Genomic DNA, 57,671 nt, shown 5'->3' on the forward strand with positions numbered 1-57,671 from the left:
GTCCGCCGCCCAGGCGACGGCGTCACCGACGTAGCGCGCACGACGTCCCGCGATCTGCTGTGACCAGGTGAAGTCCATGTCCTCCACGATCGTCCGCTCCGGGAAGCCGCCGAATTCCACCAGCGCCTCCCTGCGGAAGACGGAGCAGCAACCAGAGCACACCATGGGGCTGTTGGCGCGCTGCTGAATGGGCCGGTGCCAGTGGAAGCCGAAGAGATACTCCACGGAGCGGCCGCGTTCCCACACCGTCCGCGCGAACCGCGTCTGAACATTGCCCGCGGCGACGACGACGTCAGGCTCGTCGAACGCTGGAAGGATCCGCTCGATGTAGTCCCTCGCCAGCACCGTGTCGGCGTCGACCGCGAGCACCAGATCACCTGAGCAGTGCGGCAAGGCGTAGTTCTGCGCCCGGGCCTTGCTGCCGAGATTCTGCGGCGGGCGCAGCACGGAGACGCCGTAAGCGCGTGCCACGTCGCCGGTCCGGTCCCGGGAGGCGTCGTCCACCACGATGACCTGCTGCGGCGGTACCGACTGCCGCAGCACCGACTCCAAGGTCGCGGGCAGGCCCTCTTCCTCGTCGTGCGCCGGGATGATCACCGTGACGCTGCGGACCACGCGCTCACCCCCTGCGCCGTCGCGGGTGCGGCAGGGCTCGCCCGCCGGCACCGCCGCAGGGCCGCGCGCACTATGACGACGGCTCCGACCACTCCGTACACCAGCACGCTGACACCGATGAACGGCAGCCCCCCGTGCATGGGCTCCTCCTCTTCGCACATGTCCCGGCGCCTCTCGCCGAGCACGGAAGACAAGCTAGCCCGCGCTGACCACTCAAAGTTCTGAGCCGCTACTTTCTGTGTGCGACGGCCGACTTGTGGACAGCTCTCTCACCCCTGAGTGGGGTTGCCGCGAGCGTCGCGGCCGGCTGTCCGCCGCCCCTCCGCCCCCTCGGACCGCTCCGGGGAGTGCGCCAACTCCGGCGACGACGACTCCAGCGGCACCGACCACGACCTCACCAGGCCCAACTGGGCGGCCTGACGCGGCAGCAGCGCGTCCAGCAGCCAGTCGGCAGCCACACGCACGCGATTCCCGGGCAGCGCAGCCAAGTGATAGGCACGCGTCACCGCATTGGCCAGAGGGCCGGCCAGCGGCACCCCGAGCGGATTCGCGGCCGCCTGGACTCCGCCGAGATCCACCGTGAAGCCCAGGTCGTTGTGCTTGTAGGGGCGCCGCTTGCCGTATCCGAACGACGCCGCCACGTTGTCCGCCGCCGTCTTCCCCTGCCGAACGGCGTGCTGCCCGGTCATCGGCGTGTACTCACCCGGCCTCGTCAGGTCCGGCACCGCGGCGGCATCACCGCACGAGTACACCTCAGGATGGCCCGGCACCTGAAGGTACTCGTCGACGCACAACCGGCCCTCGTCCGAAGGCAGCCCCGTATCCTCCACCAGCGGGTCGGGCCGCACACCGACACACCAGATCAGTGACCGCGTCCTGACGAACTCCCCGTCGTCCAGGAGGACTCCCTCCTTCGTCGCCTCCTTCACCGACGTCCCCGTCCGGACCTCCACGCCCCGCTTGGTCAGCACACGGTGCGCCGTCTTCGACAGGCGCTCGTCGAGCCCCGGCAGCACACGGGGGGCGACGTCGAGGAGCATCCAGCGGGGCAGCCGGTCACCTCGCAGCCCGTTGCCGGCCTTGCGGTGCTGCTTGGCGAGCGAATCGGTGAAAAGCTTTCCGTGCGCGGCGACTTCCGTCCCCGTGTAGCCCGCGCCGACGACAACGAAGGTGCAGCGGGCGTCGCTTTCAGCGGGGTCCTCCTCCGAAGTCGCCATCTCGATCTGCCGCGTGATGTGATCGCGCAGATACAGCGCCTCAGGTATGCCCCGGAAGCCATGGGCGTACTCGGCGACCCCTGGAATGGGCAGCAGCTTGTTCACACTGCCCACGGTCAGCACGAGCCGGTCGTAGCCCAGCTCGCCTCCGTTGCCCTCCGGGTCCACGTACGTGATCTTCCGCGACTCCAGGTCGACCCCGTCCACCTCGCCGAGCACGAGCCGCACCCCGCGCAGGGTGCCCGCCAGCGACACCGACACCCGGCGGGGCTCCAGTACGCCCGCGGAGACCTGCGGAAGCATGGGCAGGTAGAGGAAGTAGTCGTTCGGGTTGACGAGAACGATCTCCGCATCCCCGCGGAACTTGCGCGAGAGCCGCCTCGCTGCCTCATATCCGGCGAATCCAGCTCCGACGATGACAATGCGGGACCGGCTCACTGGTGGCACTCCAGACCTCGGGTAGCGTCGCGGACGCTGCCGCAGTTCCCAAGGCCCTCCCGCCCAAACCCGGACCACTCGCCCTGCACGGCCCGATACGGGTGCGCGGGCACCTCCGCACGTCATGTATTGTTCTTCGTGCGCGAGCGGCGCGGGCAACAACCCCGAGCCGAACGGGCACCGGGACGTGGCGCAGTTTGGTAGCGCACTTGACTGGGGGTCAAGGGGTCGTGGGTTCAAATCCCGCCGTCCCGACAGAAAAACCGCAGGTGAGGGGCTGTTTCCCTAAAGGGATGCAGCCCCTTGACGTGTCTGCGTGACTAACTGCGTGACTGCGCCAAGCAGTGCGTCTCTTGCCACCCCGCCGACACAACGCGACTGAGCGGCTACCTGACTGGGCGTTCGCGACAACTCCCTCAGACAGCACCCAGGTAGGAGTTCGAACCCACCTCACCTCTGGAGGATTGATGACGTGGCGAGACCTTCTCGCTTTCGCCTCTCCGGGCGTCGCTCTCGCCTCAGTCTTCTTCGTACGGCGTTCCGCCAATGCCGCCCGTAAGGCATTGAACCTGACACTCAAGACAAGTCAGGTCGCCTACGAGTCCGCCAAGGCTGAGAGGACACCACCCCTAGACCTCTTCCTGACGGAGATCCAGTATCGCCCCGCCACAGCTCGCCCTTTGGATGGCCTTCTAGGGGCGGAGGCAAGGCGCTGTGCACGACAAGAGGACGCTGACGACCTCGAAGTGGTCATACGCGGCCGCCTCGTTAACAATCTCCCTAGAGAGCTCTTGTTGAGCTGTCGAGATCACCCGAAGTCAGGCAGAACCACGCACTACACGCACCGAAATCAATCTGTCTTCACCATTGATGGGGCAGAGGCAGAGCTAGGCGAGGCTGTCTTGGGTCCTTCAAAGGAGGCATCTTTCGAATGGATCGACCGGAGGCCAAAAAGTGACTGGATAAATATCCACAATTTGTTTACGCGCAACCAATTCGCCTATCCCGAATTTCGCATTCCTCAGTTGACTTGGAGCGAGAAGCTCCGCGCGCTCGCGCGCCGAGAACAGCTGGCATGGGCACGTGTAAGCAAAGTCAAGCGCTCTGGGTTCCGTGTAATCTGTGAGACTCGCTCCCTGCAGCGCGTTGCGGCTATATGGGAGGCCGAGGTTGTGCAACCACCGATTGAATCGGGGGGCCGTGACCCGAACGGCCGGATAACCTTCCAGGAGCGAAGTGGAAAGATCCACTGCCCGCTTGATGATCGCATAGTTCACTACCGATTGGAATTCGACACCACCCTGGCGCAGATAAACCCGCCAAAGCTTCTTCGACTCCAGGGTCGTAGCTCCACGGTTGGTTATCCTCCGGTGGGAAAAGGGTCATGGAGACGCTGAGTATTCTTCCTACCCCAGCATCCCGCCCGTCCGAAACGTTCGGTGGACGCAGCAAAAGAGGCTGGGGCGCGGCGCTTTCATCAGCAGGCAAGGCCCGCCCGTCATGCTTTGAATGGGCGGCTGCAGAGGCCAGGCTACATTCAGGACTGGCTAAGTCAGCAGAGTCCTGTATCGCTCGCGGACTTTGATGTCTCCGATGGCGAGGAGTTCCGTCTGCATTCCGCGACGGACGGATTCTTTCCAGAGCGGCCGAATGCTCGCAACGATCGGAGGCGCACTCGCGCCGGCAACCGCCCCGAAGATGACCAACGCAGTCGTGCCCGACGCTGCGGCCAGTCCCGCGACAGCGAGGACGGTGACCGACGTGAGCAAAGTAGGGGGATACGGGGTCCGTAGCGATCCACGAGGAACCCCCGGACCGGGGCCGTCAACGTCCCACCGATACCCCAGACTCCAGCAGCCAGCCCCGCGTCCATGAACGAACCGACTCGCCGTGAGCCAGCAACACCGTTGCCAGGGGGAAGGCGGCAAAGCCGAACTTTCCCGTGCCGGTGGCAGTGGCAAGTCTGCGAGCTGCCGGGCTCCGCGTGACGTCGGCATAGGTGCTCACCTCTACACGTTCGCATCACGTTTGACCCGGCGGAAGCCACCAGCCCACGCCGTCGATCAACCTGGCTACTCAACATGGCGCACGCTGCCCACCATTCGCATGCACCTCACCGGTTTCACTTGACGTGATCGTCTGCTGACTGACTGTCAGTGCCAGCTGCTTTCATGGGCAGTTCGGTGACCGACCATGGAGGAGAGGCAGCCATGCCATACATCGAGCCCTATGTGAGGGCAGACGGGACCCACGTTCGCGGGCACTATCGATGGGCAGCGGGAGCGCGCCACGAGATGGCGTTACTGGCCGTGGCGGCGATGACGATCGTCGGCATAGGCAACGGCACCACCAACACGGCAACTGGAAGCCAGCAATCGCCGCGGCCCCAGAAGACAGCGACCTATCCGATCAGGTTCAGCGACAGTGGCCGGTCAGTGAAGCCGCAGCCTCAGAAGCCGGTGACCTACCCGATCCGCTTCCCAGAAGTAGAACGGAAGCCCGCCCCGCGAGCCTCCGTGTCATACCCGATCCACTTCATGACCAACGGCAGCGATCGATGAGCCGCCGACCGCCGCAACGGCGCCACCCGCGGCGTAAGAGCAGGCGGCAACAGAGCGCCGAGGCACAGGTGATCGCCTTTGGCGTGGCGGCTGTCGCGGCCATCACGCTGTTCGTCGCGGTGGTCAACTGGATCCGTGAGCACCCCTGGATACTCCTGGTGGCCGTCGTCGCCAGCGCGGCCCTGCTGGGCGGCTGGCATCACCAGCGGCAGCAGAAGGCGCAGTGGGAGCAGGTCCGAGCCCGCAGCCTCCGGTACGCCATCAGCCAGCTGGACTCACTGCATCACCGGGAGTTCGAGCACGCCATACGAGACCTGATGAAACGGGACGGCTGCACCGACGCAGTGCAGGTCGGTGGCGCGGGCGACAACGGCGCAGACGTGAAGGCCACCGACCCCTTCGGGCGCCGCTGGGTGATTCAGGCCAAGCATCGTCGCAAGGGCATGGCTGGCTCCCCGGTCGGAACCCCGGACCTGCACGTTCTGAATGGCACCGCGCGCCAACTCCACGGCGCAGACGTCGTAGTCCTGGTCACGAACGGCGGCTTCACCTCCGGCTGCCCCCCACTGGCCAAGTCGCAACGGCTGCACCTAGTCGACCGCCGCTTGCTTGGCGAGTGGGCTGCGAGCGGACAACCGCTGTGGGACATTCTGCGGGCGGTGCCGCCTCCGGGTAGGTCAACCACATTGCACTAGTGCCACGGTGTTGGGGGACTGATGCACGTATAGGTGACAGTGTCACCGGCCCCTGCATCAGTCCCGATCTCGACATCGACAGCTCACCGACAGTTCGTAAGCTGGTCGCGCGCCGGGATGGGGCGCCTGCACGCAGCGCTTTCGCACCGGCTCGACGACGCCAGCCCTGATCGACGTGAGCCTCGTCGTGCTCGACTCCGCCGACGTGACGGCGAAAGGCCCGACCGGGCAAGCGGACGCGCGATCCGCTCTGGTCGACGCGGATTCCGAAGCGCTCGGCGATGTCGGCAAGGCCTGCGGCGCGTTCGCGTACTTGAGCCGCGACCAAGAGCCGAGGACGCTCGTCGCTCTTCGTGAACGACCGTCAGGGACCATTCGAGCGGAGGGCTCAATGACATGGGGTCGCTGTGGACTTCACGAACCGAGCTGGCCGGCAAGCATCAGAAGCCACAGCATGCGGGGACCATTTGAGGACCACACGCTGTGTGCGTGGCCGGACAACCCCGGCTCGCTTGAACGATACGACGAGCGCCGTGGGCGCTCCGAACCGCGTTAACGACTACCGCGATCTGCTCGTCGTTCATCCGCCCTGTCCTTCCGGTGGACGCCGCGTTACCGGTCACTGTCGCATTCCAGGTCCGGCCGCAGCACGGCCGGGCCCTCTTGCATGATCCGGTCGCCGACCTCGGTGGGCAGGCCCGCGTCGGTCACCACGGTGTCGAGCCGGTCGAGGGCTGTGACCCTGAACCGCTCGACGGTGCCCCACTTCGTGCTGTCGGCGAGCAGCGCGACAGAGGAGGCGGCCTCCATCACCGTCTGCTTGAGCAGCACCTTCTCGGTGGAGTGGCTGGTGACACCGTGGGTCAGGTCCCAGGAGCCGGCGCTGAGGAAGCAGAGGTCGATGTTCAGCGTGCCGATCGTCCGGGCGGCGAGCGGTCCACTGCTCGACCCGCTCGCCGCGTCCACCTCACCACCGGTGTGGACGGCGTGCACGGACGGCAGGTCGCACAACGCCAGCGCTGCATGGAAGTCGTTGGTGACGACGGTGAGGTCCTGGCCGGCGGCAAGGAACGGCACCACCGACTGACAGGTCGTCCCCGCGTCGAGGAAGATGACCATGCCGTCCTCGACGAGCCCCGCGGCGGTCTCGGCGATGGCGCGCTTGCGGGTCATTTCCAGCGCCGCCCGCGACGCGCGCTCGCGGGGCGGTGCGTGGCCGGTCCTGTCCGCGAGACGGACCCCACCCTGCACCGAGACCACCCGGCCGTTCTTCTCCAGTGCCGCGATGTCCCGGCGCACTGTCATATGGGAGACGTTCAGCGCAGTGGTCAGGTGGCGGATGCTGAGTACTCCGCTGCTCTGCAGCAGGCGCAACAGTTCCTGATGGCGTTGCTCGGGGATCAGGGGTGCCCGGTCGGCACTGCTCACTGCGTCTCGTCTCCTCGAAGCCTCAGTACGGATCGGCACCAGCCTAGCTTCGCGTTACGCGGGGCGTGACAAAATGTGAATCCGTGTTCTACGGTGTGCCGCCATGGTGACAAAGTTTAACGCTCTGGAAACGATCAGCAGCACGGGCGCCCTGCTGATCGTCCGCCTGGACAGCGCCGAAGAGGCCCTGGCCGTCTCGGAAGCAGCGATCGAAGGCGGTATCCGGGCGCTGGAAATCACCCTCTCGGTGCCGGGCGCGCTGGGCGTGATCTCGACGCTCACCGAGCGCTACGGCGACGACGGGGTCGTCGTCGGCGCCGGCACGGTGCTGGACGAGCAGACGGCCAACGCCTGTGTCTCGGCGGGGGCGCGGCTGCTGGTCAGTCCCAACCTCAACCCGGCGATGCTCGTGACGGCCAATCGCTACCAGGCCGTCACCGTCAGCGGGGCCTTCTCTCCGTCGGAGATCGTCGACACGTTGCAGGCGGGCGCCGACATCGTGAAGCTCTTCCCGGCCGAGTTCGTCGGGCCTGAGTACGTCCGCACGGTCCGCGCCCCGCTCCCGCAGGCGCCACTGATGCCCACTGGGGGCGTCACCCCCGACAACGTCAAGGAATGGTTCGACGCCGGCGTCGTCGCCGTCGGAGTCGGCAGCTTCGTGACGAAGGCCGCTCGGACCGACGGCGACTACGCCCGTGTCACCGAGGCCGCCGCCACCACCCTGCGCGCAATCGAAGGCGCGCGGGCCTGACAACCCCGCCGCTACACCCCTCCGCTCACCCCTCCCCTCCCCAACCCGCACGCTGGTCATCTCAAGGAGCTCCCCATGGCCCAGCAGGCCCTCACGTCCCCATCACTCGACGCAAGCGGCATCGATCCGTGGAAGTCGATCCGCATCCGCTGGGTCCTGGTGGCCCTCCTGGTGATCGGCGGTGTGGTCAACTACCTCGACCGCGCCACCCTGAGCATCGCCAACACGACCATCGCCGACGAGTTCGGCCTGAGCGCCACCGAGATGGGGCTGCTGCTCGCGGCCTTCTCCTGGCCCTACGCCATCGCCAACCTCCCGGCCGGCTACCTCGTCGACCGCTTCGGCCCCAAGCGTATGTACGCCTGGGCGGCCGGCCTCTGGTCGCTGATGACGATGGTCACGGCGGCCGCGCACAACTTCGGCCTGCTCTACGCGGGCCGGGTAGCCCTCGGTGTCACCGAGTCCCCGTTCTTCACCGCCAGTCTCAAGGTCAATGAGCGGTGGTTCGCCAAGAACGAGCGCGCCCTGCCGGTCTCGATCGTCAACACTGGGTCACAGATAGCCAACGCCATCGCCCCGCCGCTGCTCACCGTCCTGATGCTGGCGTTCGGGTGGCGCGGCATGTTCCTCACCGTGGGCGCGCTCGGCATCATCGTCATGCTGGTGTGGCTGCGCATCTACCGGGATCCCACCCTGCGCGAGCAGGCGCTGATCAAGGGTGAGGAGGCGGCGCAGGCGACAGCGGAGGCCCGCGCCGACTCCTATGAGAAGAAGGCTGGTTGGGGAACGCTGTTCCGGCAGCCCAACACCTGGTTCATGATGCTCGGTGCTTTCGGCATCTTCTACACGGTGTGGGTCTACCTGACCTGGCTGCCCAGCTACCTGGAGACCTCTCGCGGTTTCAGCCTCTCTGAGACCGGCTGGCTGTCCTCCCTGCCCTACCTCTGCGGCATCGTCGGCGTCCTCTTCGGCGGTCTCCTGTCCGGCCGTCTGATCCGACGGGGTTTCTCCGCGGTCGCCTCCCGCAAGGTGCCCATCGTCGGGGGCGCGGTGCTGGCGGCTGCGGCGGTGATTCCCGTCGCATACATCGAGAGCACCCCGCTCGCCATCGCCCTGCTGTCCGTCGGCTATTTCGCCGCGCAGGTGCCGACGGGCTGCCTGTGGACCCTCGCGTCGGACATCGCGGAGCCGCACCAGGTGGCTTCACTGGGCGCCATCCAGAACTTCGGCGGATTCCTCGGCGCCGCGCTGGCACCGATGGTCACCGGCGCCATCCTCGACGCCACTGGCAACAGCTACACCCTGGTCTTCCTGGTCGGCGGCGCATTGCTGCTCGTCGGTGCCGTCTCCTACCAGTTCTTCGTCAAGGAGCGCCGGGCATGAGCGCTCTCCGTGCCTTCTTCGTGATCGGGCCGGCCGGGTCCGGGAAGACCAGCGTGTCCCGGCTGCTCGCCGAGTTGTCCGGCGCTGCCTACCTCGACAAGGACACCGCCTGCACGAGGCTCACCGAAGCACTGCTCGACCTCGCCGGCACGGACCCGGCCCAACGCGACCTCAATCCGTACTACCAGTCCAGGGTGATGGACCTCGAGTACCTCACGCTCCTGGACCTGGCCAGGGACAATCAGACGGTGGGCCGGCCGGTCGTCCTGGACGCTCCGTTCGGCCGCTACTTCTCCAGGCCCGGGTACCTGGAGGAGGTGGCCGAACGGCACTCCTGGCCACGTCACGTCGAGCCCGTGATCGTGCAGGTCCACGTGGACTCGGAGACGGCCCGCGAGCGGGTCCGTGCCCGCGGCTACGCCCGGGACCTGTCCAAACTCGCCGACTGGGACACCTTCTGGAAGAAGGCGCAGGAGAACAAGTGCCTCTGGACGGGCGGCCGTCGGCTGGTGTTCGACAACCGGGCCGAGGGCGTGGCGGCGGACGCGGTGGCCCGCGCCCTGGACAGCCTGACCTGACGAGGGGCGTATGGCCATACGGATCGGGGCCGGTGCCCGACGGCCCGGCCCTGCTTGCCGGCACCCCGCCCTGTCCCCCGGCAGGAAGTCACGGGGGACGCCGGCTCCGCTGAGGGAGGCCGGGGTCTGCGGTAGTGACACAGCGGGACAAGTACGAGAAGAGAGTCGCGGCTCTGGTCGTCACATGAAGCTCTCGATCTCCCAACGGTGCCTGCGTAGTTGGTCTCCAAAGCTCTGCGCGGGACAGGCATCGCGAGCCGTGCGCCGCGTGGCCGTCGGCGCGGGCCGGTCGGCAGGCACCGATCGCCCCTGCGCTGACTGGTCGGTGCTCCGTGGAAGCGCCGGAGGGCGACAGCCGTCCGCGACGGCTCTCGGCAGGCGAAGAGAGAATCCGCATCCGTCATGTCGACGGCCCTTCAGGGGAACTTGAACCTGGGCTGGTCATCCCTTGTCCAGGCGGAGCCCGAACCCCGATCGTGCCGGAACGTGCGGGGGACCACGGGGTCTTGGGGCTGCAAGCGACGACACTCCGCGGAAGCGATGCGCTCCAGAGGGCCGCGGAAGGGGCCGAGCAGAGCGCTTCAAGGTGGCCGAGGCCGTACGGGCGGTCCGCTCGGGTATCGAGCTTGGGACCGTGCCGGCGTCCGCTTCTTCTCAGGGTGCGGGTGGCGGGCCTGTGGAGGCGCGGACCATCAGTTCGGTCGCTGCCATCACTTCCTCCGGATCACGGGTGGTCGGGCGCGGGGGCGACTGCCCGCTCCCTTGAACGCATGCTCTCACCCGCCCGGATCGAGCGGCGGCGCGAAATTTGTTGTGCACGGCCCTTGTCCTGGCGAGTTGCGGTGTTTAGTGTCCGCGCTTAGTAAGCGCTTTCCATCGCCACTGAAGGAGTATACCTTCGTGTCCGCAGCACTCCCACGCGTCCGAGCCGCCGTCGTCGGCACAGGCGCCATCGTCAGCGGCAGTCATCTGCCCGCACTGAGGGACCGCGCCGGCGACGTCGAGTTGGTCGCCGCCGTCGACGTGGATCAGGGGCGGCTCGACGCCTTCCTCCAGGAGGCGGGTGAGAACGTCGCGGGGTATACCGGACTCGAAGCGATGCTGTCGGAACAACTGCCTGACCTGGTATTCATCGGCACACCTCCCGCTTTCCACCGCAAGCAGACGATCGCCGCGCTGCGCTCCGGTGCATGGGTGCTGTGCGAGAAACCGCTGTGCCTTTCGCTCGCCGAGTACGACGAGATCGCCTCGGCGGAGCAGGATGGCGGACCGTACGCCGCGGTCGTCTTCCAGCACCGCTACGGCTCCGGAGCAGTCCACGCCCGCAAGCTGCTCACGTCCGGCGAACTCGGCGCCCCGCGCGTCGCACACTGCCAGACAACATGGTATCGAGATAGCGCTTACTATGCCGTCCACTGGCGCGGCCGCTGGTCCACGGAGGGTGGAGGCCCGGCCATGGGCCATGGAATCCACCAGATGGATCTGCTGCTGCATCTGCTCGGCGACTGGACCGAGATACGGGCGATGGCCGGACGTCTGGTGCACGACGTGGAGAGCGAGGACGTGTCCACCGCCCTGGTGCGCTTCGCCAACGGGGCGATGGCCACCGTCGTCAACAGCGTGCTCTCACCCGACGAGGTCAGCCGCATCCGCATCGACTGCTCGGATGCGACCGTCGAACTCACCCACCTCTACGGGCACTCCAATGACGACTGGGTCTACACCCCGGCCCCGCACGTCGCCACCGAGGCTGCCCGCACCCTGGCCTGGCGCACTCCCGCCGCCGACCTTCCCAGCTCGCACGCCGCCCAGCTCGGCGGCCTCCTCGAGGCGATGCGCGCCGGGACGCGCCCGCCCGGCGGTGGTCAAGATGCCCGCCGGACCCTGGAGTTCGTCACCGCCCTCTACAAGGCGGCCTTCACCGGACTGCCGGTGCGCGCAGGCGAGATCGTGCCCGGCGACCCGTACTACACGGCGCTGCACGGCAACCACCCCGACTGGGCCCCGCCGGCCACGGCGAAGACCAAGGAGAAGACGACATGAGTGCGCCGGTCACCGTCACCCACACCCACGGCGAGCGGATCTCGGTCGCCCACGACGGCATCGAGCTGATGTCGTACGTATACCGGCCCGATCCGGAGGCCTACGAGGCCCGCAAGCCGTACGCCCACCCCCTGCGCACCCTGTCCGGCAGCCCGGTATCCGGCTACCGCCCCCACGACCACCGCTGGCACAAGGGCCTGCAGATGACCGCGAGCCATCTGTCCGGCCAGAACTTCTGGGGCGGTCACTCCTACGTCCACGGCGAGGGCTATGTGCCGATCCACGAATGGATCGGCCGGATGCGGCACGACGGCTTCGATGCCTTCGAGGTGACGGACGAGCGGCTGAGCTTCACCGAGCGGCTGACGTGGATCGAGAACGCCGGTGAGGAATGGGCCCGGGAGCTGCGCACCGTCACTGTGCACTCCGTCGAGCCGGACGAGGACGCATGGGCGCTGGACTGGTCCATTCAGCTCACCAACACCCGCTCGGCACCACTGCAGTTCGGCTCCCCCGCCACCGCCGGCCGGGAGCTGGCCGGCTACACCGGGCTGCACTGGCGCGGGCCCCGCGACTTCACCGGTGGCGCCGTCCTCGGTCCGGACGGCCGCGGCGGCGACGGGGAGGACGGCGCCGCCGACATGATGGGCGAGCAGGCACCGTGGCTGGCCTTCACCGGAGAGCACGACGCGACGGACGCCCACAGCACGCTGATCTTCTCGCATGCGCCGGAGAACGCGGACGCGATCCACACCTCCCACTGGTTCGTCCGGTCCGAGCCCATCCCGACCGTCGCCTTCTCCTGGGCCTTCTTCGAGGAGTTCGGGCTACCGCCGGGAGAGAGCTTCTCCTACCGCTACCGGGTGGTCTTCGCGGACGGCGCCTGGGACCGCGACCGGATCGCCTCCTACCTCAAGTCCCACGGGTGGTGAACGCCATGACGGAGGAGCTGCTGCCCCTGCCGCTGCCCGGTGCGGTCGGCCTGTCGCACATCAGCGCCTACGAGTGGGAGGCGGCGGACGGGGTGTGCGGCGGCAGCCCGCACGCGCATCTGGTCTGCACGGAGGCGTACGTCGTCACCGCGGGCCGCGGCGCCGTCCAGACGCTGACCCCGGACGGCTACCGGGAGACGGAGCTGGAGCCGGGCGCGGTGGTCTGGTTCACGCCCGGCACGGTGCACCGCATGGTGCAGCGCGACGGTCTGCGGGTGACGGTGCTGATGCAGAACAGCGGCCTGCCGGAGGCGGGCGACGCGGTCTTCACCTTCCCCCCTGAGGTACTGGCCGACCCCGAGCGGTACGCGGCCGCCGCAGGACTTCCGCGCGCCGACGGGACGCGGGCCGGCCCCGCACCGGCGGCCTCGCCGCAGCCCGGCAGGCGCGACTCGACGGAGGCGGGGGCGGAGCCCGCGCACGCCGCGAGGCGGCGCCGCGACCTCGCCGTCGAGGGTTATCTCACGCTGCGGGAGGCCCTCAAGGAGGGTGACACGGGCCCTCTTCTCGACTTCTACAGCGCGGCGGCCCGGCTCGTCGCTCCCAAGCTCCCCCGCTGGGAGACGCTTTGGCGGGCCGGTGCGCTGGCCACCGCTCAGCGCACCGGCGCCCAGATGGAAGCACTCACCGCAGGCGACCCCGCGCACCTCGCCCGGGCCCGGGTCGGGAGCGCAAACCCGACCCGGCGCGGCGGCTACGGCATGTGCGGGCGCCGCGACGAGTACGAACTGCCCGGCACCACCCTGCCGTACTACGGCGAGTGACCTGTATCCGAACTCTTCATCCGGCCGTCGGGGCTTCGTCGATACGAGCCAACGGCGTTCATTCTGGAGGTAGTTGTCGCATGAAATCCATATCCAAGCCGCTCGTGGTAGTAGCGGCAGCCGCCCTCCTCGCCTCTTGCGCGCCCGGCAGCGGGTCGGACGACAGCGGGGCCGAGCAGACCGGCGGCAAGACGCTGACTTATCTCTACTTCACCGACGGCCCGGACGAGCAGGCGACCCGCGATCTGATCTCCGAGTACGAGAAGAAGACAGGTGTCAAGGTCAATCTGCAGATCGTTCCCTTCGACAACCTTGAGCAGCGGCTGCAGGCACGGCTGTCGGGAAGCAACGCACCGGATGTGGCCCGGCTGACGAGCATCGACCCGTTCCGTGGCGATCTGCTCGACTTGAACAAGTTCCAGAAGCAGGCGCTGAAGGGGAAGTTCCTCGAGGGGACCGACTCCTACGTCACGGGAAAGGGCGGGGAAATGCTCGCCGTGCCCAGCGACCTCACCATGAACGGCCCGCTGGTCAACGTGGGCCAGTTCAAGAAGGCCGGCGTGCCCCTCCCGGACCCGGATGATCCCTGGACCTGGGACGAGATGGTCAAGGCCGCCGAGAAAGTACAGGCCGCGAACAAGACCCGGTACGCGATCTCCATGGACGTCTCCGGTCACCGCTTCGCGACCATGCTCAGCCAGTACGGCACGGGCTACTTCGACAAGACGGGTGCGAAGCCGGCAGCGGGCACGGGGAAGGCGACGGCTGCGGTGAAGCGCTTCGCCGAGCTCAACACCTCCGGAACGATGCCCCGGGACCTGTGGCTGCAGGCCGGGACGAAGTACAAGGCAGCCAACGAGATCTTCCTCGCTCAGCAGACCCCGGTGTACCTCAGCGGGAACTGGCAGGTCAGCGCCTTCGCCAAGGACGCCAAGTTCGACTGGGCCGCCGCGCCGAACCCCTGCGAGGAAGAGTGCGGCGGCTTCCCGGGCGGCAAGTTCATGGTCTCGTTCAAGCAGAGCGAGCGGCAGAAGCTGGCGGCGGACTTCATCGCCTTCATGAACTCCACGGAGTCTCAGGAGAAGTTGGCGAAGGAAGCCAACTTCCTGCCCACCCGCAAGGATCTGAACTCCTCCGGAGTCAAGTATCCGGCGCACGACGCCGATATGCAGATCTTCCTCGACGACGTGAAGCGCACCCCGCAGGCGGCCTACGCCAATGCCTACAGCCCGGCGTTCCAGCCCACCGCCGACGCGACCGTCAAGGAACTGAGCAAGGTGCTCACCGACGACAGTTCACCCGAGGAGGCACTCAAGGCAATCCGCGCGGCAGCGCAGAAGACGCTCAAGGACGCCAAGTGACCTTGACGACCCGCTCCGTCCCCCAGCAGCCGGCCGGCCGCACCCGGCCGCCCTCCGGCCGCCGGAGGACCGTCAAGCCGTGGAACCAGCGGGTGGCGCCCTACCTGTTCGTCCTGCCGAACATGCTGATCTTCGGTCTGTTCGTCGTCTATCCAGCGATCAACAACTTCAACATCAGCTTGTACGACAGCCGCAACGGGCGCGACTTCACCTACGCCGGCGGCGACAACTACCGAGAATTGCTCAGCGAGGCCGAGTTCTGGGACGCGGCCCGGCATACCGCAGTCTTCGCCGTGTCCTTCGTGACGCTCACCACCGTCGTGTCGATCGGGCTCGCCCTGCTGCTCAACCAGAAGATCAAGGGACTGGCCTTCTTCCGCACCGTGTTCTTCCTCCCAGTCGTGATCTCTCCCGTCGTGGTCGGCCTGATCTGGGGATGGATCTTCGAGCGGAAGAACGGGCTGCTCAACGCGCTCCTCGACGCCGCGGGTTGGGGTCAGCCCGGCTGGCTCGTCAACGGCACCCTGACCATGGCAGTGGTGATCTTCGTCGGCCTGTGGATGCACGTCGGCTTCTACATCCTCATCATCCTGGCCGGGCTGCAGGGCATCGACCCCGCGTACTACGAGGCCGCCCGGATGGACGGCGCCTCGGTCTGGCAGCAGTTGAGGCACATCACGCTGCCGCTGCTGCGGCCGACCACGATGGTCGTGGTGATTCTCAGCCTCATCGCCGGATTCCAGGCGTTCGACTACATCTGGACGCTCACCGGCGGGGGCCCGGTCGGAGCGACCACGCTGATGATCCAGTACATCTACCAGCACGCCTTCCAGTCCCCGATCCAGTACGGCATCGCCGCTGCCGCAGCCGTGGTCCTCTTCTGCACCGTGTTCGCACTGACAGTGATCAACTACCTGTACAACCAGCGGAAGGAGTCAGCATGAGCCTGTCGGCCCGACGCGGCTCCCGGGGCGCCCGGCGCTGGACCTCGATCGGCGGCAGCCCCACCCCGACGGCAGGGCGCGTCATCACCTACGCCGTACTGATCGGCCTGTCCATCCTGGTGCTGGCACCCGTCGTCTGGGCGGTGCTGTCGTCCTTCAAGTCGCAGAGCGAGCTTGCCCAATACCCGCCGGAGCTGCTGCCCTCCTCGCTCCGTACGGAGAACTACACCGGGGCGCTGAACTCCTTCGACTTCGGCCTCTACCTCAGGAACAGCATCATCGTGACCGTGGGGGCGACCCTGCTCACCGTCGTCATCAACACGATGTGCGCCTATGGCCTCGCCAAGTACAACTTCCGCGGCAGGAACGTGCTCTTCCTGATCGTGCTCGGGACCATCATGATCCCACTGCAGCTGATCTTCATCCCCGTGTACCAGATGGCCGCGCAGCTGGGGATGGTGAACTCGCTGTGGGGGCTGATCATCCCGCCCGCCGCCACCCCGACCGGGGTGTTCCTGCTGCGTCAGTACATGCTCACCATCCCCGACGATCTCATCGCCGCGGCACGGATCGACGGCGCCGGAGAGTTCCGCATCTTCGCCCGGATCGTGGTTCCCCTGTGCGGCGCCGCCATCGCTGTCGTGACGATCTTCTCGGTGATGTGGCGATGGAACGACTTCCTCTGGCCCCTGCTCATCAGCCAGGACCAGGCGAAGTACACGCTGCCCGTGGCGCTGGCCCAGTTCAACAGCCAGCTCGTCGCACCGTTCAACTACATCCTGGCCATGTCCGTGGTCAGCATGCTCCCAGTCGTGATCATCTTCCTCGTGCTGCAGCGCCACATCGTCCGCGGCATCGCCAGCACCGGCCTGAAGTAACCGCTGGGAACAACCACTTCACCCACCAATGAACTCCAGAGAAAAGACTGCGCGACGAGACAGCGTGAACGCTGAGAAAGCGCTTACCGAGACGAGAGGAACCACAGACGTGACACGCAAGACGGTGCGGATCGCCATGAACGGCGTGACCGGCCGCATGGGCTACCGCCAGCACCTCGTACGCTCCGTGCTCGCCATCCGCGAGCAGGGTGGGGTCGACCTCGGCGACGGCACCGCGTTGTGGCCGGAGCCGATCCTCGTCGGCCGCCGCGCACATGCACTCCGGGAACTCGCCGACCGGCACGGTCTGGAGCACTGGTCCACCGACCTCGACGGGGTGCTCGCCGACCCGTCCGTCGACATCTACTTCGACGCCCAGGTCACCTCCGCCCGCGAGGATGCGGTCAAGAAGGCCGTCGCCGCCGGCAAGCACCTGTACTGCGAGAAGCCGACGGCCACCGGACTGGAGGGTGCGCTGGAGCTGGCGCGGCTCGCGCACAAGGCCCGCATCAAGCACGGCGTCGTCCAGGACAAGATCTTCCTCCCCGGCCTGCGCAAGCTCAAGCGGCTCATCGACAGCGGGTTCTTCGGACGGATCCTCTCGGTGCGCGGCGAATTCGGCTACTGGGTCTTCGAGGGCGACTGGCAGCCCGCCCAGCGACCGTCGTGGAACTATCGCGCGGAGGACGGCGGCGGCATCGTGGTCGACATGTTCCCGCACTGGGAGTACGTGCTGCACGAGCTGTTCGGCCGGGTCACTTCCGTCCAGGCACAGGTCGCCACCCACATCCCGACCCGCTGGGACGAGCGGGGCAAGCCGTACCAGGCGACTGCCGACGACGCCGCATACGGCACCTTCCAGCTGGAGGGCGGGGTCCTCGCGCAGATCAACTCCTCCTGGGCGGTCCGCGTCGCCCGCGACGAGCTGGTCGAGTTCCAAGTCGACGGCACCGAGGGCTCGGCAGTCGCGGGCCTGCGGACCTGCCGCGTGCAGCACCGCTCCGCGACCCCCATGCCGGTCTGGAACCCGGATCTGCCGGTCACCGAGTCCTTCCGCGACCAGTGGCAACAGGTCCCGGACAACGACGACTTCGACAACGGCTTCAAGGCGCAGTGGGAACTGTTCCTGCGTCATGTCGCGTTGGACGAGCCCTGGCACTGGGACCTGCTCGCGGGCGCGCGCGGCGTGCAGCTCGCCCAGCTGGGCCTGCGGTCCTCGGCGGAGGGCCGCCGCCTGGACGTCCCGGAGCCGACTCTGTGATTCGCCTCCCCGACGGCCAGGGCACCCTTCGGACGTACGAACCGCGGCGGGAGCCCGCCCACTTCGGCGGCGGGGGCGCACCGCTCGCCTCCCGCACCGTCTTCTCCGCTGCCCACGTGGTCGCCGACCCGTGCGCCGACACCACCCCCGACGGCCCCGCGGCCCTCGACTGGGACGCCACCCTCGCCTTCCGCCGGCACCTGTGGTCACACGGGCTCGGGGTCGCCGAGGCAATGGACACCGCACAGCGCGGCATGGGCCTGAACTGGGCCGGCGCCGCCGAGCTCATCCGCCGCTCCGCCGCCGAGGCGAAGGCCGTCGGCGGCCGGATCGCCTGTGGCGCGGGCACCGACCAGCTCACTTCCGACGACGCGGCCGGCCTGGCCGAGGTGCGGGCCGCGTACGAGGAACAGCTCGCACTCGTGGAGGGGACGGGCGCGCAGGTCGTCCTCATGGCCTCGCGCGCACTCGCGGCCCGGGCAAAGGGTCCGGAGGACTACCAGGAGATCTACGGACATCTGCTGCGGCAGGCATCTGAGCCCGTCATCCTCCATTGGCTCGGCCCCATGTTCGACCCGGTGCTCACCGGCTACTGGGGCAGCGAGGACCTCGACAGCGCCACCGAGACCTTCCTCGCCGTCATCGCCGACCACCCCGAGAAAGTCGACGGCGTCAAGGTCTCACTGCTGGACTCCCAGCGCGAGATCGGCCTGCGCCGCCGGCTCCCCAAGGGCGTGCGCTGCTATACCGGCGACGACTTCAACTACCCGGCACTCATCGAGGGCGACGAGCGCGGCTTCAGCCACGCCCTGCTCGGCATCTTCGACCCGCTGGGGCCGCTGGCCGCCGATGCCGTGCGCCTTCTCGACACCGGCGACACGCAGGGGTTCCGCGCCCTGCTCGACCCGACCGTCGCGCTGTCCCGGCACCTGTTTCAGGCGCCCACCCGCTTCTACAAGACGGGAGTGGTGTTCCTGGCCTGGCTGGCCGGACACCAGGACCACTTCGCCATGGTCGGCGGCCTGCAGTCGGCCCGCTCGCTGCCGCACCTGGCGCGGGCCTACGAACTCGCCGACGGCCTCGGCCTGTTCCCGGACCCCGTGCTGGCCGAAACCCGCATGAAGCAGCTGCTCACGGTGTACGGGGGGACGCAGTGAACGATCTGGCAAGGCTGAGCCTCAATCAGGAGACCATCAGGCAGTGGTCGCTGCCGGAGCTGGTCGAGGGCTGCGCGAAGGCCGGCGTCCCCGGCGTGGGCCTGTGGAGGGAACCGGTCCGGCAACACGGCGTCAAGGCCGCGGCACGACTCGTCCGGGACGCGGGGCTGAAGGTCACGTCCCTTTGCCGGGGCGGTTTCTTCACGGCGGTCGACCCCGGCCGGCGCCGGGAGGCGCTGGCCGACAACCGTGCGGCGATCGACGAGGCGGCCGCGCTCGGCACCGACACCCTCGTCCTGGTCTCCGGCGGCCTGCCGTCGGGCAGCCTGGACCTGCACGGCGCCCGGGAGCGCGTCGCCGACGCTCTGTCCGAACTGGCCCCGTACGCAGCCGAGCACGGCGTGCGGCTCGCCGTCGAGCCGCTGCACCCCATGTACGCCGCCGACCGCTGCGTCGTCTCCACTCTCGCCCAAGCGCTCGACCTGGCCGAGCGCTTCCCGGCCACCCAGGTCGGCGTGGTCGTGGACAGCTACCACGTGTGGTGGGACGACACGGTGGCGGAACAGATCGCGCGCGCCGGCGCCGGCGGCCGGATCGCGGCCTTCCAACTCGCCGACTGGATCACACCCCTTCCGCACGGCGTGCTGCTGGGGCGGGGACAGCTGGGCGACGGGTGCATCGACCTGCACTGGTTCCGCAAACGCGTGGACGCTGCCGGATATCGCGGGCCGCTCGAGGTCGAGATCTTCAACCCGGGGCTGTGGGCGCGCGACGGTGCGGAGGTCCTCGCGGAGATCGCCGACCGCTACCGGACCTACGTGCTGTGATCTCTGGACCGCAGGGACTGTCGGCTTCGAGCAGTTCCGTACATGCGGCGCCGCAGGTCGATCTCACCTGCCGCGTCACCCTGCCTGGACCTGCTGGGGCAGCTTCGCGCTCGGCACCCGTCAGATCACCCGAACCACGCCCAGAACAACGGCCTGGGCCCAGGGCGGTCGTTCCGGCTTCCCCTGCCGCAGCCACTCAATGCGCGACGGTGGGCGACAAGGCCCGCGAAGCCGACGCCCCGCCCCCGTGCACGGGAGACGAGGGCGCCGATGACGCTGCCCGACTGTGAGGCGACGAATATCCCGCCGCGCGGGGTGTCGGGCTCTGCGAACGCTGCGTTGCCGGTGAGCATCACGCCACTGCGGGGATTGACGACTCCCAGACTGCTCGGCCCCACCACGCGGACCTGCCCGCGGCGGCGGCACGGAGACGGTCCTCCCGTTCGCGACCTTCCTCGCCGTCTTCGGCGAACCCGGAGGACAGCACGGTGGCGACCGGCACCCCGAGGTGGGCGCACTCGCCGTCGGTGAGGGCCGCATGCGGGTCAGGAGTCCTCCCCTGGCCAGCCGAGCAGCTGTGCCCCGAGCACGGCAACCTGCAGGGTGAAGCTCTGTTGCGGGTCGAACGCCGAGTACCCGGTCAACGCCTCGATCCGGTTGAGGCGGTAGGTCACGGTCCGCACTCCGACGTGCAGCTTCTGCGCCGCGGCAGTCGCTACCCGGCCGGCTTCGAAGTACGCCGACAAGGTGTTCAACAGTGTGTCCGGACGGGTGCGTGCCCTGCGCAACGGCTCCAGGACGACTTCGACGAGGTCGGCGAGCGCGGCCCTGTCACGGATCAGCACCTGATAGACGAGCAGTTCGGACGCCAGGTGTATGTGACCGGGCAGTTGCAGGCTCTGGGCGATGTGCAGCGCTTGCCTGGCCTGCTCGAAGGAGCGCACGGCACCACCGGGTCCACGCTGTGGGCGGCCGATGCCGATCCGCCAGCGGTCGTCCGGCCTCAGCATCTCCGTGACCCGGCTGACGAACTCCTCCACCGCCCCGCGCGCGTCGGGCGCAATGCACACCAGCAGACCGTTCTTGGTCGTCACGAGGACGTCCCTGCTCGTCGTGGGGCGGTCGATGACGGACTCCATCTGGCGGGTCACCGGACCGCCGTCGACAAACAGCTCCGGGCCAGCCGCCACGACCACCACATAGCTGCCCGCGAGCCGCAGGCCGTACCGTTCGGCACGTTCTGGGAGGGTCTCCAGCCTGCGCCCGTCCAGCAGGTCGTCGACGAACTCGCGCCGGAACGACTCCTCCCGGCGCAGCGACCAGCGTTGTGCCTCCTCGTACCCTTCCGTCACCGCCGTGATGACAGCGTCGGCGGCACGGAAGACCGCCTCACCGATGTGGCGCAGCGCGCTCGCGCCCGCGGTTGCCTGCACACCGGGCAACGAGGGCCAGGCGAGCCACGTCGCACTCAGGTAGAGGTCGATGACGCCACGCATGGGCACGTCCTGCTCGGCCGCGCGGGCACCGATGTCCCGCAGCCGCCGGAGCTCCTCCTGGCCGAGCTGCCCGCCCGTGCTGACCCTCGCCAGCATGTCCGGGTAGCCGTCCAGGAGATGCGCCGGCACGCCGCGCGCTTCCCGGCTCGCCCGCCGGGCGAGGTCCTCCGGGCAGGGCAGCTGCGCATCGGGGGTGGCGTCGGCGGGGATCTCCCATGTCATGGACGTTCGGTTCCCTCCTAATCCGGCGGCACGTGGGACAGCTTGCAATGTCCGGTGACGAACCACCACCGGTCACGGAGAGCAAGAGGCGCACCCGAAGCATCGCAAATGATCCTCTTTGCCGATGGTCGGCAAAGAGACAGGCAGTTGATTGTCCACCTCGGCCGTTGGCCAGCGCGAACGCGTTACGGGAGGATGAGGCAGGAGCCTGTTGGGGCCTGTCCGTGTTGGTGTTCCGTTTGGGAGAGACTTCATGAATGCGGCCGGTGTGGACGAGGCGTTGCCGACCGCACAACTGGATGACGGCGCTCCGTTCGCCGTGCGGCTGGTGGCCCGGCCCATTCTGCCCGGTCCCGTCCTCGCCGATGAACGAGACAAGGTGGGTGGCTGTGCGACGGCAGAGGACCTGCTCCGAGTGGTGCCTGCGCGCTACCCGCGGAAAGAACCCCGCCCCGCCCGAGTGATCGGCGAAGAGCACGCCGATCGGCTCACCTCGACACGTACAGGCGCCTGCGTTGGCGATGTGATCGGTGAGGTGGTGGATCCGGTTTCGAGGGCTCAGCCGCGGGTGACGGTCGTCCGACTCTGCGAGCCGGTGATCCGGCGGTGCTGCCCGCGCGTCCTGGTCGAGCCGGAGGAAAGCGGCGGGCGCGGGGTCCGCACCGTCAACCGTCTGCTCGAACCGCCCGCCACCGCAGCTGGGGATGCGTCCCGACTCATCAAGAGACCCGGGCGGGCCTCCCGTACGCTCCCGATGGCACACACGACACACGACACACGGGACACGGCGGACGACGCGGCGCGGGCGCTCGCCCGGCAGACCGCCGTCCCCTGCGCCCGGCCGTTCGGCCAGGGCGACCGTGAGAGGGCCGCATGACCCAGCCGAACAGCGAGACTCCACTGGTCGAGCGCGGACGGCACCCCCGGGCCGGTGCCGTCCGGAGCCTTCTGCGGTTGGCGCCAGTTCCGGCACTCTTCTGGTTGGTTCTGTCCGGGCACTACGAGCCGCTGCTGCTGACACTCGGCGCGGTCTCGGTGGTCGTGGTCTGCTGGCTGACCCGGCGGTCCGGTCTCGCCCGCTACGGGCTGACGCTCCCCTTCGCGGTACGCCTGCCGCGCTACTTCCTGTGGCTGGTCGGACAGGAGCTCATCGCAGCATGTGCGGTGGTACGGAAGGTGTGGTCGCCGCGTATGGACCTGCGTCCCGTGGTGGAGTCCACGCCGGCCGCCGACCTGTCGGAGCGCTCGCTGGTGGTCTACGCGAACTCGATCACCCTGACCCCGGGAACGCTCTCGCTCGCCGTACATGACGACAGCATCGAGGTGCACAGCCTGAAGGCGGCCGACATCGACGCGCTCGGCGAGGGAGCCATGCTGAGCCGGGTGCGGCGGACGGAGGCGCGCTGATGATCCTCGCCGTCATGGTGGCGCTGCTCGTCACCATGGTCCTCGCCCTGCTGCGCGCGTTCCTGGGCCCCGGGCTGTACAACCGCATCCTGGCCATCAACAACTTCGGCACCAAGACCGTGCTGTTCATCGCAGTTGCCGGCTTCCTCTTCGGCCGCCCCGAGTTCCTCGACGTCGGCATCCTCTACGCACTGGTCAACTTCGTCGCCACCGTCGCCGTCCTTAGGCTGACGCACTACAAGGAACTGCTGAGCGGCGCTAAGGGAGGCGAGTGACGCTGATGCTCCTCGACGTGCTGAGTGGCATCCTGCTGGTCGCCGGTGCCTTGTTCCTGGTCTCCGGCGCGGTGGGCCTGCTGCGCTTCCCCGACTTCTACACCCGCATCCACGCCGTCGGCGTCACCGATCCCGTCGGCGCCGGGCTGATCCTGACCGGCCTGCTGCTGCGCACGACCGCGTGGGAGACCGGGACCCGTCTGGTGATCATCCTGCTTTTCATGACGCTGACCAGCCCGACCGCGACGCACATCGTGGCGCACGCCGCGCGCCGGGACGGGGTGCGCGTATGGCGAGAGGGTGACCCGCGCCGCTGATGACGACCTTCGTACTCACCCACTCCGTGCTGCTGGTCATCCTCACAGCGACGGCCGTCGCCATCACGCGGATGCGCGCGCTGTACGGGGCCACCATGCTGGCGGCCCTGTTCAGCCTGGTCACCGCGTGCCTCTTCGTCCTGCTGGACGCCGTGGATGTGGCGTTCACCGAGGCCGCTGTCGGCGTCGGCATCAGCACGGTACTGCTTCTCGGCGGGCTCGCGCTGACCCGCTCACAGGAGGCAGTCACCCCACGCCGACGGCGCCTGCCCGGAGCGGTCGTCGTCCTGCTGACCGGCGGCGTGCTCGCCTACGCGGCCCTGGACCTGCCCGAGTTCGGCTCCGGGGACAGCCCCGTGCACCGGCACCCCATCACTGAGACCTACCTGCACGAGTCCCAGGAGGACATCGGCATCCCCAACACCGTCACCTCGGTGCTGGCGAGTTACCGGGGTCTCGACACCCTGGGCGAACTGGTCGTCGTCTTCACCGCGGGCCTCGCCGTACTCTCGCTGCTCGGTCCGCTCGCGCGGCCGGAGCAGGTGCGACCGCCCGCCGACTTCCACCTCGCCGACTACCGTGTCATCCGCGTCGTCACCGGCACGCTGATGCCGTTCATCCTGTTGTTCGCGCTGTACGTCCTCTTTCACGGCGACTACGGCCCCGGCGGCGGCTTCCAGGCCGGCGTGATCTTCGCGAGCGGTTTCGTGCTCTACGGCCTGGTGTTCGGCCTGGACAAGGCCCAGCAGGTGGTGCCCCGCGCCGCGCTGTGGCTGCTGATCTCGCTCGGTCTGCTGGTCTACGTCGGTCTCGGGCTGACCACGATGCTGCTCGGTGGCTCGTTCCTGGACTACGGCGTCCTCGACCCAGCCCACCCCGAGAGCGGACAGCACCTCGGGATCCTGGTGGTCGAAACGGCCATCGGCGTCACCGTCGCCTCGGTCATGACGGCAATCTTCTTCAGCTTCGCCGCCCGAGGAGTCTCCCGTTGATCGCGACGCACTACGTCTACTGGACGTTCTTCGCCGTCATGCTGATCGGGCTCTACATCGTCATCAGCCACGGCCACCTGCTCAAGAAGCTGATCGGTCTGTCCCTTTTCCAGGTCGGGGTCTTCCTGTTCTACATCGGCCTAGGCAAGAGGCAGGGCGGCAGCGCGTCGATCATCTCCGACGACGTCAAGATCTACTCGCACCCACTGCCCCAGGTACTGATCCTCACCGCCATCGTGGTCGGTGTCGCCACCCTCGCCGTGGGGCTGGCCCTGGCCGTACGCATCTTCGAGGCGTACGGCACCGTCGAGGAGGACGAGATAACAGGCGACAACACCGCCGGTCCAGACGGCACCGACCCTGAGGCCACCGGCCGTCTCCGCAAGACCGACCGTCACGGCAGCGGTTCATGACCCAGCTGCCCGTGCTGCAAGTGACGATCCCGCTGGCTTGTGCGCCGCTGTGCGTGCTCGTGCGCTCCCGGACGGCGGCCTGGCTGGTCTTCCTCGCCGCCGCGCTTTTCTCGCTGACCTGCGCCGCCCTGCTCGCCGAGCAGGTGGCGGACCACGGCCCGGTGCGGTACCGGATGGGCGGCTGGCCGGTACCGGCCGGCATCGAGTTCGTGGTGGGCGACTTCAGTACGCCGATCCTGCTGCTGGTGTCGTTGAGCGCAACGGTCGCCGCGGTCTACGGCTACCGCAGCGTGGTGGCCGACATGGACGCACGGCGCGGCACACTGCTCTACGCCTGCCTGTGCCTCACGCTCGCAGGGCTGCTTGGCCTGACCATCACCGGGGACGTGTTCAACGCGTTCGTCTTCCTGGAGATCAGCTCGCTGGCGACGTACACGATGATCGCCATGGGGCAGCGCAGGCGCGCGCTGCTGGCCGCCTTCCGGTACCTGGTGATCGGCAGTGTCGGCGCGGTGTTCGTGCTGATCGGCATCGGTCTGGCCTACGCGGTCACCGGCACGCTGAACATGGCCGACCTGGCCCAGCGGCTGAGCGACAGCGACAGCAACCGCGCGGTGCAGGCCGCGGTGGTGTTCGTGTTCGTCGGCCTCGCGGTCAAGATTGCCCTGTTCCCGCTGCACGCCTGGCTCCCGGCGGCCTACGCGGAAGCACCGTCCGTCGTCAGCACGTTCATCGCCGCCTCCAGCACCAAGGTCGCGGTCTACGTGCTGTGCCGGTTCGCCTTCACCGTCTTCGGCGCATCGCTTGTGTTCCACTCGATGCCCGGCGACCGGATAGTCATGCTGCTGGCCGCCGTCGCCATGTTGATGGGGTCAGCCGCCGCATGCCTGCAGAACGATCTGCGGTACGTGCTCGCCTGGTCCAGCATCGCGCAGATCGGCTACATCATGGCCGGGGTCGCGCTGGCCACCACGGCCGGGCTCTCGGCGGCGTATCTGCAGATGATGGCGCACGCAGTGACCAAGGCGGCCCTCTTCGCGACGGCCGGACTGCTGCTGTTGCGGCTCGGCTCGGTTCAGCTGTCGGCGCTGGCCGGGATCGGGCGACGTATGCCATGGACATTCGCCGCGTTCGTGGTGGGCGGCCTCGGTCTGATCGGGGTGCCGCCGACTGCGGGATTCGTCAGCAAATGGGCACTGGTGACGGCGCTGGCCGAGCGGGACCAGTGGCTCGTACTCGGCGCGCTGCTGGCCAGCTCCCTGCTCGCCGTGCTCTACATCGGGCGGGTCGTCGAGATCGCCTGGTTCCGCGAGCCGCCCGAGGGCGCCGCACCCGCGCGTCCTGCGGCGTCGATGGTCGCTGCGGTGTGGTTCCTCACCCTGCTGTCGCTGTACTTCGGCATCGACCCGACGCTGCCGGACCGTCTCGCCGACGCCGCGGCCTCGGCGCTGCTCGGAACGGGAGGTGGGTGAACGTGTTCACCGGCTGGACCTCCCCCGACCAGGCCACCGCATTGCCGGTCACGGTGGCGCTTCCCCTGCTGGCCTGCGGCGCCGTACTGCTGCTGCGGGACCGGCCGATCGCCCGAGACGTGACCTCGGTGATCTGCGGGCTCGCGCTGGCGGGCACGGTGTTCTCGCTGTGGCCGGCGGCGGAGCGCGGGCCGCGCTTCGAGTTGTGGACGTGGCTGCCCGGCCTGTCGCTGGAGTTCGCGCTCGAACCGCTCGGGCTGCTGTTCGCCTCGGTCGCCGCCGTGCTCTGGCCGGTGACCACCGTGTACACGGCCGGCTATCTGCGGGCCGCGCGGGAGCCCGCCCACGCCCGGTTCTTCGCCTACTTCGCGCTGACGATCGCCTCCGCGATCTGGATCGCGCTGTCGGGCAACCTGATCACGCTCCTCATCGGCTACGAGGTCATGACCCTGGTGACCTGGCCCCTCGTCGCCCACAGCGGCAGCGGAGCGGCGCGGCGCGGCGCGCGCACCTACGCACTGGTGCTGCTGGCCACCTCCATCGGGCTGCTGCTGCCCGCGATCGTGTGGACCTGGGTGCTGGCCGGCACCACCGACTTCCGGCCTGGCGGCCTGCTGGCCGGCGAAGCCGGGTCCGCGGTGCTCACCCTGCTGTTCGCCCTCTACGTGTTCGGCATCGGCAAGGCCGCGCTGATGCCGGTGCACCGCTGGCTGCCCGCGGCCATGGTGGCCCCCGCCCCGGTGTCGGCGCTGCTGCACGCGGTGGCCGTGGTCAAGGCCGGCGTCTTCACGATCCTCAAGGTCGCCGTGTACGTGTTCGGCCTAGACGTCCTGCGGGACAGCGGTGCCGCGCGACCGGTGACTTGGGTGGCGGCCTTCACGCTGATCGCCGCCGCGGTGGTCGCGGTGCGGTCCGACAACCTGAAGCGGCGGCTGGCCTACTCCACGGTCAGCCAGCTCGCCTACATCGTGCTGGCCGTCACCCTGGCCGACGAGGTCGCGACCGAGGGCGCCGCCCTGCACATGGTCACCCACGCGGCCGCCAAGATCACCCTGTTCCTGTGCGCGGGGGCCATCGCCGTCACGGCCGGGAAGACCCTGGTCAGTGAACTCGACGGGCTCGGCCGCACCATGCCGTGGACGTTCGCCGCCTTCCTGACGGCGTCGGTCTCGATCATCGGCCTTCCGCCGACGGGCGGCACCTGGAGCAAGTGGCTGATGCTGCTGGGCACGGCCGAGGCTGACCAGGTCGTGCCGCTCGCGGTGCTGCTGCTGGGCTCGCTGCTCGCCGTGGCGTATCTGATGCCGATCGCGGTGCGGGCGTTCCTTCGGCCACCAGGCGGCCCTCTGCCGAACGGTGAGGCGGCGCCCGTCATGGCCGTGCCACTGGTTCTCACCGCGCTCGGCTGCGTTGCGCTGTTCTTCGGTGCGCAGGCCCTGATCGATCCGCTGGCCGGGACTCTGGAGCTGCCGTGAACGACGAACACCGCGACGAGGACGACCGACGCTGGCTGGACGATCCGCGCAACGTGACTCGCATCGTGTACGGCCTCGCATTCCTGTGCGTGCTGGCGCTGGTCGCCGACGTCTTCTACATCAAGCATCCGCACTTCTCCGTCGAGCACTGGCCCGGTTTCTACGCCCTCTACGGCTTCACGGGCAGCGTGGGTTTGGTGCTCGCGGCGAAGGGGCTGCGGAGGTGGCTGCAGCGCGAGGAGGACTACTACGAGCCGCCGGAACGGGACGAGGGCGTCGAGGAACTGCAGGGACGGAACCGCGATGATGACTAGCCCCGCTCTCCTGCTGATCGTCGGCGCAGCCGGTGTGCCCTGGCTGCGCGGTCGGCTGCGCCAGGTGCTGATCCTGTCGCTGCCGGTGGCGAGCTTGGTCATGCTGTGGCTGCTGCCCGACGGCACCAGTGCCTCCTTCGCCTTCTTCGGACTGGAGCTGACACCAGTGCGGGTGGACGCCCTGTCCCGGCTGTTCGCCACCGGCTTCCTGGTCGCCGCGCTGCTGACCTCGGTCTACGCCTTGCACCTGAAGGACTCCCTGCAGCAGGCAGTGATACTCGCGTACGCGGGCACCGCGGTCGGCGGCGCACTGGCCGGCGACCTCCTGACGCTGTTCGTGTTCTGGGAGCTCGCCGGTCTGTCGTCGGCCTTCCTGATCTGGGCGGGGCGTACGGAGCGCAGCTATCGCGCGGGGATGCGATACCTCGTCGCGCAACTGATCTCCGGCCTGCTGCTGCTGGCCGGAACGGCACTGCGGGTCCAGGAGGGCGGCGGCCTGGAGTTCAGCTATCTCGGGCTGAACGGCCCCGGCGACGCGCTGATCCTCGCCGCGGTGGGCATCAAGTGCGCCTTCCCTCTGCTGCACGCGTGGCTGACCGACACCTACCCGGAGTCGACGGTCGTCGGCACGGTGGCGCTCTCGCCGTTCACGACGAAGCTCGCGGTCTACGTGCTGGCCCGCGGCTTCCCGGGCACCGAGATACTGATCTGGGTCGGCGTGCTCATGACCGTGTTCCCGATCTTCTACGCCGTGATCGAGAACGACCTGCGCCGCGTGCTGGCGTACAGCATGATCAACCAGCTGGGGTTCATGGTCGCGGGGGTCGGGATCGGCGGCGCCCTCGGAGTGAACGGCGCGAGCGCGCACGCTGTGGCGGACATGGTGTTCAAGAGTCTGCTGTTCATGGCCATGGGCGCCGTGCTGCTGCGTACCGGCACCGTCAAGGGCTCCGAACTCGGCGGCCTCTACAAGTCCATGCCGCAGACAACAGTGCTGTGCATGATCGGTGCGGCGTCCATCTCCGCGTTCCCGCTCTTCTCCGGCTTCGTCACCAAGTCGCTGATCATGGAGGCGGTCGGCCAGGAACACCAAACCGTGGCCTGGCTCCTGCTGTTGTTCGCCTCCGCCGGCGTGTTCCACCACGCCGGCATCAAGATCCCCTACTTCGCCTTCTTCGCCCACGACCGGGGCTTCCGGGTTTCCGAGGCCCCGCTGAACATGCGCATCGCGATGACAATGGCCGCTGTCCTCTGCGTAGGCATCGGGGTGGCGCCGGACCTCTTCTACGAGCTCCTGCCGCACACCATGGACTACGCGCCTTACACGACGCCCCACGTGATCAACCAACTGCAACTACTGCTGCTCGCCTCGATGGCCTTCACGCTGCTGGTCCGCACCGGCCTCTACCCCCCGGAAATCCGCTCGGTGAACCTCGACGCCGACGCGGTCTACCGCCGCGCCCTCCCCTCCGCCTGGCACGCCCTGATCCGAGCCGTGCCCCGACTACGCCGGACCGTGGGCACGCCACTGCGCCACAGCGCCACGTCCCTGTGGGAGACGACGGTCCGATCGTCGGTGAACGGCAGGGTCATCGCACCGTGGCCGACCCACTCGATGGTCTGGTGGGCGGTGCTGCTGCTGGGCGGCGTGCTCCTGCTGGCCTTGCTGTAGCCCCCGGCGGGCTTGTCACGCGGGCGTGACCTGCCGCAGCCGCTCCACGAGCCGGGTGGCAGTGACCGCCCCGACGAGCTGGGGCGTGCCGTCGGTGTTCGTGTCCATCACCGCCACGACCGGGGAGCCGGTGCGCGCCATCAGCTCGGCGATCTCCACGACGGTGCAGTTCGGGGTGACCCAGAACGGCTTGGGGCTGCCCAGTCGCAGACAGTCGGACACCAACTGCTCGGGCGCCACGCGCAGCCGGTCGGCGTACCTCTCGTCGATGATCTGAGCGAGCAGCGGGTCCTGTATGAGATAGCGCGGCAGGCAGGCGTCGATCAGCTGCTCAGCTCGCAGCACGCCGACCGGAAGCCCGAACGGGTCGAGCACCAGCAGGGCCGGCAGCCGCTGCTCCACCAGGAGATCGGCAGCGGCGGTGAGGGGGTCCCCCAGGCCGATCGAGGGATAGGGCTCGGCAAGGTCACGTGCGCGCATGGAGACTCCCGGTCGGTCCTCGGGTCCGTGGCGGAGGGCCACCTCTTGCCTACCCATGGCAAAATGAACGTAAAAGCGCTGCCTGCTTTGGGTCAAGGGATGGTTCGCGATCGCACCTGGACCTGCGCCCAGCTCCTGGACGACGCCGAGCACGCCGCGTCCTGGCTGGCCGCACGGTTCGCCCTGGGGCGAGCACATCGCCGTCTGGGCCCCAACATCCCCGAGTGGGCCCCCTCCAGTACGGCGCCGCACTCGCCGGGCCCGTCCTCGTCACCGTCAACCCCACTGCGCGGCGCCGAACTCCAGCACACGTCCCCAGACCGACGCCGTAGGACTCCTGCACCGACTCCTTCCGTGAGACGGAGATGGCCACGGCGGTGGAACGGATACAGCCCGGGCTTCCCCGCCTACGCGAGGGATCTCCTCCTTCACCGGATGGCTCGCCGAGTGCGGCACCGCCGCGAACCGCTGCCACGGGCGGACCCTGTTGCCGCCGCAGATCCACTACATCTCCGGGAGGATCGGCACCCCCATGGGTGCTGTCCTGCACCACCGCCGCCTCGTCACAACGCCACGTTCGTGGCCGCCCGCGCCGGATTCTTCCGAGACGGGGTCGGGGGCAGCGCGCTGCTCTCCAGGTCAGCGGGCTTTTGTCGTTCCCAGTGTGCTGCCTGGCCCAGCGATGCGCAGGCGGCATTCTTCGAGGACTGTGGGACGACTTCGGGCCACCGTCGTCCTGCCCTTGCGGGGTGACGCTGAGCGCTGCCTCAGTTCGGAGGAAGGACCATGCGTGCACTGCATCAGTCCTGATCGAGCGGCTAGCGCCATTGCTCTGAGGAGTCAAGCCGGCCCACTTGGGTCGCGCGCCGGGATAGTAATGTGGCTTGTATCGGACCGTCGTGCCGTCGCGTGACGGCCAAGATCACTGGCGCACAGAACAGCCAAGCCCACACAGAGTGGCAACGTGCTTCGCGGGAGCCGTTGCTGCACGTGGCCCCTCGAGGGCCCGGTACATCAAGGCCGGGACGACGAGGCACAACCCGGAACTCGGCGAGGGACGAGCGATAGTGGCCAGTGAGCGGATGATGGCAGTCTTGGGACAGATCACCTCGAACGGCGATCTGACCGCGCTGCTGGCTGAGCAGGTAGCAACCGTGGCGGGCGTCAGCGGCCTTGGCGCGGTCGTCACCACAACGGCGGGAATTGCCGAGAGCATCTGGTCCGATGGGGCGACGAACGCCGCCTTGGGGAACCTCCAGTTGACGCTGGGAGAGGGCCCGTCCGTCGACGCCGCACGTCACGGAGTTCTCGTGCTCGAACCGGATCTGGTCGAAATGCCGATACCCCGCTGGCCGGGCTTCGCCAGCGCGGCCGGCGAACTGGGGGTGCGCGCGGTGTTCGCATTCCCGCTGCGAATCGGGGCGATCGGTCTCGGTGTACTGGAGCTGCATCGCGATTCGCCAGGCTCCATGAGCACGGAGCAGATCGGTGACGTTCTGGTCCTGGCCGACACGCTGACCTCACTGCTGCTACGTCTGGGCCTTGACGGCGAGTTCGTCGTCCTGCGTACCTCCGTGCACCAGGCCACCGGGATGATCGCTGCACAACTGGGCGTCGGTGTGGACGAGGCGCTGGTCCGCTTGCGGGGACACGCCTTCGGCACCAACCGTCCCATTGACGAGGTCGCTGCGGACGTCGTGGCGAAGCGACTGGACTTCAACGACCACCGATGACGAACCTGGATTCACACCGGACAATGGACAAACGCGGCTACTCGCACCGCCCGGCGGCAGGCGGCGGCTGGAGGAAGACTCACGATGCGTGAACAACAACTGGTCACGGTGTTCGTGGAGTTGGCGGACACTCTTGTCGATGACTTCGACGTCATGGACCTCCTGCACACCCTGACCCACCGCTGCGTCGAACTGCTCGATGTGCAGGCCGCCGGACTCATGCTCGGCGATCAGCATGGCCGGCTGCGGTCGGCCGCGGCCTCTTCGGAGCATGCCCGGACCCTGGACGTCTTCGAGTCGCAGACCGAGGCCGGGCCCAGCCTGGAGTGTTTCAGGACGGGGCAGCCGGTGATCAACGCAGACCTTGACACCCCGAACTGGCCACGTCTCAGGGAGGCTGCACGCGAAGCCGGCTTCGCCTCGCTCCACGCACTCCCGATGCGCCTGCGCGGCGAAATCATCGGCACCCTCAACCTCTTCCACAGCGAGTCCCGCACGCTGAGCGATGCCGACCTGCACGTAGGTCAGGCACTGGCCGACATCTCCACCCTCAGCATCCTGTCCCAGCGCAGTCTGCGGGAGGGCGAGATCCTTGCAGGCCAGCTGCACAACGCCCTGACCAGCAGGGTCACGATCGAGCAGGCCAAGGGAGTACTGTCCGCGCGGCTCCAGGTGCCGATGGATGAGGCGTTCAGGGTGATCCGGGATCACGCACGAGCCCACCACGAGCAACTGTCCGTCATCGCGCGCCGGATCGCGGAGGGCGACCAAGCGCTGCTCTCCGTTGTGGCGGGCGGCAGTCCATCAGAGGAGACGACCACCAACACCAACGCACCGCCGCCCAGCGCGCACTGAGCCCTCGCGTGAACGGGTGGGCTCACGTGCTGCGCCCTGGAATCCGCCTCAGAAAACTCACACCGTTCCCGGGCATCCCTCGTGAACGCCCGGGACCGATCTGGGACCACACGGTATGCGCGTTCCCGAACACCGGCAGCTCACTGGAACGGCCACATGTGCGCCACATTCGTCGTGAGCTGCGGGAACCCCTACCCCGATGTTCTGTGGGTCGAGGGGTCGTGGGTTCAACTCCCGCCGTCCCGACAGCGTGAGAGGCCCGCTGACGGAGAGCGGATCTCCAGGTCAGTGGGCCTTCTTTTGTGTCCGGCCGTGTCAGCGCACGATCCGCTCTCGCAGACCGCGCCCTGACAAGGCGTCATCTATGTTGAGCCGGCTGACGATGATGACGGCGGCAGGTGCATCGCCATGTTCCGGATCTACTGTTTGTCCGGCGGACGCCCCAGTTGGGTCGGCTTCAACTCTGGGTGTACCGCTCGGCGGCGTCGAACGCGGGCGCGAGCGGGGCCAGCGCCGCGCAGAGTTGGTCGGACAGTGAGCCGGAGGGCACGACCAGTCCTCCGGCGGCGAACCTCCCGGCGGCCCCTGCGTTCCCGGCCGGTTTGAGCCAACCTTCCAATGCGATGCGAACCGCCGCCGCCACACTCGCCGCGAGGACGCGGGCCGTGTGCGCTCCGGCGTCACCCAGGCGCTCGGCGATAACCGCCGCAAGAGGGGGCTCGATGCCGGCGGTGGTATCGAGGAACGCGTCGCGCAGCGCGGTCCGGGTGGTGATCAGCAGCAGGGCCTCGTGTACGCGCTCACCGGCGTTGGTGTACTGCTCGACCACCGCTTCGGTGACGGCGTCAGCCAGGCGCACTCCAGCGGGCCGGGCCGCGACCGCTGCCGCGATCCGCGCCTCCCGGTCCGCGGTGACAGCGGAGACGATCGCCTGCTCGCGGCTGGCGAAGTAGTTGTTGTAGGTGCGCGGCGAGACCCCGGCCGCCTCGGCGATGTCCTCGACCCGTACCTGGTCCGGTCCGCGCTCCACGGCCAGGCGCAGGGCCGCCTCGCGTAGCGCCTCGCGTGTGGCCTGCTTCTTTCGTTCCCTCAGCCCTGGTGGTCGTGTCGTCACGGTGCCAGCGTCCCACGCGGAGCTGCGTGCACGCAAACTTGCGCACACGCACTTTTCTTGTCAGTCTCGACCCTCCCGAGACCGGCAGAGAGGACGTCACCATGCGAGCAAGAGGAATGACCTACGACACCGGATTCGTCGTGCACGGCCAGATGTCCCGCGAGCACTACGACCCTGCGGTGGTCCGGCGTGAACTCGCCGTCATCCGCGACGACCTGCACTGCAACGCGGTCCAGATCATCGGCGGCGACCCGGACCGACTGGAGCTGGCCGCAGGTGCCGCCGCCGAGCTCGGCATGGAGGTCTGGTTCTCCCCGTATCCGCTGGAGCTGGAAACGGAGCAGATCCACACGCTCTTCCGCGACTGCGCCGAGCGAGCGGAACGGCTCCGGCAGCAGGGGGCCACAGTCGTGTTCGTCGCAGGGGTCGAACTGAGCGTGATGAACCGCGGGTTCCTGCCCGGAGAGAGCCCCGAGGAGCGGGTCGAGCAGCTGATGAGCCGACCCGAGCGGCGGGCCGAAGCAATGCACGAACTCGGCGTGCGCATCAACGCATTCCTCCGCGACGCCGCGGACACGATCCGCGCGCGCTTCCAAGGAAAGCTCACTTATGCATCCATCCAGTTCGAGCAGGTCGACTGGACTCCCTTCGACATTGTGACGTTCGAGCTGATCCGCTCCGCCGAGGTCGCCGACCGGTTCCGGGACGCGGTGCGCACCCTGGCCCAAGGCCCGAAGCCGCTGGCCATCACCGGGTTCGGCACGGCGGCCTACTGCGGCGCGGGAGACCGCGGCGGGCGGGTGCTGGACGTGGTCGAGTACGACCCGGAGACCAGGGCCCCTCTACGGCTGAACGGCATATACGAGCGGGACGAGGCCGGCCAGGCCGCTTATCTGAGTGACCTGCTGGAGATTTTCGAGACCGAGGGCGTGGACAGCGCGTTCGTGTTCTTGTTCGCCTTGCCTGGCTACCCGCACCGCCCTGACGGCGACCCCAGAAACGACTTGGACCGGGCCGGCCTGGGCATCGTCAAACTCCTCGAAGGGCGCCGGGGGCAGACCTACCCCGACATGGAGTGGGAGCCCAAAGCCGCCTTCACGGCAGTGGCGCAGCGGTATCGGAGGTGACAGGCCCCGCGCACAGTGACCACGGCCAACACTGCGGTTGACGAGCATGTCGACAGTGGTGAGCAACGACGTAACCACATGGGCTTGAGCCAAGCCGGATGAGGCCCGGTCCCACGCCGCCTCTGGCGAGGCGCCCTCGTGTACGTACCGAACGACCGCCGAACGGCAGGGCTTTCGCGAGCAGTTGCGGGCTTCGCGCAGTACGCCGACGGTGAAGGGACCGACCCATGTCTCGGACTTGGGTTTGCGCCTGGCAGCCTGTCACGTGCAGGACGCCGGACGGCGGCTCCTCCGTGGGCAGCTGTCGGCCGGGCAGCGACCGTCGGCGTCTGCTTCTCGTCCGGGGTTGCTGTGGCAGTTCAGGCGGGGGCAGGGCTGCGAGGCGGCGCACCGTGGTCGGCACGAGGAAAGCTTGGCGAACAGACCGGCCATGTCCCTCAGTTGCACGCTCCGCGTTCAGGCCGGCCCGGGATGCAGAAGTGAGGTCCGGACTGTGGTGCCCCAATGCAGGCTGAGGTTTGCGCCCCGACGCAGTCGGCGCCGGGCCCAAATGGCCCCGCGGCTCAGCCGCGGGGCTGGTGTCTGGGCGCCACACGTGCCCCAGCCGGTGCACCGGTCGCGGCGCGCACCGACCTCCAGGGACGAGGTGCGCCAACCCAAGCGATGCGTGTGCCTGTTGCCGAACGACGGTGTCCGCGATGTGCCTCCCCATCCGCAGCGACGACATCAGTGGTCGGCCCCAGCGCCCCGGCATGTCAGCACGGCGCGATCCGGTTCGAGACGCTGACCGATGACTTCGAGGTCGAACTCGTCGAAGAACGTGGTCATTCTTGAGCTCGGGCGGTGGCCGCTGCCGTTCGGGGAAGAACGGGCTGCCTGAGGATGGTGCGCAGGCGCTCAGGGGCGACTTTGCGGAAGTCGCTGAGGTAGATCTCGTGGTGTTTGCCGTCCATACGAAGGCCGTTGTCGGGGATGAACTCGTGGTGCATGCGCTCGAGGACCGCGGCTTCGTCGTCGAACGAACCGATGTGGAGCGTCTGCACGCACTGCCCCTCGGACAGACTCTCAAGGCGGACGTCGCCGAGACGGATGGGTGGGGCCTTGGCTCCGGCCCGCTCGACGGCACTTCGGAACATGCCCTGGTCAATCCAGTCAGGGACCAGGAGCATCATCGTCCAGTCCCACCGGGACTTGTCACGCGAAGCCGTGAAGGCGTCCATGTCCTCGGCCCACCACAACCCCTCCAAGGGCGGGACGACGTAGTCCCGGCCGAGATCCAGCTTGCTGGCGAACTTCAACTTGTACGCCACCGGATACAGCGCGCCGAGCGCCTCGACAAAGGCCGGTGAGGTGTTCGGATCGCCGTGGCCGTCAACCATCAGATACCGCATGGCGGGCAGGTGTACGACCCGGAACTCGCCTCGTTTCGCCCGGTAGCTGTCAAGGGTCTTCTTGAAGTCGATCTTTTCAGTCATCGGATACCTGGGCTCGGGCGGTGAGCCACGCCCTTCCTGCCTCCAGGAGGCCCAGTGCGTACGGCTCCACGCCCACCGCAGGGCCTGCAGAGCTCAGGAGACGGGTCGACGATATCGCTCGCACAGACGGCCCGGATTCATGTTCGCGCAGCGCACGTCGAACGGATCACGTCCATCGGTGCGCTCCGGGCGGCGAGCGCCGTCAGTTCTTCTTCAGCTCCTCGGCGAGCATCACAAGGATGCCGCTGGGACCTCGGAGGTACGTGAGCTTGTAGACGTCCTCGTAAGACGCCACACCGCGAAGCGGACGGCATCCGTGCTTTGCGGCTGCCTCGAGGGCTTTGTCGATGTCGTCGACTGAGAAGGCGACGCGATGCATGCCGATCTCGTTGGGACGAGTGGGCTCCGACTCGATCGCTTCGGGGTGGATGTACTCGAAAAGCTCAAGGCGACCGTGACCGTCCGGCGTCTGGAGCATCGCGATGTTGGCGTGATTGCCATCCAGGCCGACGGCGGTGTCGGTCCACTCACCACTGACCGTGTCACGGCCGACGACCGTGAGGCCCAGGTCGGTGAAAAAGGAGATCGTCGCTTCGAGGTCGCGAACGGCGATGCCGACGTTCTCAAGTTTGATGGCCATGCGTTGCATGCTACCGAGCCGGGCCGATCGGGTGCTGCGGGCAAGGACGCGGTCGAGTACCGGGGCACTGTCGAGGACAACCGTGACCTGTCCACCGGCGTCCGGAGCGTGTTTGCCCGCCGGCGACCAGACCCGGTTACGCGCCTCGGGCCGTGCGGACCGGATGGCCTGCAGGCAGTCAAGGGGATCGTGCCGCCGCACGCCCCCGGAGCCGTACGAGCCGAAGGTCCATGGAGGCCACGAGTGGATCTCCTTCCGCGCCGGGAACAGCCGGGCCAGTCGGCACGGTTGCATCCACCGAGGGCCGGCGCCGCACGGGCAGGGAACACGGAGACCACGAGGTCGTCCGCCCGACCAGGATCCCGGCCCCGGGACAGCGGCACGCCCGCCGCTCACTCGGACCGAGATGTACTTCTGCAGGAGGACTGTTTCGTGACTGACCGGCCCTTGACGCTCATGGCAGTACACGCCCACCCCGACGACGAGGCCACCGGAACCGGAGGGGTCCTGGCGCGGTACGCGGCGGAGGGCATCCGCACGGTTCTCGTGACGTGTACCGACGGCGGTTGCGGTGACGGACCGGGGGGTGCCAAGCCGGGCGATCCCGAGCACGATCCGGCGGCCGTTGCCCTGATGCGCCGTCAAGAACTCAGGGCGAGCTGCGACGTCCTGAAGGTCAGCGATCTGGAGATGCTGGACTACGCCGACTCCGGGATGACGGGCTGGCCGAGCAACGACGCCCCCGGATCCTTCTGGCAGACCCCCGTGGAGGAAGGCGCCGCCCGACTTGCGGAACTCATGCAGCACTACCGCCCCGACGTGGTCGTCACCTACGACGAGAACGGCTTCTACGGCCACCCCGACCACATCCAGGCCCACCGCATCACGATGGCGGCGCTGGAGATGACCGCGCTGACGCCGAAGACGTACTGGACGACGATGCCCCGCTCGATGATGCAGCGGTTCGAGGAGACCATGCGCGAGTTCCATGAGGACATGCCGGAGCCGGATCCCGCCGAGGCCGCCGCGATGGCCGAGATCGGCCTCCCCGACGCTGAGATCACCACGTGGGTGGACACCACCGCGTTCAGCAGCCAGAAGTTCGATGCGCTGGCCGCGCACGCCAGTCAGGGCGAGAACATCTTCTTCCTCAAGATGGGCAAGGAGAGGTTCGGCGAGTTGATGGGCATGGAGACCTTCGTACGAGTCAAGGACGCCACAGGCGCGGCCGTACCCGAGAACGACCTCTTCGCCGGACTGCGCTGATCCGCCCGTCCGACCGGAGCCCGGGAAGTTCATCGGCCGCACGGCGCGATCGAGGAGGCCACGCACCCCCCATAGCGGAAGCCCGAGCCGCCTCCCGAGGTGGTGAGGTGACTGCACCGGATCTTCGTTCCGGTTGAGAGAGGGCCACGCCCTCGGCGATGGCTTTGGTGTTCCAGAGCGTCCGGTCCTGCTCGCTCAGCGGCACCGGGGCCCCGTCCGGGGCCTGCGGGCCTGGCGGCGGGCGTCGATCAGCGGCGGAAGTCCCAGGAGCCCGGCCACCTCGCCGTCGCCGGGGACCGGTCGATGGAGCTCGCGGGCCGGCCGGATGGCCTCGGCCGTCAGCTCGGCCCGCAACAGCTGCGGGCCCGACCGTGGCCGTGTAGCCCTCGTTGAGGACGAGGTAGACCACATGGAGCGCGACGCCGAGCCGCTCCGCCTGCTCCGCCGACGGCGGCAGGTCGAAGCTGGCTCGCTCCGGCCGTCTTGATGCTTGCTTCGCCCGCCAGCTGGGGCACCCGCCCATCACGCTGGAGACGATCACCAAGGCCGTCACAGCCGCCGCGCAACATCACCGAGGAGCCTGCTCCCCGAGCCGTTTTACACCGCTCCTGGGACGCCACCGGTCATGCCTGGATCGACGCAACCGACCGGGGGCCTTGAGGTGACGCCACCGCGAACAGACCTCGACGGACCTCCGCCCCGGCGGCGGGCAACCGGGTTCCGTCTGTGTACGGCTGCACAGTCGGGCCGACCGGCCCTGGTGATGAGTTGTCGCGCCCGTACCCGTCACACCTACGACGGGATGCGACGAGGCGGAAGGATGACGTGATGAGTGCGGACACGCGGCTGGAGGAGCTGGGCGTGAGCGGGCTGGGCGAGGTCGGCGAGGCGGCGTTCTCGGGGCTGGCGGAGCGGCACCGGCGGGAGCTGCACGTGCACTGCTACCGGATGCTCGGGTCGTTCGAGGACGCCGAGGACACCGTGCAGGAGACGTTCCTTCGTGCCTGGCGGCGGCGGGAGACTTTCGAGGGGCGGTCGACCTTCCGGGCCTGGCTGTACCGGATCGCCACCAACGCCTGCCTGGACCTGCTGGCCAAGCGCCGCCCGGAGCCCGCGACCGGTGGAGAGGTGCTGTGGCTTCAGCCCTACCCGGACCGGCTGCTCGACGAGTTGCCCGCGGGTGACGCCGACGAGCCGGAGACCGTCGCCGTCGCGCGGGAGACGATCGAGCTGGCGTACCTGGTCGCGGTCCAGCACCTCGCGCCGCGCCCGCGGGCCGTGCTGATCCTGCGGGACGTGCTCGGCTGGCCGGCGAAGGACGTCGCGGAGCTCCTCGGGAACTCCGTCAACTCCGTGAACAGCGCGCTGCAGCGGGCCCGCGCCGGCATGCGGGAGCACCTGCCCGCCGAACGGCAGGACTGGACCGGCGGCGACGAGGACAGTGGGACGCGCGAGTTGGTGCGCCGCTTCACCGACGCCAGCGTGGCCACGGACATCCCGGCGCTCGCCTCGATGCTGCGCGACGACGTCCGCTTCTCGATGCCGCCCACCCCGGGCCTGTACATCGGCCGCGACACGGTCGTGAACAGCTGGGTCGAGGACGGCTTCGAGGGCATGGCGGGGCTGCGCGCCGTCCGAACCTCCGTGAACCGGCAGCCCGCTGTCGCCTTCTACCTCTGGCGGAAGGACGAGGGCGCGTACCTGCCTCTGACGATCGACGTCCTGCGCGTCACCGGCGGTGCGATCACCGAGATCGTCACCTTCCACGCCGACCGGTTCCCGCGGCTCGGGCTGCCGGAGCGCCTGCCGCCGGAGGGCACGGAGTAGTCCCGGTGCGGACGCTCGCGCTGCGCGGTGGCGCGCGTATCGCGGTGGTCGCGGAGGAGTGGTGGGACCCGCGTTCGGCGTCGTCACGCGCGGGCGGGTTCAGCTGGAGCCGCGCGACGGCGAGCCCGGTCCGGTCCTCGGACGCGACGCCGGGTTCTGGCTCCGCGGCACCGGCGTCCGCGCCCTGCGGAACCCCGGCCGTCACACGGCGAGAGTGCTCGTCGTCACCCTCAGGCCAGGACCGTCACATGCCAGTCAACCCACCCCGTACGCCGGTTACCGAATATGGAGGACCGACATGAACAGCATGAACGACGACAGGGTCGTAGCAGGCCCGGCGACGGTGCGGGCCAGCCACACCCTCCGCCTGCGCGGGCTCGCCGGCACCGGCTTCATTGCCACGCTCGCTGCGACGGTGGCCACCACCCTCGCCGCTGCGCTCGCCCAGGCCGTCGGCGTCGACTTCGAAGTCCCCGATGGTGGCGAGACGATCCCGCTGCCCGGCTTCGCCGTCGTGACCGGCTTCTTCTCCGTCGTGGGCATCGTCATCGCCGCCGCTCTTCTTCGCTGGAGCGCTCGCCCTGCCGAGCGATTCGTGTGGACGGCCGTGCCGCTGACCGCGATCTCCTTGGTCCCGCCCCTCCTCTCCGCGGCAGACACCGCCAGCACCACCGTTCTGCTCGGGCTGCACCTCGTTCCTGCGACGGTAATGATCCCCACCCTGGCGCGGAGCCTCCGCACCCGGACCGATTGACGTTCCCGCAGTGACGCAGGGTCTTGGAGACCAGGGCCAGCGGCACCCGCGAGCTGATCATGATCGAGGCGGCGGTGTGCCGCAGGTCGTGCAGAGCGATCCTGGGCAGGCCGATCTCCGCGCCTCGCCGGCGCATTTCAACCTTGGGCACGCAGCGGGGAGCCGCCGCGGCAAGCAGAACACCAGACCCTCCAGCGGTGCGCCCTCGGGTTGTTCACGCCGGGCGTGGCCGACCCGGGCCCAGTTGTATTGACCTGATGCACGGGCAGGTCAAGATGTCACCACACCCTGCATCCGATACCGGGGTGCCTCTTGACTGCCGCCCGCGCGACCGAGGTCACCTCCCTCTGACGGTTGGTGGCCCGGCGCACAGCCTGAGACGCGGCCGCGCGTGCCACTCACCCGTCGGGCGCTCGCCACGGGAGCGGGGCCCGCCCACTGAGTGAGGGTCAGCGCCTGCCCCCACCCCGGCCCGTTCCCCGGCAGAAGGCCGCCCGGCCGGTGCGACGACCGCTGGGCGCCGATATGGGCCGCCCGTCGCACGGTCCCCGACCGTTCGTCGCGTACCCGACACGTTCGCCGCACGGCGCTGTGCGCCGCTTCCCCGCGGGGGTGCCGCTGCCTACGTTGCCTCCATTCCATGGGCCCAAGTCGCCCATTTGACGACGAGGAGGCGCAGATGTCGACCCAGCCCCCCGCACCGCCACGCTCCCCCGGGGAGGCGGTGGAGCACACGGTCGCGATGCACAGCGATCCGCGCTTCCAGGACCTCAGGCGCCGGCTCGCGACCTTCGTCCTGCCCATGAGCGTCGCGTTCTTCGCGTGGTACCTGCTGTACGTCCTGATGTCCGCCTACATGCGGGACGCGATGTCCACCGTGCTCTTCGGCCAGGTCAACCTGGCGCTCGTCCTCGGACTACTGCAGTTCGCCTCCACCTTCGGCATCGCCGTCCTCTACTCCCGGTACGCCGCCCGCCGGCTGGACCCGCTGGCCGGGCAGCTCCGCGGCGAACTGGACGGCACCGGTGACGGCGACGAGGGGGTGCGGGCATGAACTTCCTTGCGCAGGCGACCGAGTCAACCGGCCGCACCTGGACCGTGGTGCTCTTCCTGGCGATGATCGCAGTGACCCTGGGGGTGACTGTGTGGGCGAGCAGGCAGACCCGCTCGGCCACCGACTTCCACTCCGGCGGCCGCGGTTTCACCGGCATGCAGAACGGCTTCGCCATCGGCAGCGACTACATGTCGGCGGCGTCCTTCCTGGGCATCGCGGGCATGATCTCGCTCTTCGGTTACGACGGCTTCCTGTACTCCATCGGCTTCCTGGTGGCCTGGCTGGTGGCGCTTCTGCTGGTGGCGGAACTGCTGCGCAACTCCGGCCGGTTCACCATGGCCGACGTGCTGTCGTACCGGATGCGGCAGCGCCCGGTACGTACGGCCGCCGCGGTCTCCACGATCACGGTGTCCGTCTTCTACCTGCTGGCCCAGATGGTCGGTGCGGGCGCGCTGATAGCGCTGCTGCTGGGCATCCGGCCCGGCGAGACCTACCTGGGCATGGACGCGGCCACGGCCAAGGTCGCGGGCATCGTCGTCGTAGGAATCCTGATGATCGTCTACGTCACCTTCGGCGGGATGAAGGGCACCACCTGGGTGCAGATCATCAAGGCCGGCATGCTCATGGGCGGCGCGTTCCTGCTCACCGTCATGGTGCTGGCGATCTACGGATTCAACTTCGGCGAACTGATGGGCGACGCGGCGAAAACCAGCGGGGTCGGCCAGGCGTTCCTGGAACCGGGGCTCAGGTTCGGCACCGAGGTGCCCGGTGACGCACTGCAGACGCTCTGGAACAAGCTTGACATGATCAGCCTGGGGCTGGCGCTGGTCCTGGGTACCGCGGGCCTTCCGCACATCTTGATCCGCTTCTACACGGTGCCGGACTCGAAGACCGCCCGTAAGTCAGTGAACTGGGGCATCGGCCTGATCGGCTCGTTCTACCTGATGACCCTGGTGCTGGGCTTCGGTGCGGCGGCGCTGGTCGGCAAGGACGCGATCACCAAGCAGGACCCCGCCGGGAACACGGCGGCCCCCCAGCTGGCCGAGGCGGCGGGCGACCACTTCGGCGGTTCCGGACTGGCCGCGATCATGCTGGCCGTCATCGCGGCGGTGGCCTTCGCCGCCATCCTCTCCACGGTGGCGGGCCTGACCATCGCCTCCTCGTCCTCGCTGGCGCACGACTTCTACAACAGCGTGCTCCGCCGGGGGAAGGCGACCGACCAGGAGGAGGTCAAGGTTGCCCGGCTGGCCGCCTTCGGGGTGGGCGCCGCGGCGATCGTCCTGGCGATCTTCGCCCAGAGCCTCAACGTCGCCTTCCTGGTGGCGCTGGCATTCGCCATCGCGGCTTCCGCCAACCTCCCCACCCTGCTGCTGAGCCTCTTCTGGAAGCGGTTCAACACCCAGGGCGCGGTGGCCGGAATCTACGGCGGCCTGGTGAGCTCCGTGGGCCTGGTCATCTTCTCGCCGGTGGTCTCCGGCTCGGAGACGGCGCTGGTCACAGGCGCCGACTTCAGCTGGTTCCCGCTGGCCAACCCGGGTCTGGTCTCGATCCCGCTGGGTCTCCTCTGCGCGATCGTCGGAACCCTGATGTCCAGGGAGAACGACCCGCGCCGCTTCGCGCAGCTCCAGGTGCGGGCCCTGACCGGTGCGGGCGCCGAACGGGCCTCCCAGCACTGACGGGCCGGCACCGACCCACGCCCGGGTCCGACGGCGGACCACCTCCGGATGGCGCCACTCCCTCCACGCCGGCGCCCCGGAGTCCCGTCGGACCCGGGCATCCCACGAGTACAGAGGGTCGGCACGGTGCCGCAGCCCTTCGCCCATCCTGACCAGATCCATTCCTCCCGCACTGGGTTACCGTCGGCCCGTGAACAGGACCCCCTGGTACCGCCTCGCCCGCCGTCCCAGGCGCCGCGGAGCGCCACCGCCGTCCGCGGCGCGGGCCGCGACCAGCGGCGTGCTGCGCGAGCTCCGGCTGCTCGGCAGCGACCTCCAGGACGGACTGCGCGGCGGCCGGAACACCGCGGCCGCGCGCCGCATACGGCGGCTGCTGGGCGCCGACGCCGTCGTCCTCGCCAACCTCGACGGGCCGGTCGCCCGGCACGGGACGCTGCCACCGGGCAGCGAGCCGGACGCGCTCCTCTCCCAGGTGTACGAACACGGGACGGTGCTGCGCCGGCCCCCGCTCTCCGCGGCCCCGCTGCTCGTCGCCAACGACCTGGCGGGCTGCCTGATCGCCGCCGGCGAGATCGCCGAAGAGGATCTGACCGAAACCGCGGCCCTGGTCGCCGACGCGTTGGACCATGCCGAGCTGCGCACCGCGCGCGCCCGTATCGCCGCCGCGGACCTGCGCACCCTGCGCGCCCAGATCTCACCGCACTTCCTGCACAACGCGCTGGCCGTGATCGCCGCCCGCGTCCACAGCGATCCGGACCTTGCCCGCGGGCTCCTCACGGACTTCGCCGACTACCTGCGGTACAGCTTCTCCACGCAGGGCGACTACGCAACCGTGGCCGCCGAGCTGCAGGCGACCCAGACGTATCTGGAGCTCCAGCGGGCCCGCTTCGACGACCGCTTCGACATCACCGTGCGCATGGCCCCGGAGGTCCTTCCCGTCGCCATCCCCTTCCTGGTGGTGCAGCCCATCGTGGAGAATGCCGTCCGGCACGGGCTGGAGCGCCGGTCAGGACGCGGTCACATCAGCGTGTCCGGCTTCGGCGAGGGGCCGCTGTGCATCATCGAGATCGAGGACGACGGCGTCGGCATGGAGCCGGAGTTCGCCCGCGCGATCCTCGCCGGGACGGGCCCGCCGGCCCGCGGCGTCGGCATGGCCAACGTGGACCAGCGGTTGCGCGCGGTGTACGGGCCGGAACACGGTCTGCTCATCGAGACGGCGCCCGGCAGCGGCACCAAAGTGGTCATCCGGGTGCCGCGCTTCATGCGAGGAGTGCTGGCGGAATGACAGGCACGGCCCACACGTCCCCGGGGCTGCGCGTCCTCGTCGTCGAGGACGAACCCTCCACCCGGGAGGAGCTCGCGGTACTGCTCGGCGCCATACCGGAGGTCGCCGACGTGGTGTCCGCGGAGAGCGGCGAGGCGGCGGTACGGCTGCTGGGGACACCCGCCTTCGACGCCGTCTTCCTGGACATCTCCATGCCCGGCCTGGACGGGATGGACCTGGCACGGGTGCTGAGCAGGCTCTCCGCGCCGCCCGCCATCGTGTTCGTGACCGCCTCCGAGTCCCACGCCATCGAGGCGTTCGGGATCGGCGCGGTCGACTACCTGCTCAAGCCTGTGCGGCCGGAGCGGCTGTCCGAATCCGTCACCCGTGTCCTCAGGCAGCGCGGGAGCGCGGCCGACGAGGAGGCACCGCACGACGGCCTGGACGTCGTGCAGATCGAGCACAGCCGCCACACCGTCTTCGTCCGCCGCGCCGAGGTGCAGTTCGCGGAGGCCCACGGCGACTATGTGCGGCTGCACACGGCCGACGGCACGCATCTGATCCGGCTGTCGCTGTCCTACCTGGAGGAGGTGTGGGCGCCGGTCGGCTTCGTGCGGGCGCACCGCGGTTACCTGGTCGCCGTCGGCTGGGTGCACGACCTGCGCGTGACCAGTTCCTCCGGGCTGGTGGCCTGCACACCCGCCGGTGACGTACCGGTGAGCCGCCGGCACGCGCGCGGCTTGCGCGAACGGCTGATGGAGGCGGCGCGCAGCGGAGAGCTGGGGCGGGCCGCGCAATGACGGGGCCTCGCCGGACGAAGGTCACCAGCCCGCAGACCCGGATCGCGCTGGCACGCCGCCACCGGGTGCGGCCCCGGCCGCTGCCGCTGCCCGGTCCGGCCGACCCGGAGCGGGCCCGCCGGGTCTTCGCCGCCCAGCGGCGGACGGCCCTGCGCACCATGGGCCTGCTCGGGGTGGTGCTCTTCGGCACCAGCGGGGTGATCGCTGCCCTGCCCGTGCTCGACCGGGTGACCGCGGGCGGTGTCCCCGTCTCCTGGCTGCTGCTCGCCATCGCGACCTATCCGCTTCTGCTGCTGATCGCCATCGCGCATGTGCGGGTGGCGGAGCGCACGGAGGCCAGGGAAGGCGGCGAACCGGACGGCGCCGATTCCCCCTATGGCCACGACTGGGGCCCGGACATCGTGCCGCCCGGGCCGCGTGACGCGGACACTGCGCACGACGGGGCCGGGCAGGAGCACGGCTTCGGGGGAGTCGCACCGTGACGGGGCTGCTGGCCATCGGATTCCTGCTGGCCGCGAGCCTGGCGATCGGCCTCTACGGGGTGCGCGCGGCCCGTACGACACCGGACTTCCTGGTCGCCTCCCGCCGGGTCGCACCGGGCTGGAACGCCATGGCCATCGCCGGGGAGTACGTCTCGGCCGCGTCGGTGCTCGGGCTCGCCGGGCTGCTGCTCAAGGACGGGATCGGCACGATGTGGTTCGCGGTGGGCTTCACCTCGGGCTATGTGGCCGTGGTGGCGCTGGTCGCGGGCCCGATGCGGCGCTCGGGCGCCTTCACCGTTCCCGACTTCGCGGAGTACCGGCTCGGCTCTCCCGGCATCCGGCGGCTGTGCGGGGTGATCGTGCTGGTGATCATGTGGCTGTACCTGGTACCGCAGTTCAAGGGCGCGGGCGTGGTGCTCCACCTGGTCAGCGGCACGCCCTACTGGGTGGGGGTGGTGCTGGCCGGGCTGGTGGTCAGCGGCTCCATCGCGCTGGGAGGCATGCGCTCGGCCACGTACGTGCAGGCGTTCCACTACCTGGTGAAGCTGGCGTTCATCGCCGTGCCCGCGGTGTTCCTGATGGTCCATGTCGGAGCGGAGACGCGGGCGGAGGCGTTCACACCGGTCAGCGTGCCAGAGGGGTGGAGCCGCCCGTTGCTGGACATCGGGGGTGCAGGCCACCCGCTGCTGGCCACCTGGTCGGTGCTGGTGGCCACGACGCTGGGGGCGATCGGGCTGCCGCATGTGATCATGCGCTTCCACACCAGCTCCAGTGCCCAGGTCGCCCGACGCGTCGCGGTCCGGGTGATCGCCCTGCTGGGCCTCTTCTACCTCTTTCCGGTGGTCTACGGGCTGCTGGGACGGGTGCTCACTCCGCAACTGGTGCTGAACAACGCCACGGACACGGTGACCGTCGTCGTGCCCGGAGTCGCGGTGCCCGGGGCGCTCGGCAGCGTACTCACCGCCCTGGTCGCTGCCGGCGCTTTCGCCGCCTTCCTCTCGACATCCTCCGGGCTGCTGCTCGCCCTGGCGGGCGGCCTGTCGCACGACCTGTTCGGCAGCGGGATCTCCCGCCTGCGGGTGGCCGTCGCCGCGGGGGCCTTGGTCGCGGTGCTGCTCTCCCTGCCCGCCTCCCATGTGGACATCAACGTCCTCGTGGGCTGGGCTTTCGCCGTAGCGGCCTCCACGTTCTGCCCGCTGCTGGTGCTGGGTATCTGGTGGCCCCAGCTCACGGTCAAGGGCGCCGGGGCCGGGCTCGCGGTGGGCGCGGCGGCGGCGACGGGCGCCGCGTTCCTCTCCGCGGCGACGGACTGGCACTCCGGGGTGGTCACGGTGCTGCTGGCGCAGCCCGCGTGCTGGACGGTGCCGCTGGCCTTCCTCACCATGATCGTGGTGTCCTGGCGTGGGGTGCCGCCGGAGGGCGCGGAGCGTGCGGCGATGCGGTTGCACGCACCCTGACCTCTCCGGGTGGGCCCCGTCCGGAGGCGACTCCGCAGCTGTGTACCGTGCCGCCGGGGCGGTCGCCTCCGCGAGCGCGCCACGGCCTCCGCCTCGGCGGGGTAGCCGCGTGAACCTGCACCTCGCGCACGGCGAACGGCAGGGACGTGACGCTCGCAGCCGGAGCGGGCCCGGCGTCGATGTGGTGTGCGGCGCGCTCGCACCCACCGCGACTCGTCAGCACAGCCGCCAAGACCTCAGCTCCTCGTATTCGGGGACCACTTGGGGACCACACGCTGTGCACATGGCCGAACACCGCAAGCTCAGCAGCACTGAGCTGCGTGCGCCGCAGGTACTCCGAACTGCGGAAATGCCTAGCCCGACCTGTTGGGGGCAAGGGGGGCCGCGGGTTCAAATCCCGTCAGGACCGCAGTGTGATGTCTCAGGACATCGGAAACTCCCGGACCCACGGTTGTGGGTTCGGGAGTTCTGTCATGTGCCGTTGCTGCGGGGTGGTCGGCGGGTGGGCTGGTAGTCGCGGCTTCACCACATAGGACACGGTTTTAGTGGTCGGGCAATTGCCGTGCCCCGCCTCGCTGTTCGACCAGGAGTCGTGGCGTTGGTCTGAGCGGGGCGGGGCGGGCCGGCCGTCCTTGTTACTTCTGGATGGTGATGCCCTTGGGGTTGAGGTGGGAGATGTTGCCGCTCTCGGTCCCGTCGGACGGGTCGATCACGCAGTCGATGAGTGCCGGGGTGCCCGCCGCCAGCGCCTCGCGCAGGTGCGTGGCCACCTCATCCGGTGTCGTCGCCTGGTAGCCCGTGCCGCCGAACGCCTTCATCATGACGTCGTGGTGGGCCGTGAGGGCGGTCGGTGCCGGGTCGGACGAAGGGGAGGCCTCGTTGCCGCGGTAGACGCCGCTGTTGTTGAGTACGACGGTGACGACGGGGAGGTTGTAGCGGCAGATGGTCTCCACCTCCATACCGCTGAATCCGAAGGCGCTGTCGCCCTCGATGGCCACGACCGGGGCGCCGGTCTCGACGGCGGTGGCGATGGCGTAACCCATGCCGATGCCCATGACACCCCAGGTGCCGCTGTCCAGTCGGTGCCGCGGTACCTGCATGCCGATCGTGTTGCGGGCGAGGTCGAGTGCGTTGGCGCCCTCGTTGACGACGTAGGCCTGGGGGTGCTCCTGCAGGACGTCACGGATCGCCTGCAGCGCGCCCAGGAACTTCATCGGGTGTGCGCTCGCGGCGGCCTCGAGGCGTCCGGCCATCTTTTCGACGTTCTGCGCCGAGCGGGCGTCGAGTTCCTCGCGCCACTGCGCGGGCACTGTGATCGCGCCCGCCTTGTTCCGCTCGGTCAGGGCCTCCATCACGGATCCGACGTCACCCACCAGCGGAGCCGCGATGGGCTGGTTGCTGTCCATCTCGGAAGCGGCGATGTCGACCTGGATGAACTTGGCCTCCGGATTCCACTGCGGCGCTTCGCCATGCCCCAGGAGCCAGTTGAGCCGCGCGCCGACGAGCATCACGACGTCGGCCTTGCGGAGCGCCAGCGAGCGGGCGGTGGCCGCCGACCCCGCGTGGTCGTCGGGGAGGAGGCCCTTCGCCATCGACATGGGGAGGTAGGGGATTCCCGTGGTTTCGATGAACTCCCGGATCTGCTCGTCCGCCTGTGCGTACGCCGCACCCTTGCCGAGCACGATCAGTGGCCGCTGGGCGTTGGCGAGAAGGCCCATCGCACGGTCGACGGCTTCCTGGTCGGGCAGCTGACGCGGCGCCGGGTCGACGACCGGCCACAGTGATGCGGCACCCTTCTCAGCGTCCATGACTTCGCCCAGCACGGCGGCCGGGATATCGAGGTAGACCCCACCCGGGCGCCCGGAGACGGCGGTGCGGATGGCGCGGGCCAGACCGCGGCCGATGTCTTCTGCGCGGTGAACCCGGTAGGCCGCCTTGGCGAAGGGCTTGGCCGCAGCCAGCTGGTCCATTTCCTCGTAGTCGCCGCGCTGCAGGTCGACGAGGTGCCGTTCGCTGGACCCGGAGATCTGGACCATCGGGAAGCAGTTCGTGGTGGCGTTGGCCAGCCCCACCAGCCCGTTGAGAAAGCCCGGTGCGGATACCGTCAGGCAGATGCCCGGCTTCTTCGTCAGGAATCCGGCTGCTGCCGCGGCGTGTCCGGCGTCGCTCTCGTGGCGGAAGCCTATGTAGCGGATACCCGCTCCCTGCGCGACACGCGCCAGGTCGGTGATCGGGATGCCGACGACCCCGTAGATGGTTTCCACGCCGTTGAGTTTGAGCGCATCGACGACCAGATGAATACCGTCGGTGACATCGGGGTGGTCGGCACCCCCTGCCTCTGTGCCCGGTACGGAAGCGGCGGTCATGGTGAGGACCCTCCCTGGATGGTGCGCTCGAATCAAGGAATACTGCATACAGTATGCTCGTCTCAGGTGGACTGGCAAGGATTGCGTTGAGCGCTCGAGATGCGGTTCTGCCCCGGCCCCGTGCCACGACCGGCGGCGCTCCACCGATATGCGCACCACGGTGACCGCCGAACCGCATCGGTTCCACGAGCAGTTGCAGGTCGCGCAGTATGCGATCGGTGAAACGAACCCGTCTCCCGGACTCGGGTGCCGCTCACCGCGGACGACCGGCTGCAGATGAAGGGCGCCCCGAGGATCAGCCGCGCCCACGTCGGGCCGCCTTCATGCACGAGAAGGCACACCACGGCGATCCAACACGACGCAGTGATCACCGACTGAGGCCGTCAGGGCGGATCTTGACGGTGATACAGGACGGGTGGTGGCAGCCCGGGATGAGCGCCGCCTTCGTCCCCGGCCCCGGATTCCGCCGGGTCACGGCGGGTGGAGCTGTACCCCGTCGGTTGTATGCGGGCACGCGAGCGTACGCCCCGGAGCGGAGACCGGATCCACCTGGAGACCGCCGAAACCACGGGCCCGCCCTTCTAGGGTTCGAGCATGGATCTGCGACAGAGCCGTGGGATACGGCGACCTCGGCTCCCGGCCCGGTTTCGCGGTACGGCACGCGGCGGCTGGAGACGGTGGCTCGCCGGCGCGGCCGCCGTCGTCACGCTCGCCGGTGCGGGCACGTGGAACGCGGTGGCGTCCGACGGGCAGCCACCCGTCCACCGGGTGGACCGCGCGTTCGACATGCCGGGTGCGCGTATCGACACCTCGTACTTCACCTCGGGCTCCCGCTCCGCGAAGCGGCCCGCGGTGCTCCTCGGCCACGGCTTCGGCGGAAGCAAGGACGGGGTGCGGGCGCAGGCGCAGAACCTCGCCCGCGAGGGATACGCCGTACTGACCTGGTCGGCGCGCGGATTCGGAGAGTCGACGGGCAACATCGGCCTCAACGACCCGGAACACGAGGTCGCGGACGTCTCCCGCCTGATCGACTGGCTGGCCCGGCGCCCCGAAGTGCGGCTCGACAAGAGCGGCGATCCGCGGGTCGGCGTGGCAGGGGCCTCGTACGGCGGCGCGATCGCCCTGCTCGCTGCCGGACACGACGACCGGGTCGACGCCATCGCGCCGCGGATGACCTACTGGAACCTGGCCGACGCCCTGTTCCCGGACGGGGTCTTCAAGAAGCTCTGGGCCGGGGTCTTCTTCGGCACCGGATCGCCGGCGGGCGGCTGCGGCCGCTTCGAGGCGGAGCTGTGCGAGATGTACGAGCGGGTGGCGGTGAGCGGCAAGCCGGACGCCGCCGCCCGTGAACTGCTCGAGTCGCGCAGCCCGTCCGCCGCCGGGAACCGGATCAAGGTTCCCGCGCTGATCGCCCAGGGGCAGAGCGACTCCCTCTTCCCGCTCGGCCAGGCGGACGCCATGGCCGAGGCGATCCGTGCCAACGGGGCGCCCGTCTCCGTCGACTGGTTCGCCGGCGGGCACGACGGCGGCGACCTGGAGACGGCCCGCCTCGACGCCCGTACGACGGCCTGGTTCAACCGCTATCTGAAGGGCGACAAGGGCGCGGACACCGGACCGGCCTTCCGCGTCACCAGAGCCGGAGGGATGGACTCCACGGATGGCACCCTGCAGACACGAGGCGCCACCGGTGCCGCCTATCCCGGGCTGAACAGCGGTGCCCGCCCGGTCGGCCTCGACGCCGCGGAGAAGCGCTTCGAGAACCCGCCGGGCGCGGGGCCGCCTTCGATCTCCTCCGTTCCCAGCCTCGGCAGCGGTCTCTCGCAGCTGTCCTCCCTGGGCGTCGGCGGACTGAACGTCGACTTCCCCGGGCAGCACGCGCGCTTCGACTCCCGGCCGTTGAAGGGCTCTCTGCGCATCACGGGTTCCCCCACGGTCAAGGTGCGGGTGAAGTCCGACCGTGCCGACGACGCCGTGCTCTTCGCGAAGGTCTACGACGTCGGGCCGGACGGCAGCCGGACGCTGCCTTCCCAACTTGTCTCCCCGGTCCGGGTCGACGGCGTCCGCAAGGGCCGGACCGTGGAACTCCGCCTGCCCGCCGTGGACCACGAGGTCGAGGCCGGCCACCGGCTCCGGCTCGTCCTCGCCGCCACCGACCTCGGCTACGCGTCCCCTGCCGAACCGAGCTCGTACACCGCCTCGGTGAAGAGCGGGCTGAGCGTTCCCACCGCTCGCGGTGTCACCGCCGATGCCGCCCCGCTGCCCGCCTGGGTGTGGGGTCTGCCCCTCGCCGCCGGCGCCGTCGCCGCGGTCCTGCTGGTGACCGGACGACGCCGCCGCACCACCCCGTCACCGGTCCCCGATCCGGAGCTTGCCGAAGTGCCCCTGGAGGTCGCCGGGCTGACGAAGCGTTACGGGAGGTCCGCCGACCGGTACGCCGTACGCGACCTGTCCTTCCGCGTCGAGAAGGGCCAGGTGCTCGGCCTCCTCGGCCCGAACGGCGCGGGCAAGACCACCGCCCTCCGCATGCTGATGGGCCTGGTCACACCCGACAAGGGTGAGATCCGGGTCTACGGGCACGCCGTGCGGCCCGGGGCGCCGGTGCTCTCCCGGGTCGGCGCCTTCGTGGAGGGCGGGGGCTTCCTCCCGCACCTGTCCGGGCGGGCCAACCTGGAGTTGTACTGGGCCGCGACGGGCCGTCCCGCGAGGGACTCCCACGTCGAGGAGGCCCTGGAGATCGCCGGTCTGGGAGACGCGATCCAACGCGCAGTGCGCACCTACTCCCAGGGCATGCGGCAACGCCTCGCCATCGCTCAGGCCATGCTCGGCCTGCCTGATCTGCTCGTCCTTGACGAGCCGACCAACGGGCTCGATCCTCCGCAGATCCGCGAGATGCGCGAAGTCATGATCGGGTACGCCGCCCAGGGCGGCACCGTGATCGTCTCCTCGCACCTGCTGGCCGAGGTCGAGCAGACCTGCACCCACCTCGTCGTCATGGACCGCGGGCGCCTGGTGCAGGCGGGCGCGGTCGCGGAGATCACCGGCTCCGGCGAGACGCTGCTCGTCGGAATCGACGGCCCGCCCCTTCCCGACGCCGTGGTGGGAAAGGTGGCCGGGCTGCCGGGCGTCGTCTCCGCCATACGGTCCGAGGACGGCCTGCTCGTACGACTGGGCGGAGCCAGACCGTCCCAGTTGCTCGCGGAACTCGTCGGAATGGAGATCCCCGTGAACGGCCTGGGCCCGCACCGTCGGCTGGAGGACGCCTTCCTCACCCTGATCGAAGGAGAGACCCCGTGACCGCCCAGTCGGAAACCGCGCCCGGCTACCGGCCGGGCCGCACCCTCCCCTTCCGTGTCGAGGCCGTACGACAGCTGCGCCGCCGCCGTACGGCCGTTGTGGCGGTGATCCTGGCCGTCCTCCCCTTCGTCCTTGTCGTGGCCTTCGCGATCGGCGGGGGTGGCGACGGCGGTGACGGCGCCGGCCAGGAGCGGCGGATCGATCTGACGGACACCGCCACCGTCTCCGGACTCAACTTCGCCACTTCGGCGCTGTTCCTCTCGGCAGGCTTCCTGCTGGTCATCCCGGTGGCGCTGTTCTTCGGAGACACCGTCGCCTCGGAGGCCGGCTGGTCGTCGCTGCGCTATCTGCTCGCCGCACCCGTGCCGCGCGCACGGCTGCTGTGGAGCAAGCTCGTGGTGGCGCTGGCCTTCAGCCTGGCCGCGATCGTGCTGCTGCCTCTCATCTCCCTGGCCGTGGGAACGGTCGCCTACGGTTGGCACCCGCTCCAGAGCCCGACGGGCGGCTCGACTCCCGCCACCGACGCCCTGTTCAGACTCGCGCTCGCCGTCGCATACGTCTTCGTCTCCCAACTGGTCACAGCCGGACTGGCGTTCTGGCTCTCCACCATCACGGACGCGCCTCTGGGCGCGGTCGGCGGTGCAGTCGGGCTGACCATCGTCGGCAATCTTCTGGACGCGGTCGAAGCCCTCGGCTCCTGGCGGGAGTTCTTGCCCGCGCACTGGCAGTACGCATGGGCGGACGCGATACAGCCCCAGCTGGAGTGGACAGGGATGATCAAGGGCACTTCCGTTTCCGTGGCCTGTGCCCTGGTGTTCTTCGCCCTCGCGTTCCGGGGGTTCGCCCGGAAGGACGTCGTTTCCTGAACCGCCCCAAGAACACCGCCCCACCGGCCGCCTCACCGCAGGCGTCGCCGGCGTCGGACCCTCCGTCTGTGCATCCGGCCACTGTCGGCCGGCAGTCGGATGTGGCCCCGGGTCCGTAGTTCACCCTTGCGCTGACCGGCCGACGCTGCGAGTTCACAACCACCGCAGCTGTGAAGGCCGGTGATGCTTCCCCGGCTGACTTCCGCGGGTGGTTTCCGGCCACCGCTCATCGGTCTCCAGCTCGTTCATCCCCTGCCCCGCTGGTCCCTCGTGGGGTTGGGGGCTCTCCGAGTATTGCGGCTTCCTGCGAAAAGGCCGCAGGCTGGGCTGTCTACGTCCCCTTGAGGACCCGCTCCTGACGGATGTGGCGGTTGAAGCGCACCAGTGGGATTCCACTCTGGCCGGGAAGTGCCGACGCTGCTACTTTGGCTCAGCCATTCGACCAATTTATCGGGGGCTCTCACACATACGGAGCGCCAATGAACGACAGCAGGCAGGAAACGGCGGCGACCACCGCCGGCTCGGCCCCTCACAAGCTGCCGGTCAGGACCCTCGTCGCGGCCAGCATCGGCAACGCCATCGAGTGGTACGACTGGACCGTCTATGCGACGTTCCTCATCTACTTCGCGACGCAGTTCTTTCCTGCCGACAACCCCGAGCTCGCTCTGGTGAACACGACGGCGACGTACGCGGTCGCCTTCTTCTTCCGCCCGGTCGGCGGGTGGGTGCTGGGGCGCTTCGCCGATGTCCGCGGCCGCAAGGCGGCCATGATCCTGACCATCCTGCTGATGGCGGGCGGCTCGCTGGCGATAGGACTGCTGCCCACCTACGAGCAGGTCGGCTGGCTGGCTCCGATCCTGCTGCTGCTGGCCCGCATCTCCCAGGGCATGTCGCTCGGCGGTGAGGTCTCCAACGCCTCCGCGTATCTGGCCGAGATCGCCCCTCGGGGCCACCGGGGCCGGTACTCGTCCTTCTTCTACATCTCGACCGGCTCGGCGCTGCTGGTCGCCTCGCTGCTGGGGGTCTTCCTCTCGTCCGTGCTGACCGACGGCCAGCTCCGCGACTACGGATGGCGTATCCCGTTCATCATCGGCGGCCTGCTCGCTGTCGTGGGCGTGTACCTGCGGCGCACCATCGCGGAGACCGAGCAGTTCGAGCAGAACAAGAACAAGGCCGTGCGCACGAAGCGGCCCCTGCTGACCACGATCACCAAGCATCCCAAGGCGGTCGGACAGCTCGTCGGCATCACGCTGCTGAACACGCTGAACTACTACGTGTTCTTCAGCGCGCTCACGCCGTACGCCGTGAAGACCCAAGGAGCCGACGACAACGACGTGTTCATCGCGCTCTCGGTCGGAACGGCGCTCTTCATCGTGCTGCAGTATCCGTGCGGCAAGCTGTCGGACCGGTTCGGACGCAAGCCGCAGCTGCTGTTCTGGTCCGCGGCGCTCGCGTGCCTCATGATCCCTCTGTCCATGCTCATCACTCCCGGAGCCGGGCTGCCGCGACTGCTGGTGGTCTTCTGCACGGGCCTCGGCCTGTACGCCCTGATGTCATCCATCGCGCCGGCCATCATGAGCGAGCTGTTCCCGACCGAGCTGCGCGGCGTGGGCATCGGCGCCTGGTACAACATCACGGTCGCGACCTTCGGCGGCACGGCGCCTCTGGTGATCACTTCCCTTTCCAACGCAGGCCGCCCCGACCTGTTCTTCGTCTACGTCACCGTCGGCGCGGTCGTCGCGTTCCTGACGATCTTCTCGCTGCGCGAGACCGCCCACGAGGCGCTCCGGTGACCTCCGCCCTCGACCTCCTCACCGAGCTGGTGCGGCGGCGGACGGTGGCCTCCGGCGAGGGCGTACTGGCTGCGCTGTGCGCCGGCATGTTGCGCGGCAACGGCTTCGAGGTGTCCACGCCCGGTTGGGAGGAGGGACGCGAACAACTCGTCGCCCGCACCGGCCCGGGCTCCGCCCCGCTCACGGTGACGGGGCACCTCGACACGGTCCCCGCCGACCCCGCGCAGTGGACCTTCGATCCGTGGGCCGCGGAACGGGACGGGGACCGCGTGGTCGGGCGCGGCACCAGCGACATGAAATCGGGGGTTGCCGCCGCCGTCGTCGCCGCCGTCGACCACGCCGCGCGGCCACACCACTGCCGCGGCCTGCAGCTGGTTCTGACCGCGGGAGAGGAGACCGGCTGCACCGGAGCCCTCCGTCTGCGGCGGTCGTCGCTCGCGCCGGGAGGCCCGCTGCTCGTGGCCGAGCCGACGGCCAACCGCCTCATCCTCGGTCACAAGGGCGCGCACTGGATGCGGCTGACCGCCACAGGCCGCGCCGCGCACGGGTCGGCGCCCCAGCTCGGCGACAACGCTGTTGTGCGGCTGGCCCGCGTCGCCGGGGCGCTGCACGACCACGATGCCTGGCCGTCCCACGCGACGTTCGGCCCGGTGACCGCGAACGTGGGTCTGCTGCGCGGCGGCGTCCAGCCCAACGTCGTGCCCGACTTCGCGGAGATGCTCCTCGACGTCCGCACCGTCCCGGGGCTGGACGGTGACGACGTGCGCTCCGTCGTCACCGAACTGGTCGGCGACGGCGTCCGGGTCGACGACCACGTGGTGCTGCCCGTTGTCGACACGGACGTGCACGACCCGTTCGTCGGTCTCGTGCGCGAGGCTCTGGTCGCCGCCGGCGAGGAGGACGAACCCCACTCCCCCGCCCGGTACTTCACGGACGCCTCGGTGCTGGCGCGGCTGCTGTCTCCGTCCGGGGACGACCGCCCGGCACCCACGGTCGTGCTCGGGCCGGGCGAGCCCGACCAGTGCCACGTTGTCGACGAGTGGTGCTCGGCGTCCAAGGTCGAGGCCGCCGCCGAGGTCTACCGCCGGCTGTTCGACAGGTGGTGCCGCGACCGGTGACGCCCGAGGGGATCCCGGTGGCGGGAGTGCGCAGCAGCGCAGGAAGTGGCCCTCCCTGCGCCGAGACCGTGAGCGCACTCCTCGCCTGACGGCGCAGGGCGGCGGTCGCGGCGGCTGCACTCACGGAACCGGGAGGCTCTGCCGGGTGCCCTCGCCGGACGGAGGGCCGATAACTCGCGCCCCGGGTGAACAATATCTGTTCCCGCGAGATGAGGGTGTGACCCGCGGGGCGGGCAGTGTTTTTGGCGCGACGAACAGAGTGTAATTATTCGACGCACGCCG

At 69.1% G+C, this 57,671-nt stretch carries 50 protein-coding genes, 1 tRNA gene and 1 pseudogene (1 of these 52 only partly in view); 42 read left to right on the forward strand and 10 right to left on the reverse strand.

Going from position 1 to position 57,671, the window contains the following annotated elements; genetic code table 11:
* Positions 1–615, reverse strand: the 5' portion of a protein-coding gene (locus EV375_RS24685; RefSeq protein WP_130302167.1) for a glycosyltransferase family 2 protein. The gene continues 453 nt to the left of window position 1, outside the view; the window shows 615 of its 1,068 coding nt (coding positions 1–615); it begins with the start codon at positions 613–615; the stop codon falls past the left edge of the window.
* 269 nt (positions 616–884) lie between these two features.
* Positions 885–2,270, reverse strand: a complete 1,386-nt coding sequence (locus EV375_RS24690) for an NAD(P)/FAD-dependent oxidoreductase (protein ID WP_165434841.1) — start codon at positions 2,268–2,270, stop codon at positions 885–887.
* A 181-nt stretch (positions 2,271–2,451) separates the two neighbouring features.
* Between EV375_RS24690 and EV375_RS24695 the strand changes: the two genes are divergently transcribed.
* The 4 genes and pseudogenes from EV375_RS24695 to EV375_RS29940 form a co-directional block, all read left to right on the forward strand.
* Positions 2,452–2,525 (forward strand) — tRNA-Pro (locus EV375_RS24695).
* A 1,955-nt stretch (positions 2,526–4,480) separates the two neighbouring features.
* Positions 4,481–4,831, forward strand: coding sequence for a hypothetical protein (locus EV375_RS24700; RefSeq protein WP_130302169.1), 351 nt, complete (start codon positions 4,481–4,483; stop codon positions 4,829–4,831).
* Positions 4,828–5,526 (forward strand): restriction endonuclease, encoded by a 699-nt coding sequence (locus EV375_RS24705; RefSeq protein WP_130302170.1) that lies wholly within the window; start codon positions 4,828–4,830, stop codon positions 5,524–5,526. Before EV375_RS24700 ends, EV375_RS24705 begins: the two co-directional genes overlap by 4 nt.
* Before the next feature lie 51 nt (positions 5,527–5,577).
* Positions 5,578–5,743 (forward strand): annotated as a pseudogene (locus EV375_RS29940) (IS5/IS1182 family transposase); the annotation flags it as partial.
* A 395-nt stretch (positions 5,744–6,138) separates the two neighbouring features.
* Here the strand turns inward: EV375_RS29940 and EV375_RS24710 are convergent.
* Complete coding sequence (locus EV375_RS24710; RefSeq protein WP_130302171.1) at positions 6,139–6,954, reverse strand: DeoR/GlpR family DNA-binding transcription regulator; 816 nt, start codon at positions 6,952–6,954, stop codon at positions 6,139–6,141.
* 103 nt (positions 6,955–7,057) lie between these two features.
* Between EV375_RS24710 and EV375_RS24715 the strand changes: the two genes are divergently transcribed.
* The 12 genes from EV375_RS24715 to EV375_RS24770 all read left to right on the forward strand — a co-directional run bounded on the left by EV375_RS24715 (position 7,058) and on the right by EV375_RS24770 (position 19,893).
* Complete coding sequence (locus EV375_RS24715; protein WP_130302172.1) at positions 7,058–7,705, forward strand: bifunctional 4-hydroxy-2-oxoglutarate aldolase/2-dehydro-3-deoxy-phosphogluconate aldolase; 648 nt, start codon at positions 7,058–7,060, stop codon at positions 7,703–7,705.
* A gap of 75 nt (positions 7,706–7,780) precedes the next feature.
* Complete coding sequence (locus tag EV375_RS24720) at positions 7,781–9,088, forward strand: MFS transporter (RefSeq protein WP_130302173.1); 1,308 nt, start codon at positions 7,781–7,783, stop codon at positions 9,086–9,088.
* Positions 9,085–9,666 carry an ATP-binding protein gene (locus EV375_RS24725; RefSeq protein WP_130302174.1) on the forward strand — a complete coding sequence of 194 codons (582 nt, stop codon included), beginning with the start codon at positions 9,085–9,087 and terminating at the stop codon, positions 9,664–9,666. Before EV375_RS24720 ends, EV375_RS24725 begins: the two co-directional genes overlap by 4 nt.
* Before the next feature lie 900 nt (positions 9,667–10,566).
* Positions 10,567–11,709, forward strand: a complete 1,143-nt coding sequence (locus tag EV375_RS24730) for a Gfo/Idh/MocA family protein (protein ID WP_130302175.1) — start codon at positions 10,567–10,569, stop codon at positions 11,707–11,709.
* Positions 11,706–12,641, forward strand: a complete 936-nt coding sequence (locus EV375_RS24735; protein WP_130302176.1) for a DUF6807 domain-containing protein — start codon at positions 11,706–11,708, stop codon at positions 12,639–12,641. Before EV375_RS24730 ends, EV375_RS24735 begins: the two co-directional genes overlap by 4 nt.
* Positions 12,642–12,646: 5 nt before the next feature.
* Positions 12,647–13,465, forward strand: coding sequence for a cupin domain-containing protein (locus tag EV375_RS24740; RefSeq protein WP_130302177.1), 819 nt, complete (start codon positions 12,647–12,649; stop codon positions 13,463–13,465).
* Between the two features lie 80 nt (positions 13,466–13,545).
* The gene (locus EV375_RS24745) at positions 13,546–14,826 is read left to right on the forward strand and encodes an extracellular solute-binding protein (RefSeq protein ID WP_130302178.1); all 1,281 of its coding nucleotides are present in this window, start codon (positions 13,546–13,548) and stop codon (positions 14,824–14,826) included.
* Positions 14,823–15,770, forward strand: coding sequence for a carbohydrate ABC transporter permease (locus EV375_RS24750; RefSeq protein ID WP_207228430.1), 948 nt, complete (start codon positions 14,823–14,825; stop codon positions 15,768–15,770). The genes EV375_RS24745 and EV375_RS24750 overlap by 4 nt, the downstream gene beginning before the upstream one ends.
* Complete coding sequence (locus EV375_RS24755) at positions 15,767–16,648, forward strand: carbohydrate ABC transporter permease (RefSeq protein ID WP_130302179.1); 882 nt, start codon at positions 15,767–15,769, stop codon at positions 16,646–16,648. Before EV375_RS24750 ends, EV375_RS24755 begins: the two co-directional genes overlap by 4 nt.
* 109 nt (positions 16,649–16,757) lie before the next feature.
* Positions 16,758–17,909, forward strand: coding sequence for a Gfo/Idh/MocA family protein (locus EV375_RS24760; protein ID WP_130302180.1), 1,152 nt, complete (start codon positions 16,758–16,760; stop codon positions 17,907–17,909).
* A complete protein-coding gene (locus EV375_RS24765) occupies positions 17,906–19,066 on the forward strand; it encodes a dihydrodipicolinate synthase family protein (protein ID WP_130302181.1) in 1,161 nt (386 codons plus the stop codon). The genes EV375_RS24760 and EV375_RS24765 overlap by 4 nt, the downstream gene beginning before the upstream one ends.
* Positions 19,063–19,893, forward strand: coding sequence for a sugar phosphate isomerase/epimerase family protein (locus EV375_RS24770; RefSeq protein ID WP_130302182.1), 831 nt, complete (start codon positions 19,063–19,065; stop codon positions 19,891–19,893). The genes EV375_RS24765 and EV375_RS24770 overlap by 4 nt, the downstream gene beginning before the upstream one ends.
* Before the next feature lie 545 nt (positions 19,894–20,438).
* On the opposite strand, the gene EV375_RS24780 is transcribed toward EV375_RS24770, so the two are convergent.
* The gene (locus EV375_RS24780) at positions 20,439–21,611 is read right to left on the reverse strand and encodes a helix-turn-helix domain-containing protein (RefSeq protein ID WP_130302183.1); all 1,173 of its coding nucleotides are present in this window, start codon (positions 21,609–21,611) and stop codon (positions 20,439–20,441) included.
* Positions 21,612–22,365: 754 nt separating this feature from the next.
* Between EV375_RS24780 and EV375_RS29945 the strand changes: the two genes are divergently transcribed.
* From EV375_RS29945 to EV375_RS24825, 10 genes are read left to right on the forward strand one after another with little or no spacing between them, the layout of a single operon-like run.
* Positions 22,366–22,488 carry a hypothetical protein gene (locus tag EV375_RS29945; protein WP_486588789.1) on the forward strand — a complete coding sequence of 41 codons (123 nt, stop codon included), beginning with the start codon at positions 22,366–22,368 and terminating at the stop codon, positions 22,486–22,488.
* Positions 22,485–23,018 (forward strand): Na+/H+ antiporter subunit E, encoded by a 534-nt coding sequence (locus EV375_RS24785; RefSeq protein ID WP_130302184.1) that lies wholly within the window; start codon positions 22,485–22,487, stop codon positions 23,016–23,018. Before EV375_RS29945 ends, EV375_RS24785 begins: the two co-directional genes overlap by 4 nt.
* A complete protein-coding gene (locus EV375_RS24790; protein WP_130302185.1) occupies positions 23,018–23,293 on the forward strand; it encodes a monovalent cation/H+ antiporter complex subunit F in 276 nt (91 codons plus the stop codon). The genes EV375_RS24785 and EV375_RS24790 overlap by 1 nt, the downstream gene beginning before the upstream one ends.
* 5 nt (positions 23,294–23,298) lie before the next feature.
* Positions 23,299–23,610 (forward strand): monovalent cation/H(+) antiporter subunit G, encoded by a 312-nt coding sequence (gene mnhG / locus EV375_RS24795; protein ID WP_165434867.1) that lies wholly within the window; start codon positions 23,299–23,301, stop codon positions 23,608–23,610.
* On the forward strand, positions 23,610–24,602 hold the full coding sequence (locus tag EV375_RS24800; RefSeq protein ID WP_130302186.1) for a DUF4040 domain-containing protein: 993 nt from the start codon (positions 23,610–23,612) through the stop codon (positions 24,600–24,602). The genes mnhG and EV375_RS24800 overlap by 1 nt, the downstream gene beginning before the upstream one ends.
* A complete protein-coding gene (locus tag EV375_RS24805) occupies positions 24,599–25,015 on the forward strand; it encodes a cation:proton antiporter subunit C (RefSeq protein WP_207228434.1) in 417 nt (138 codons plus the stop codon). The genes EV375_RS24800 and EV375_RS24805 overlap by 4 nt, the downstream gene beginning before the upstream one ends.
* Positions 25,012–26,487, forward strand: coding sequence for a monovalent cation/H+ antiporter subunit D family protein (locus EV375_RS24810; protein ID WP_130302187.1), 1,476 nt, complete (start codon positions 25,012–25,014; stop codon positions 26,485–26,487). The genes EV375_RS24805 and EV375_RS24810 overlap by 4 nt, the downstream gene beginning before the upstream one ends.
* The gene (locus EV375_RS24815; RefSeq protein WP_207228436.1) at positions 26,484–27,962 is read left to right on the forward strand and encodes a proton-conducting transporter transmembrane domain-containing protein; all 1,479 of its coding nucleotides are present in this window, start codon (positions 26,484–26,486) and stop codon (positions 27,960–27,962) included. Before EV375_RS24810 ends, EV375_RS24815 begins: the two co-directional genes overlap by 4 nt.
* Positions 27,959–28,276, forward strand: coding sequence for a hypothetical protein (locus tag EV375_RS24820; protein WP_130302189.1), 318 nt, complete (start codon positions 27,959–27,961; stop codon positions 28,274–28,276). The genes EV375_RS24815 and EV375_RS24820 overlap by 4 nt, the downstream gene beginning before the upstream one ends.
* Positions 28,266–29,948 (forward strand): Na(+)/H(+) antiporter subunit D, encoded by a 1,683-nt coding sequence (locus EV375_RS24825; RefSeq protein ID WP_130302190.1) that lies wholly within the window; start codon positions 28,266–28,268, stop codon positions 29,946–29,948. Before EV375_RS24820 ends, EV375_RS24825 begins: the two co-directional genes overlap by 11 nt.
* A 15-nt stretch (positions 29,949–29,963) precedes the next feature.
* On the opposite strand, the gene EV375_RS24830 is transcribed toward EV375_RS24825, so the two are convergent.
* A complete protein-coding gene (locus EV375_RS24830) occupies positions 29,964–30,428 on the reverse strand; it encodes a CBS domain-containing protein (protein WP_165434842.1) in 465 nt (154 codons plus the stop codon).
* A gap of 1,094 nt (positions 30,429–31,522) precedes the next feature.
* Here EV375_RS24830 and EV375_RS24835 point away from each other — a divergent pair.
* A complete protein-coding gene (locus EV375_RS24835) occupies positions 31,523–32,161 on the forward strand; it encodes an ANTAR domain-containing protein (protein ID WP_165434843.1) in 639 nt (212 codons plus the stop codon).
* An 84-nt stretch (positions 32,162–32,245) separates the two neighbouring features.
* Positions 32,246–33,016, forward strand: coding sequence for a GAF and ANTAR domain-containing protein (locus EV375_RS24840; protein ID WP_130302193.1), 771 nt, complete (start codon positions 32,246–32,248; stop codon positions 33,014–33,016).
* A gap of 457 nt (positions 33,017–33,473) precedes the next feature.
* Here EV375_RS24840 and EV375_RS24845 read toward each other — a convergent pair whose 3' ends face one another.
* A complete protein-coding gene (locus tag EV375_RS24845) occupies positions 33,474–34,130 on the reverse strand; it encodes a TetR/AcrR family transcriptional regulator (RefSeq protein ID WP_130302194.1) in 657 nt (218 codons plus the stop codon).
* A 116-nt stretch (positions 34,131–34,246) separates the two neighbouring features.
* Between EV375_RS24845 and EV375_RS24850 the strand changes: the two genes are divergently transcribed.
* Positions 34,247–35,257 carry a hypothetical protein gene (locus EV375_RS24850; RefSeq protein ID WP_130302851.1) on the forward strand — a complete coding sequence of 337 codons (1,011 nt, stop codon included), beginning with the start codon at positions 34,247–34,249 and terminating at the stop codon, positions 35,255–35,257.
* Positions 35,258–36,081: 824 nt separating this feature from the next.
* Here EV375_RS24850 and EV375_RS24855 read toward each other — a convergent pair.
* Together EV375_RS24855 and EV375_RS24860 are read right to left on the reverse strand one after the other, a co-directional pair.
* Entirely contained in the window at positions 36,082–36,732 is a 651-nt protein-coding gene (locus EV375_RS24855; RefSeq protein WP_130302195.1) for a GyrI-like domain-containing protein, read from the reverse strand.
* A gap of 202 nt (positions 36,733–36,934) precedes the next feature.
* Positions 36,935–37,372, reverse strand: coding sequence for a VOC family protein (locus EV375_RS24860; protein WP_130302852.1), 438 nt, complete (start codon positions 37,370–37,372; stop codon positions 36,935–36,937).
* A 432-nt stretch (positions 37,373–37,804) separates the two neighbouring features.
* On the opposite strand from EV375_RS24860, the gene EV375_RS24865 reads away from it, so the two are divergent.
* Positions 37,805–38,638 (forward strand): PIG-L family deacetylase, encoded by an 834-nt coding sequence (locus tag EV375_RS24865; RefSeq protein ID WP_130302196.1) that lies wholly within the window; start codon positions 37,805–37,807, stop codon positions 38,636–38,638.
* Positions 38,639–38,833: 195 nt separating this feature from the next.
* On the opposite strand, the gene EV375_RS29950 is transcribed toward EV375_RS24865, so the two are convergent.
* Positions 38,834–39,049: a DUF6596 domain-containing protein gene (locus tag EV375_RS29950; RefSeq protein ID WP_486588790.1), complete on the reverse strand. Its 216-nt coding sequence runs from the start codon at positions 39,047–39,049 to the stop codon at positions 38,834–38,836.
* A 417-nt stretch (positions 39,050–39,466) separates the two neighbouring features.
* Between EV375_RS29950 and EV375_RS24875 the strand changes: the two genes are divergently transcribed.
* From EV375_RS24875 to EV375_RS24910, 8 genes are all read left to right on the forward strand, one after another.
* A complete protein-coding gene (locus EV375_RS24875; RefSeq protein WP_130302197.1) occupies positions 39,467–40,465 on the forward strand; it encodes an RNA polymerase subunit sigma-70 in 999 nt (332 codons plus the stop codon).
* A gap of 298 nt (positions 40,466–40,763) precedes the next feature.
* Positions 40,764–41,219: a DUF6069 family protein gene (locus EV375_RS29465; RefSeq protein WP_207228438.1), complete on the forward strand. Its 456-nt coding sequence runs from the start codon at positions 40,764–40,766 to the stop codon at positions 41,217–41,219.
* Positions 41,220–41,898: 679 nt separating this feature from the next.
* On the forward strand, positions 41,899–42,273 hold the full coding sequence (locus EV375_RS24885) for a DUF485 domain-containing protein (RefSeq protein WP_207228440.1): 375 nt from the start codon (positions 41,899–41,901) through the stop codon (positions 42,271–42,273).
* The gene (locus EV375_RS24890) at positions 42,270–43,949 is read left to right on the forward strand and encodes a sodium/solute symporter (RefSeq protein WP_130302198.1); all 1,680 of its coding nucleotides are present in this window, start codon (positions 42,270–42,272) and stop codon (positions 43,947–43,949) included. Before EV375_RS24885 ends, EV375_RS24890 begins: the two co-directional genes overlap by 4 nt.
* Before the next feature lie 190 nt (positions 43,950–44,139).
* The gene (locus tag EV375_RS24895; RefSeq protein WP_486588791.1) at positions 44,140–45,234 is read left to right on the forward strand and encodes a sensor histidine kinase; all 1,095 of its coding nucleotides are present in this window, start codon (positions 44,140–44,142) and stop codon (positions 45,232–45,234) included.
* Positions 45,231–46,013, forward strand: coding sequence for a LytR/AlgR family response regulator transcription factor (locus EV375_RS24900; RefSeq protein ID WP_130302199.1), 783 nt, complete (start codon positions 45,231–45,233; stop codon positions 46,011–46,013). The genes EV375_RS24895 and EV375_RS24900 overlap by 4 nt, the downstream gene beginning before the upstream one ends.
* A complete protein-coding gene (locus tag EV375_RS24905) occupies positions 46,010–46,495 on the forward strand; it encodes a hypothetical protein (protein WP_207228442.1) in 486 nt (161 codons plus the stop codon). The genes EV375_RS24900 and EV375_RS24905 overlap by 4 nt, the downstream gene beginning before the upstream one ends.
* The gene (locus tag EV375_RS24910; RefSeq protein WP_130302200.1) at positions 46,492–47,952 is read left to right on the forward strand and encodes a sodium:solute symporter family transporter; all 1,461 of its coding nucleotides are present in this window, start codon (positions 46,492–46,494) and stop codon (positions 47,950–47,952) included. Before EV375_RS24905 ends, EV375_RS24910 begins: the two co-directional genes overlap by 4 nt.
* Positions 47,953–48,587: 635 nt before the next feature.
* Here EV375_RS24910 and oxc read toward each other — a convergent pair.
* On the reverse strand, positions 48,588–50,318 hold the full coding sequence (oxc, locus tag EV375_RS24915) for an oxalyl-CoA decarboxylase (RefSeq protein ID WP_130302201.1): 1,731 nt from the start codon (positions 50,316–50,318) through the stop codon (positions 48,588–48,590).
* A gap of 594 nt (positions 50,319–50,912) precedes the next feature.
* Between oxc and EV375_RS24920 the strand changes: the two genes are divergently transcribed.
* The 4 genes from EV375_RS24920 (at position 50,913) to EV375_RS24935 (ending at position 57,389) form a co-directional block, all read left to right on the forward strand.
* Positions 50,913–53,612 (forward strand): alpha/beta fold hydrolase, encoded by a 2,700-nt coding sequence (locus EV375_RS24920; protein WP_130302202.1) that lies wholly within the window; start codon positions 50,913–50,915, stop codon positions 53,610–53,612.
* Positions 53,609–54,478 (forward strand): ABC transporter permease, encoded by an 870-nt coding sequence (locus EV375_RS24925; RefSeq protein ID WP_130302203.1) that lies wholly within the window; start codon positions 53,609–53,611, stop codon positions 54,476–54,478. Before EV375_RS24920 ends, EV375_RS24925 begins: the two co-directional genes overlap by 4 nt.
* A gap of 479 nt (positions 54,479–54,957) precedes the next feature.
* A complete protein-coding gene (locus EV375_RS24930) occupies positions 54,958–56,271 on the forward strand; it encodes an MFS transporter (protein WP_130302204.1) in 1,314 nt (437 codons plus the stop codon).
* Positions 56,268–57,389, forward strand: coding sequence for a M20/M25/M40 family metallo-hydrolase (locus EV375_RS24935; RefSeq protein ID WP_207228444.1), 1,122 nt, complete (start codon positions 56,268–56,270; stop codon positions 57,387–57,389). Before EV375_RS24930 ends, EV375_RS24935 begins: the two co-directional genes overlap by 4 nt.
* The last annotated feature ends 282 nt before the right edge of the window (positions 57,390–57,671 follow it).

The sequence above is a fragment of the Streptomyces sp. CNZ301 genome, from assembly GCF_004217425.1.

Bases quoted from the DNA above. Each gene is read 5' to 3' on its own strand.
- EV375_RS24705 (WP_130302170.1), top strand. From the start codon at position 4,828: ATGAGCCGCCGACCGCCGCAACGGCGCCACCCGCGGCGTAAGAGCAGG.
- EV375_RS24855 (WP_130302195.1), bottom strand. From the start codon at position 36,732: ATGACTGAAAAGATCGACTTCAAGAAGACCCTTGACAGCTACCGGGCG.
- EV375_RS29945 (WP_486588789.1), top strand. From the start codon at position 22,366: ATGGCACACACGACACACGACACACGGGACACGGCGGACGACGCGGCG.
- EV375_RS24885 (WP_207228440.1), top strand. From the start codon at position 41,899: ATGTCGACCCAGCCCCCCGCACCGCCACGCTCCCCCGGGGAGGCGGTG.
- EV375_RS24745 (WP_130302178.1), top strand. From the start codon at position 13,546: ATGAAATCCATATCCAAGCCGCTCGTGGTAGTAGCGGCAGCCGCCCTC.
- EV375_RS29950 (WP_486588790.1), bottom strand. From the start codon at position 39,049: ATGTGGTCTACCTCGTCCTCAACGAGGGCTACACGGCCACGGTCGGGC.
- EV375_RS24700 (WP_130302169.1), top strand. From the start codon at position 4,481: ATGCCATACATCGAGCCCTATGTGAGGGCAGACGGGACCCACGTTCGC.
- EV375_RS24840 (WP_130302193.1), top strand. From the start codon at position 32,246: ATGCGTGAACAACAACTGGTCACGGTGTTCGTGGAGTTGGCGGACACT.
- EV375_RS24800 (WP_130302186.1), top strand. From the start codon at position 23,610: ATGACGACCTTCGTACTCACCCACTCCGTGCTGCTGGTCATCCTCACA.
- EV375_RS24850 (WP_130302851.1), top strand. From the start codon at position 34,247: ATGACCTACGACACCGGATTCGTCGTGCACGGCCAGATGTCCCGCGAG.
- EV375_RS24900 (WP_130302199.1), top strand. From the start codon at position 45,231: ATGACAGGCACGGCCCACACGTCCCCGGGGCTGCGCGTCCTCGTCGTC.
- EV375_RS24890 (WP_130302198.1), top strand. From the start codon at position 42,270: ATGAACTTCCTTGCGCAGGCGACCGAGTCAACCGGCCGCACCTGGACC.
- EV375_RS24860 (WP_130302852.1), bottom strand. From the start codon at position 37,372: ATGGCCATCAAACTTGAGAACGTCGGCATCGCCGTTCGCGACCTCGAA.
- oxc (WP_130302201.1), bottom strand. From the start codon at position 50,318: ATGACCGCCGCTTCCGTACCGGGCACAGAGGCAGGGGGTGCCGACCAC.
- EV375_RS24830 (WP_165434842.1), bottom strand. From the start codon at position 30,428: ATGCGCGCACGTGACCTTGCCGAGCCCTATCCCTCGATCGGCCTGGGG.
- EV375_RS24785 (WP_130302184.1), top strand. From the start codon at position 22,485: ATGACCCAGCCGAACAGCGAGACTCCACTGGTCGAGCGCGGACGGCAC.
- EV375_RS24905 (WP_207228442.1), top strand. From the start codon at position 46,010: ATGACGGGGCCTCGCCGGACGAAGGTCACCAGCCCGCAGACCCGGATC.
- mnhG (WP_165434867.1), top strand. From the start codon at position 23,299: ATGCTCCTCGACGTGCTGAGTGGCATCCTGCTGGTCGCCGGTGCCTTG.
- EV375_RS24810 (WP_130302187.1), top strand. From the start codon at position 25,012: ATGACCCAGCTGCCCGTGCTGCAAGTGACGATCCCGCTGGCTTGTGCG.
- EV375_RS24825 (WP_130302190.1), top strand. From the start codon at position 28,266: ATGATGACTAGCCCCGCTCTCCTGCTGATCGTCGGCGCAGCCGGTGTG.
- EV375_RS24790 (WP_130302185.1), top strand. From the start codon at position 23,018: ATGATCCTCGCCGTCATGGTGGCGCTGCTCGTCACCATGGTCCTCGCC.
- EV375_RS29465 (WP_207228438.1), top strand. From the start codon at position 40,764: ATGAACAGCATGAACGACGACAGGGTCGTAGCAGGCCCGGCGACGGTG.
- EV375_RS24930 (WP_130302204.1), top strand. From the start codon at position 54,958: ATGAACGACAGCAGGCAGGAAACGGCGGCGACCACCGCCGGCTCGGCC.
- EV375_RS24715 (WP_130302172.1), top strand. From the start codon at position 7,058: ATGGTGACAAAGTTTAACGCTCTGGAAACGATCAGCAGCACGGGCGCC.
- EV375_RS24735 (WP_130302176.1), top strand. From the start codon at position 11,706: ATGAGTGCGCCGGTCACCGTCACCCACACCCACGGCGAGCGGATCTCG.
- EV375_RS24780 (WP_130302183.1), bottom strand. From the start codon at position 21,611: ATGACATGGGAGATCCCCGCCGACGCCACCCCCGATGCGCAGCTGCCC.
- EV375_RS24720 (WP_130302173.1), top strand. From the start codon at position 7,781: ATGGCCCAGCAGGCCCTCACGTCCCCATCACTCGACGCAAGCGGCATC.
- EV375_RS24920 (WP_130302202.1), top strand. From the start codon at position 50,913: ATGGATCTGCGACAGAGCCGTGGGATACGGCGACCTCGGCTCCCGGCC.
- EV375_RS24875 (WP_130302197.1), top strand. From the start codon at position 39,467: ATGAGTGCGGACACGCGGCTGGAGGAGCTGGGCGTGAGCGGGCTGGGC.
- EV375_RS24755 (WP_130302179.1), top strand. From the start codon at position 15,767: ATGAGCCTGTCGGCCCGACGCGGCTCCCGGGGCGCCCGGCGCTGGACC.
- EV375_RS24725 (WP_130302174.1), top strand. From the start codon at position 9,085: ATGAGCGCTCTCCGTGCCTTCTTCGTGATCGGGCCGGCCGGGTCCGGG.
- EV375_RS24740 (WP_130302177.1), top strand. From the start codon at position 12,647: ATGACGGAGGAGCTGCTGCCCCTGCCGCTGCCCGGTGCGGTCGGCCTG.